This is a genomic window from Pantoea sp. Ft-CA_14 (assembly GCF_024520875.1).
Lineage (GTDB): Bacteria > Pseudomonadota > Gammaproteobacteria > Enterobacterales > Enterobacteriaceae > Pantoea > Pantoea agglomerans.
Genome location: NZ_JALNPM010000003.1, coordinates 346,029 through 403,699 on the forward strand (window position 1 = coordinate 346,029; position 57,671 = coordinate 403,699).

Annotated in this window: 44 protein-coding genes (1 of these 44 only partly in view); 13 read left to right on the forward strand and 31 right to left on the reverse strand. The window is 51.8% G+C overall.

Features of this window, described 5'->3' with window-relative positions; translation table 11 throughout:
- Positions 1 to 103: 103 nt before the first annotated feature.
- The 3 genes from NR195_RS07455 to NR195_RS07465 all read left to right on the forward strand — a co-directional run bounded on the left by NR195_RS07455 (position 104) and on the right by NR195_RS07465 (position 2,843).
- Positions 104 to 580: a YbaK/prolyl-tRNA synthetase associated domain-containing protein gene (locus tag NR195_RS07455; protein ID WP_256844365.1), complete on the forward strand. Its 477-nt coding sequence runs from the start codon at positions 104 to 106 to the stop codon at positions 578 to 580.
- Positions 581 to 646: 66 nt separating this feature from the next.
- A complete protein-coding gene (locus tag NR195_RS07460) occupies positions 647 to 1,438 on the forward strand; it encodes an ABC transporter substrate-binding protein (protein WP_010248077.1) in 792 nt (263 codons plus the stop codon).
- 106 nt (positions 1,439 to 1,544) lie between these two features.
- Positions 1,545 to 2,843 (forward strand): succinylglutamate desuccinylase/aspartoacylase family protein, encoded by a 1,299-nt coding sequence (locus NR195_RS07465; RefSeq protein WP_256844366.1) that lies wholly within the window; start codon positions 1,545 to 1,547, stop codon positions 2,841 to 2,843.
- A gap of 35 nt (positions 2,844 to 2,878) precedes the next feature.
- Here the strand turns inward: NR195_RS07465 and gndA are convergent, their stop codons facing one another.
- From gndA to NR195_RS07525, 12 genes are all read right to left on the reverse strand, one after another.
- Positions 2,879 to 4,288, reverse strand: coding sequence for an NADP-dependent phosphogluconate dehydrogenase (gndA, locus tag NR195_RS07470; RefSeq protein WP_010248093.1), 1,410 nt, complete (start codon positions 4,286 to 4,288; stop codon positions 2,879 to 2,881).
- Positions 4,289 to 4,442: 154 nt separating this feature from the next.
- On the reverse strand, positions 4,443 to 5,504 hold the full coding sequence (locus NR195_RS07475) for a nuclear transport factor 2 family protein (protein WP_033788289.1): 1,062 nt from the start codon (positions 5,502 to 5,504) through the stop codon (positions 4,443 to 4,445).
- A 4-nt stretch (positions 5,505 to 5,508) separates the two neighbouring features.
- Positions 5,509 to 6,144 (reverse strand): HAD family phosphatase, encoded by a 636-nt coding sequence (locus NR195_RS07480; RefSeq protein WP_033758382.1) that lies wholly within the window; start codon positions 6,142 to 6,144, stop codon positions 5,509 to 5,511.
- Positions 6,134 to 6,775: a hypothetical protein gene (locus tag NR195_RS07485; RefSeq protein ID WP_187510650.1), complete on the reverse strand. Its 642-nt coding sequence runs from the start codon at positions 6,773 to 6,775 to the stop codon at positions 6,134 to 6,136. Before NR195_RS07485 ends, NR195_RS07480 begins: the two co-directional genes overlap by 11 nt.
- Positions 6,776 to 6,787: 12 nt before the next feature.
- Complete coding sequence (locus NR195_RS07490) at positions 6,788 to 7,513, reverse strand: ABC transporter ATP-binding protein (protein WP_187510649.1); 726 nt, start codon at positions 7,511 to 7,513, stop codon at positions 6,788 to 6,790.
- Positions 7,510 to 8,328 (reverse strand): ABC transporter permease, encoded by an 819-nt coding sequence (locus NR195_RS07495; protein ID WP_033788284.1) that lies wholly within the window; start codon positions 8,326 to 8,328, stop codon positions 7,510 to 7,512. Before NR195_RS07495 ends, NR195_RS07490 begins: the two co-directional genes overlap by 4 nt.
- Positions 8,328 to 9,383 (reverse strand): WavE lipopolysaccharide synthesis family protein, encoded by a 1,056-nt coding sequence (locus NR195_RS07500; protein ID WP_033758390.1) that lies wholly within the window; start codon positions 9,381 to 9,383, stop codon positions 8,328 to 8,330. Before NR195_RS07500 ends, NR195_RS07495 begins: the two co-directional genes overlap by 1 nt.
- 31 nt (positions 9,384 to 9,414) lie before the next feature.
- Positions 9,415 to 10,347: an NAD-dependent epimerase/dehydratase family protein gene (locus NR195_RS07505; protein WP_256844367.1), complete on the reverse strand. Its 933-nt coding sequence runs from the start codon at positions 10,345 to 10,347 to the stop codon at positions 9,415 to 9,417.
- Entirely contained in the window at positions 10,334 to 11,362 is a 1,029-nt protein-coding gene (locus NR195_RS07510; protein ID WP_033758394.1) for a hypothetical protein, read from the reverse strand. The genes NR195_RS07505 and NR195_RS07510 overlap by 14 nt, the downstream gene beginning before the upstream one ends.
- On the reverse strand, positions 11,355 to 12,998 hold the full coding sequence (locus tag NR195_RS07515; protein ID WP_256844368.1) for a glycosyltransferase family 4 protein: 1,644 nt from the start codon (positions 12,996 to 12,998) through the stop codon (positions 11,355 to 11,357). The genes NR195_RS07510 and NR195_RS07515 overlap by 8 nt, the downstream gene beginning before the upstream one ends.
- A gap of 2 nt (positions 12,999 to 13,000) precedes the next feature.
- The gene (locus NR195_RS07520; RefSeq protein ID WP_256844369.1) at positions 13,001 to 13,756 is read right to left on the reverse strand and encodes a glycosyltransferase family 2 protein; all 756 of its coding nucleotides are present in this window, start codon (positions 13,754 to 13,756) and stop codon (positions 13,001 to 13,003) included.
- A gap of 1 nt (position 13,757) precedes the next feature.
- Positions 13,758 to 14,084 carry a hypothetical protein gene (locus NR195_RS07525; RefSeq protein ID WP_033758738.1) on the reverse strand — a complete coding sequence of 109 codons (327 nt, stop codon included), beginning with the start codon at positions 14,082 to 14,084 and terminating at the stop codon, positions 13,758 to 13,760.
- Positions 14,085 to 14,630: 546 nt separating this feature from the next.
- On the opposite strand from NR195_RS07525, the gene rfbB reads away from it, so the two are divergent.
- From rfbB to NR195_RS07540, 3 genes are read left to right on the forward strand one after another with little or no spacing between them, the layout of a single operon-like run.
- Positions 14,631 to 15,713: a dTDP-glucose 4,6-dehydratase gene (gene rfbB / locus NR195_RS07530; RefSeq protein WP_256844370.1), complete on the forward strand. Its 1,083-nt coding sequence runs from the start codon at positions 14,631 to 14,633 to the stop codon at positions 15,711 to 15,713.
- A complete protein-coding gene (gene rfbA / locus NR195_RS07535) occupies positions 15,713 to 16,576 on the forward strand; it encodes a glucose-1-phosphate thymidylyltransferase RfbA (RefSeq protein ID WP_033758398.1) in 864 nt (287 codons plus the stop codon). Before rfbB ends, rfbA begins: the two co-directional genes overlap by 1 nt.
- Before the next feature lie 42 nt (positions 16,577 to 16,618).
- Positions 16,619 to 17,776, forward strand: a complete 1,158-nt coding sequence (locus tag NR195_RS07540; protein WP_256844371.1) for an acyltransferase — start codon at positions 16,619 to 16,621, stop codon at positions 17,774 to 17,776.
- Positions 17,777 to 17,859: 83 nt separating this feature from the next.
- On the opposite strand, the gene galE is transcribed toward NR195_RS07540, so the two are convergent.
- The 14 genes from galE to wbaP form a co-directional block, all read right to left on the reverse strand.
- Positions 17,860 to 18,873 (reverse strand): UDP-glucose 4-epimerase GalE, encoded by a 1,014-nt coding sequence (galE, locus tag NR195_RS07545; protein WP_010670976.1) that lies wholly within the window; start codon positions 18,871 to 18,873, stop codon positions 17,860 to 17,862.
- 42 nt (positions 18,874 to 18,915) lie between these two features.
- Positions 18,916 to 19,818 carry a UTP--glucose-1-phosphate uridylyltransferase GalF gene (gene galF / locus NR195_RS07550; protein ID WP_010248118.1) on the reverse strand — a complete coding sequence of 301 codons (903 nt, stop codon included), beginning with the start codon at positions 19,816 to 19,818 and terminating at the stop codon, positions 18,916 to 18,918.
- Positions 19,819 to 20,096: 278 nt separating this feature from the next.
- The gene (locus NR195_RS07555; RefSeq protein ID WP_010248120.1) at positions 20,097 to 21,437 is read right to left on the reverse strand and encodes a lipopolysaccharide biosynthesis protein; all 1,341 of its coding nucleotides are present in this window, start codon (positions 21,435 to 21,437) and stop codon (positions 20,097 to 20,099) included.
- Entirely contained in the window at positions 21,434 to 22,657 is a 1,224-nt protein-coding gene (locus NR195_RS07560) for a glycosyltransferase (protein ID WP_010248122.1), read from the reverse strand. Before NR195_RS07560 ends, NR195_RS07555 begins: the two co-directional genes overlap by 4 nt.
- A gap of 4 nt (positions 22,658 to 22,661) precedes the next feature.
- Positions 22,662 to 23,924, reverse strand: a complete 1,263-nt coding sequence (gene wcaK / locus NR195_RS07565; RefSeq protein ID WP_010248124.1) for a colanic acid biosynthesis pyruvyl transferase WcaK — start codon at positions 23,922 to 23,924, stop codon at positions 22,662 to 22,664.
- 159 nt (positions 23,925 to 24,083) lie between these two features.
- Complete coding sequence (locus NR195_RS07570; RefSeq protein ID WP_010248126.1) at positions 24,084 to 26,300, reverse strand: phage tailspike protein; 2,217 nt, start codon at positions 26,298 to 26,300, stop codon at positions 24,084 to 24,086.
- 82 nt (positions 26,301 to 26,382) lie between these two features.
- A complete protein-coding gene (locus NR195_RS07575) occupies positions 26,383 to 27,417 on the reverse strand; it encodes a glycosyltransferase (protein ID WP_010670977.1) in 1,035 nt (344 codons plus the stop codon).
- Between the two features lie 46 nt (positions 27,418 to 27,463).
- Positions 27,464 to 28,216 carry a glycosyltransferase family 2 protein gene (locus NR195_RS07580; protein WP_256844372.1) on the reverse strand — a complete coding sequence of 251 codons (753 nt, stop codon included), beginning with the start codon at positions 28,214 to 28,216 and terminating at the stop codon, positions 27,464 to 27,466.
- 69 nt (positions 28,217 to 28,285) lie between these two features.
- Positions 28,286 to 29,203, reverse strand: a complete 918-nt coding sequence (locus NR195_RS07585; RefSeq protein ID WP_010248134.1) for a glycosyltransferase family 2 protein — start codon at positions 29,201 to 29,203, stop codon at positions 28,286 to 28,288.
- Positions 29,204 to 29,331: 128 nt separating this feature from the next.
- Complete coding sequence (locus tag NR195_RS07590; RefSeq protein ID WP_010248137.1) at positions 29,332 to 30,468, reverse strand: EpsG family protein; 1,137 nt, start codon at positions 30,466 to 30,468, stop codon at positions 29,332 to 29,334.
- Between the two features lie 277 nt (positions 30,469 to 30,745).
- Positions 30,746 to 32,923 carry a tyrosine-protein kinase Wzc gene (gene wzc / locus NR195_RS07595; protein ID WP_010248139.1) on the reverse strand — a complete coding sequence of 726 codons (2,178 nt, stop codon included), beginning with the start codon at positions 32,921 to 32,923 and terminating at the stop codon, positions 30,746 to 30,748.
- A gap of 12 nt (positions 32,924 to 32,935) precedes the next feature.
- Entirely contained in the window at positions 32,936 to 33,370 is a 435-nt protein-coding gene (locus NR195_RS07600; RefSeq protein ID WP_010248142.1) for a protein-tyrosine-phosphatase, read from the reverse strand.
- Between the two features lie 9 nt (positions 33,371 to 33,379).
- Positions 33,380 to 34,519 carry a polysaccharide export protein gene (locus NR195_RS07605; RefSeq protein WP_010248145.1) on the reverse strand — a complete coding sequence of 380 codons (1,140 nt, stop codon included), beginning with the start codon at positions 34,517 to 34,519 and terminating at the stop codon, positions 33,380 to 33,382.
- 287 nt (positions 34,520 to 34,806) lie between these two features.
- The gene (gene wbaP / locus NR195_RS07610) at positions 34,807 to 36,240 is read right to left on the reverse strand and encodes an undecaprenyl-phosphate galactose phosphotransferase WbaP (protein ID WP_022625020.1); all 1,434 of its coding nucleotides are present in this window, start codon (positions 36,238 to 36,240) and stop codon (positions 34,807 to 34,809) included.
- A 795-nt stretch (positions 36,241 to 37,035) separates the two neighbouring features.
- Between wbaP and NR195_RS07615 the strand changes: the two genes are divergently transcribed.
- A complete protein-coding gene (locus NR195_RS07615; protein WP_010248151.1) occupies positions 37,036 to 38,607 on the forward strand; it encodes a TerC family protein in 1,572 nt (523 codons plus the stop codon).
- A gap of 30 nt (positions 38,608 to 38,637) precedes the next feature.
- On the opposite strand, the gene asmA is transcribed toward NR195_RS07615, so the two are convergent.
- From asmA to udk, 3 genes are all read right to left on the reverse strand, one after another.
- A complete protein-coding gene (gene asmA / locus NR195_RS07620) occupies positions 38,638 to 40,461 on the reverse strand; it encodes an outer membrane assembly protein AsmA (protein ID WP_187510646.1) in 1,824 nt (607 codons plus the stop codon).
- A 12-nt stretch (positions 40,462 to 40,473) separates the two neighbouring features.
- Positions 40,474 to 41,055: a dCTP deaminase gene (gene dcd, locus NR195_RS07625; protein ID WP_004571280.1), complete on the reverse strand. Its 582-nt coding sequence runs from the start codon at positions 41,053 to 41,055 to the stop codon at positions 40,474 to 40,476.
- Positions 41,056 to 41,136: 81 nt separating this feature from the next.
- On the reverse strand, positions 41,137 to 41,778 hold the full coding sequence (udk, locus tag NR195_RS07630; protein ID WP_010670982.1) for a uridine kinase: 642 nt from the start codon (positions 41,776 to 41,778) through the stop codon (positions 41,137 to 41,139).
- Between the two features lie 283 nt (positions 41,779 to 42,061).
- On the opposite strand from udk, the gene NR195_RS07635 reads away from it, so the two are divergent.
- The 3 genes from NR195_RS07635 to yegD all read left to right on the forward strand — a co-directional run bounded on the left by NR195_RS07635 (position 42,062) and on the right by yegD (position 47,603).
- Complete coding sequence (locus NR195_RS07635) at positions 42,062 to 42,676, forward strand: phosphatase PAP2 family protein (protein WP_010248160.1); 615 nt, start codon at positions 42,062 to 42,064, stop codon at positions 42,674 to 42,676.
- Positions 42,677 to 42,839: 163 nt separating this feature from the next.
- A complete protein-coding gene (locus tag NR195_RS07640; RefSeq protein WP_050442386.1) occupies positions 42,840 to 46,175 on the forward strand; it encodes a diguanylate cyclase in 3,336 nt (1,111 codons plus the stop codon).
- Between the two features lie 75 nt (positions 46,176 to 46,250).
- Positions 46,251 to 47,603, forward strand: a complete 1,353-nt coding sequence (gene yegD / locus NR195_RS07645; RefSeq protein WP_010248167.1) for a molecular chaperone — start codon at positions 46,251 to 46,253, stop codon at positions 47,601 to 47,603.
- Positions 47,604 to 47,974: 371 nt separating this feature from the next.
- Here yegD and NR195_RS07650 read toward each other — a convergent pair whose 3' ends face one another.
- Both NR195_RS07650 and NR195_RS07655 read right to left on the reverse strand, forming a co-directional pair.
- A complete protein-coding gene (locus NR195_RS07650) occupies positions 47,975 to 49,318 on the reverse strand; it encodes a carbohydrate porin (RefSeq protein WP_256844373.1) in 1,344 nt (447 codons plus the stop codon).
- A gap of 209 nt (positions 49,319 to 49,527) precedes the next feature.
- Entirely contained in the window at positions 49,528 to 50,487 is a 960-nt protein-coding gene (locus NR195_RS07655; protein ID WP_022625025.1) for an aldo/keto reductase, read from the reverse strand.
- A 240-nt stretch (positions 50,488 to 50,727) separates the two neighbouring features.
- Between NR195_RS07655 and NR195_RS07660 the strand changes: the two genes are divergently transcribed.
- The 3 genes in view from NR195_RS07660 to mdtC are tightly spaced (each overlapping or abutting the next) and all read left to right on the forward strand, a layout consistent with a single transcriptional unit that may run on beyond the window.
- The gene (locus NR195_RS07660; protein ID WP_256844374.1) at positions 50,728 to 51,966 is read left to right on the forward strand and encodes an MdtA/MuxA family multidrug efflux RND transporter periplasmic adaptor subunit; all 1,239 of its coding nucleotides are present in this window, start codon (positions 50,728 to 50,730) and stop codon (positions 51,964 to 51,966) included.
- Positions 51,966 to 55,088 (forward strand): MdtB/MuxB family multidrug efflux RND transporter permease subunit, encoded by a 3,123-nt coding sequence (locus NR195_RS07665; protein ID WP_033772219.1) that lies wholly within the window; start codon positions 51,966 to 51,968, stop codon positions 55,086 to 55,088. Before NR195_RS07660 ends, NR195_RS07665 begins: the two co-directional genes overlap by 1 nt.
- Positions 55,085 to 57,671: the 5' portion of a multidrug efflux RND transporter permease subunit MdtC gene (gene mdtC / locus NR195_RS07670; RefSeq protein WP_256844375.1), read on the forward strand. 488 nt of this gene lie beyond the right edge of the window; only the first 2,587 of its 3,075 coding nucleotides appear in the window; it begins with the start codon at positions 55,085 to 55,087; its stop codon lies off the right edge, out of view. The genes NR195_RS07665 and mdtC overlap by 4 nt, the downstream gene beginning before the upstream one ends.

A 57,671-nucleotide genomic window follows, 5' to 3' on the forward strand; every position in this document is an offset into this window, starting at 1 on the left:
CTGCTCAGAATTTCGTTTTTTATGCGGATTCTGAGCAGTCTTCAGCTCATTCCTCACGTCCATCCGGCACAATGACGGCAACTCAAACCTCAGGGAGAGAACCGTGACCACCCATGAGAAATTAATTGCCCTGCTCGACCAGCACCAGGCACGCTATCGCCTGATGGAGCATGAGGCGACCGGTAAATGTGAAGCGGTCGCGGCGATACGCGGCACCGAAATCGGCCAGGGTGCTAAAGCGCTGGTCTGTCATGTGAAAGGCAACGGCGTTAAACAGCATGTACTGGCGGTTTTACCTGCCGATCATCAGGCCGATCTGGGCAAAGTCGCGGCAGCAGTCGGGGGAAGACGCGCCTCACTCTCCAGTCCGGCGGAAACCGATCTGCTGACCGGCTGCGTATTCGGGGCGATACCACCGTTCAGCTTTCATCCCGACCTCAAACTGGTTGTTGACCCCGCGCTGTTTGAACGTTATCCGGAGATCGCGTTTAACGCTGGTCTGCTGGAACGTTCAGTGATCCTGAATACCGAAGATTATCGCGCGTTATGCGCGGCTGACGTGGTGAAGATTACGCAGTAATTGCCATCCCGGCAGCCCGGCGATACTCTGCATAATCACTCATCACGACAGAATAAGAGCAAAATCATGAACATTTTCACTCAACGCCTGCGTCAGACGCTGGCTGTGGCGGTTATGGCAGGCTGCGCTTTTGGCGCGCAGGCGAAGATCGAACAGGTGCGTTTCGCGGTCGATCCGACCTATCCGCCATTCGAATCGAAAACGCCACAGGGCAAGCTGGTCGGCTTTGATATTGATCTGGGCAATGCGCTTTGTACCCAGATGCAGGCAAAATGTGTCTGGGTTGAAAGCCAGTTTGACGGCATGATCCCGGCCCTTAAAGCACGTAAATTTGATGCCATTCTGTCCGACATGGGCATTACCGAAGAGCGCCTGAAGCAGATTGATTTCACCGCGCCGCTCTATGACACCCACACCCAGCTGATTGCCCGTAAAGGTGCTGGCATACTGCCCACCGTTGAATCCCTGAAAGGAAAAACGGTCGGCGTAGAACAGGGAACGGTTCAGGAGCGCTATGCGCTGGCGAAATGGCAGCCTCACGGTGTGACCGTAGTGCCTTATGGCGATCAGGCACAGGTTGAAAGCGATCTGGTTTCAGGCCGACTGGATGCGGTATTCACTGATGCGGCACAGGCTGCCATCGGCTTCCTGAAGCATCCGCAGGGCAAAGATTTTGAACTGGCTGGCCCGATTATACAGGATCCGATCATCGGCCCCGGCACGGCGATTGGCCTGCGTAAAGGCGATACCGAGCTGAAAACCGCACTGGATAACGCCTTCGTCGAAATCAAAAAGAATGGCACCTTTGACCAGATTCAGAAGCGCTACTTTGCCACGGATATCTCTATCCAGCCTTAACCTCGCGGTCGCCCTTTTTCATCCTCACCGCGATCCGGCACTATACTCTAACTATTTCGGGACGGCGCGCTGTCGTCCTTTGCCGATTAAAGGACATTAACACGGTATGCATCAACAACATCATCCACTGTTAAGCGCCTCTTTAGGCACCCAGCGTGAAATCATCAGTTTCCATTTCGCGGAAGACAACGAGCGTCAGGTCTACATTCAGGCTGCGCTGCATGGCGACGAACTGCCCGGTATGGCAGTAGCGTGGTTTTTAAAGCAGCGACTACAGGCGCTGGAGTCCGCCGGTCAACTTAAAGCCGCCTTTACCCTGGTGCCGGTTGCCAATCCCCTGGCGCTGGGACAGCACTGGCATGGCACCCATCTTGGCCGATTCCATACACTCTCTGGCCAGGACTTCAACCGCCGTTTCCCGTCACTGGGCGCAACCCTGGCGGCCGGGCTGGCTGAGAGTCTGACCCAGAGTGAAACACAGAATAAGAGCCTGATCCGCGAGGCGATTGATCGTCACTATCGCGATACCGTGCCAAAAACCGAACTGGATGCGCAACGCCACACGCTGATGCGCATGGCCAGTCAGGCCGATCTGATGATTGATCTGCACTGTGACTGGGAAGCCGTGCCACATCTCTACACCACGCCGCACGCCTGGCCGGACATTGAGCCGCTGGCGCGCTGGTTAGGCAGCGAGGTGCAGCTGCTGGCGCAGATCTCTGGCGGTGAGCCGTTTGATGAAGCCTGTTGCGAACCCTGGCTGACGCTGGCGGAACGGTTTGGCAAAGATTATCCGATGCCACGCGGATTGCTGCCGGTGACGCTGGAGCTACGCGGTGTACGTGATGTATCGCCTGAACAGGCGGAGAAAGACGCGGAGGCGATTATCTCAGCGCTACAGGAAGGCGGTTATATCGGCTACAGCGAGCCTGCGATTTCCGTGGAAGTCGCGGCGCCCGTGATCGGTGGCGACGAACTGGTTCCGGCGAGCGGTGGCGGTGATGATGTGGTGGCGATCAATGACGGGCCGATTGGTTTAAACGTGCCAGATATCGCTGAAGCACCTGGAGAGGCTGGCGTCATCAAAGAGCGTCACAGCGAAGGATCGGCAGCGGCCTCCCCTGCCCTGAAAAATCCACCTACGCCGTTAGCGGGCTGTGAATATATTCATTCGCCGGTATCCGGACTGATCCTGCATCGTAAACCGCTGGGCGCAAAGATTCGGCCGGGAGAAGTGGTGGCGGAGGTTGTTGATCCGATAACCGACCAGATTACGCCGCTGGTGACGGAACATGGCGGTATTCTCTATGCGAGACACTGGGCTAAGTTTGCGACGGCAGGCATGCTGGTGGTGAGGCTGGCAGGTGAGCGAGAGATTCGGAGCGGGGATTTGCTGGTAGGATAAAAAAAGGGCTTCCCGAGGGAAGCCCTTTTTAGTGATTAATCTAACCACTCGGTATGGAACACACCGTCTTTATCAATGCGCTTGTAGGTATGCGCACCGAAGTAGTCGCGCTGCGCCTGAATCAGGTTAGCAGGCAGCACTTCTGAACGGTAACTGTCGTAGTAAGCGATCGCCGCAGAGAAGGTTGGCGTTGGGATACCGTTCTGAATCGCGTAGGAAACCACATCACGCAGCGCCTGCTGATACTGATCCGCGATATCTTTGAAGTACGGTGCCAGCAACAGGTTTGCGATGCCTGCATCTTCTGCGTAAGCATCAGTGATCTTCTGCAGGAACTGGGCACGGATGATGCAGCCGGCGCGGAAAATCTTCGCGATTTCACCGTAGTGCAGATCCCAGTTGTTCTCTTCAGACGCGGCACGCAGCTGTGAGAAGCCCTGAGCATAAGAGACGATTTTACCCAGATACAGAGCGCGACGAACTTTCTCGATGAATTCCGCTTTGTCACCGGTGAAGGCCTTCGCCTGTGGACCGCTCAGTACTTTAGAAGCTGCCACACGCTGGGTTTTCAGCGAGGAGAGGTAACGAGCGAATACAGATTCAGTGATCAGTGACAGAGGTTCGCCGAGATCCAGTGAACTCTGGCTGGTCCATTTACCGGTACCTTTGTTCGCTGCTTCATCCAGAATCACATCAACCAGGTATTTACCTTCTTCGTCTTTCTTGGTGAAGATATCTTTGGTGATGTCGATCAGGTAGCTGCTCAGTTCGCCGTTGTTCCACTCAGTGAAGGTCTCAGCCAGCTCTTCGTTGTTCAGACCCAGCGCGCCTTTCAGCAGAGCATAGGCTTCAGCGATTAGCTGCATGTCGCCATACTCGATGCCGTTGTGAACCATCTTCACGTAGTGGCCCGCGCCGTCCGGACCGATGTAAGCCACACAGGCTTCACCATCTTCTGCACGTGCAGCAATTTTATCCAGAATCGGTGCAACCAGTTCGTAGGCTTCTTTCTGACCGCCAGGCATGATAGATGGGCCTTTCAGTGCGCCCTCTTCACCACCGGAGACACCGGTACCGATGAAGTTGAAGCCCTGGTCAGAAAGCTCTTTGTTACGACGGATAGTATCTTTATAGAAGGTGTTACCGCCATCGATCAGGATGTCGCCTTTATCCAGGTGTGGAGTCAGGGAGGCGATAGTCTTATCGGTCGCTTCACCCGCCTGAACCATCAGCAGGATACGACGAGGTTTTTCCAGCGATTCGACAAACTCTTCAACGGTGTAAAAAGGAGCAAGTTTCTTGCCCTGGTTCTCGGCGATGACTTCATCAGTCTTTTCGCGTGAACGGTTAAAGATAGAAACAGTGTAACCGCGGCTCTCAATGTTAAGAGCCAAATTGCGGCCCATTACTGCCATACCTACAACGCCGATCTGTTGCTTGGACATTACATACTCCTGTCTGTGGTCACTTCACAAACACACAGGTTTGTGAACAAAAGTGGCAAACATGTTAACCCAGGTAAGCATCAAGCAGTTAGAGAATGATGCTATTAAGTATCACTAATAATTACAGGGACATGGATGCATGCCAACTGACAAACTAATACAAATAAGCATTGAGTTTTACAATGTGGCCTTTATTGTTCCAGTCGATAATATCGACACCCTTCAGCAATTTATCATCAAGCTTGAGTTCAAACTCAATGACTGATCTATTTTGCTCGGCCAGAACAGACAAAGCTTTGAACTCTAGCAGTTTAGTTTCACTAAAGAGTTGGACTAACATACTACGAATATTCTCCTGTCCAATTTTATGATTACCGGGATCAATAAGCGTAGCATTGCGGTCAAACATGTCTACAACATCATGTAATGACTTAGCATTGAATGCAGCAATATATTTCTCAGTCAGTTTTTTCACCGGCGGCAAAGGATTAACATGAGACATTTCAAATGCTTTAACTGCATGTGCATCATAGAAATTATGATAAACCGAATCAGCAAGAGGGCGCATTACAATCTTTTTGCCCTTAAGTACCATTTCATTTAAAGATGAAGAGAGATAAAAATTATTATCAATGGAATTATCTTTACGGATAAGTTCTTTAGCCGCTTCGATAAAATCTGAGCCTTTTTTGAAGTAATAAAGGCCAGCAATCGCATTACGACTTATCGCATTTTTTTCAGCAGTCTGAACAACAAATCCTTCATCGTTGGCTTTAGCAAAAGACCACTTAGGATGTACTGATTCAAAAGTAAGCACACCCGCATCAGCTTCAAGACTGCGGAAGTAATCCAGAACCTGTTGCAGGTCATCGTTAATGTAGTGATCGGCTGAGGAAATAATCAGTTCTTCGTCAAGGTTGATTTCATCAATCGCCATCATGCTGCTGCAAACCGCACCTTTGGTCATCCCCTGCAAAGGAATGATCACCGCGCTAGGCGAAATCAGTTCAATGATGTTGCCAAGAGCAAGCTTAGTTAGTTTATCAGCAGGAACGATGAAAAGACTTTTATGCTCTTCAGTCAGGGTGGCGAAAATATCCTGAGAATATTCAAGTAAGGTACGATTATTAATTTCAGTCAGAATCTTAGGGTAAATGAAGTCAGCACTCGTTTCGTAAAGACTGGCGCCACTCATTGGGATTATAATATTCAGCATGCCATTAACCCTCGTTCTCAACTAAGGAGATAAACCGTTTTATATTTGCATAATTAACATCATAAACGGTTTCAACTTCTAATACATGTGCACCGCTTGCTTTAGCTGCCTTGATTCCATTTTCATTATCTTCAACAATGACACAGTCAGCAGGCTTTAAACCCAGCATAGAGATGGCTTTATTATACATTTCAGGATCAGGTTTACCTTTAACAACATCCTGATTTGAAACGTAAAATTCAAGATATTGAGAAAGATGTGCTCGTTCCATCATAACTTCAATCGAGTTCTTGATTGAATTTGAAGCAACAGCCATTTTGTAGCCATCTTTTTTTAGCATAGAAAGCGCATATTCGTGATGGAACATTGGCTTACATTTGTTATTAACGATTTCCATTGTGTATTGCTGTTTCATTTCATTAATGAAACCATGGAGATTGGTTGATAAACCCTTATCTTTGCTCAACATGATAAGCTTATCTTTAGTAGGCAAGCCATCGTAAGTCGTCAAATGCTCTTGTCTTGAAATCGTCAGCCCAAACAGGTCCAGTGCCGCATTCAATGCCTCGTAGTGCCAATCTTTGGCATCAATAAGAACACCGTCCATATCGAAAATAACAGCTTTAATATTAGTAGCCATTAAAAAACTCCATGCATTCTTCAGGGTAATCGGTGCAAATGATTAAATCAGATGAGGACAATAAATCATCACTAAATTTCTTGTATTTCGCCCAGCTTTCGAGATGATTTCTTTTATGCAGTTCGGGAGAAACAATGCAGACTTTCTTACCATCAGAAAGGATTTTTTTTACTAAATCCTCATCTACCAGATCTTTTGCAAAGCCGTCTAGCCAGACACCCTCTGCATTATCATAAAGTGCGTTGAGACTCTCAAACTCGCTATACCTGACAAAGGCTTTCAAACCAGATTTGAAATAACCCAGTGAATCTGGCAGAGCCATATCAAAAAAGAAGTAGTTACTGATTTGCATTGATTCAAGCGTCTGTTTAACTTTCTCTTGTAAGCCATCAGCTTTAACATTTAACGCCAGCGGCGGAGCAGATTTAGTATGCGTCTTGTATAACTCAAGCATCTGTTGAAAGGTTAAGCAGGATGCTTCAGGAATATCATGACTAATTACGATTTCACCCATGTAGTCACGCAAGTCAGTTTCAGTACCAAGATCAAGCTGAAACGACCTGATGAAAGCTGATTCAGTGTTTTTTTCCTGTAAAGATTTCCAGTAGCCTCGATGTGAGATAACTATCATTTTTAACCTTCTTTACTTAATTAACTGGTTGTATATTTCTACAGCTTCACTGGTATCGCCTTGATAAATGAGCTGGCCTTTTTCCATAACAAGGCAGGCATCACAAATGCTTTCAACCTGATTAACATTATGGCTTACAAAGAAAATTGTTTTACCACTCTCTTTGACTTGATTTATCTTATTAAGACATTTCGCCTGGAAATTCGCATCGCCAACGGCCAATGCTTCGTCAATTACCAGTATTTCTGAATCCAGATGTACGCCTATTGAGAAGGCAAGTCTGACATACATACCGGATGAATAATACTTCACCGGTTCGTAAATAAAATCTCTGACTTCAGCAAACTCAATGATACTTTCAATTTTAGTTTCAATTTCTTTGCGGCTCATGCCAAGGATTGAACCGCTTAAAAATATATTCTCGTACCCTGACAGCTCATGATGAAACCCTGCACCAACTTCAAGAAGGCAAGAAATTGATCCATCGACCGTTATTTTCCCAGAGCTTGGTGCAATAATTCTTGTCAGGAGTTTAAGAAGAGTAGACTTCCCTGCACCATTTCTTCCCAGCACACCGACTGCCTGTCCTGGTGTAATAGAAAATGAAACATCGTCTACAGCACGATATATTTTTCCCGGTTGAGTTCGTTTCTTCTGAAACGAAAATAGCTCTTTTAAAGTACTATGTTGGTAATTACCAACACTAAATTCGCGTGTAACAGATTCAAAGGTAATCATTCGTAATCCGCAATTAATCTATCATTTTTGATAAAGTAGTACACACCAAAGATGACTAAAACAATGGCAGTAATAAAACTGTATAATAAGGTTGTGACATCAATGCTATTACCACCCAGCAAAGCCCAGCGAGAAAGAGCCACAATACCGGTCATAGGATTAAAAGAATAATATTGATGAAATTCCTTTGGCACTATTGTAAGAGTATAGACTACAGGAGAAGCAAAGAATAATGCCTGAGTAGCCAAAGGTAGTACATGACGTAGGTCACGGAATCGTAGTTTTAAAATTGCCATAAAACAACCAACGCCACAGCCAAGCATGAGTGTGATAACTACGCATGGAATTAAAAAGAAGATGCGGGAAAAATCGAAATGCACCCCATAAAAAATAGCTAAAGGAATAAATACAACGAAAGCAATCACGAAATCGATAAAAGCAACAAAGACGCTTGCTATACAAAGTGAAATTCTTGGAAAATACACCTTAGTTAAAAGATGCATATTGTTTATTATTGCATCACTTGCAGCCATCATACTTGTCGCAAATAAATTCCAGAAAAGAATTCCAGAAATCAAAACAGCCGCATAAGGAGCATTATATTCTGGTGTTGGTACTTTTACCAAAAGTCCGAACACAAAGAGATACAAAAGAATATTCACACCGGGATTAATAATTGCCCATAAAATCCCTAAACTAGTTTGTTTATAGCGAACATTGAAATCTCGTCTAATAAACTCTTTGATTAGGTTTTTTGAGTCTAATACTTCCGCTAAAGTCGTCCTGCTTTGCGGAGTAGATACAAAACCTTTCATTAACTTCCTCTCTTGACAAATAAACGATAAGCAACTTTACGAACATACGGTAGTTTAAGCAGCTGAGTTCTGAAAAAGAAATAAATCTTCATGACCGTTATTTGCAGCGCTCTAACATACCATATTAATGGACGTGAGCATTTTTCTTTGCTTATGTACTTTGAATAAAGATCTATCCAATCAAAAGATTGATAAAGGCTAGACCAGCCTTTATTGAAATAGACTTCTTTATGTTTACGCCAAACGAATCCCAGGCTAGCTGAGTCCAATGGCAAGAAGTTATTTATATAAAACCGCTCAGAACGCTCAACTTCACCCTTACCCCTTGAAAAATTGCCTGAGAATGTGAAGTTTTTAATTGAACGTTCTAAATTTTTGACCCATACGTACTGTTCTGGTACGAACTTCATATAGCATGCGTTCATCATACTTTTACAATGCTGAAAGATATTCTCATCCGCCAGGGGAATATCAAAAAAACGTTCAACATCTTTCGTTAAACCTGCTACTAAAATATCGCCAGGATGATACAAGAACGGTAGCTGGCTATAAGGGTTTCGGGCAAACAAATTACAATTAATTAAGTGACGACTAAAAACCGAATAATCATTCTGACGAATAACAGAATCTATATTAAGAAATTTATTATTCAAAAAGTAATCGTTGAGATACAAGAGGATGTTATCATTGTATAAATACGAATCTGTCCTTATTTTTACCGAGTACTTTTTGGAAGAATGTCGAAGACCGCTAAGGCTTGATACAAGCATTCTGTTTACATTACTTACGACGTTCACACCATCAACATTTTTAGATATTGACCCGACATCTTCATTAAATATGAATTTAATGCCTGGATACGTGCTTCTCAGATTGTCTTCAATGACACCATCTGTCTTCCATGTTGATACGATGATCTCAGATTCTGGAAAACTTTTTAAAGTCAGATTTAGATTAAAAAGAAAGTCACTATCTAATTCACGTGAGGAATTTAAAATCCCCCCCTGAATGATGATGGAAATTTCACTCTGTGAGATCAGGTTATCAGGATGCATTGTCCACGTTACTTTGATTTCATGTCTTGATTTACTGTAGGGTTAATTCATACCATTCAATGTATTTTTTTAAACCATCTTCAAGACTTGTTTGAGGTGACCAGTTAAACTCTCGTTTAGCACGTGTAATATCCAGGGATATAGAATTAACAACTGATACAGCGCTTTTCACTTTAACAGTATCAACAACAATACCATGCCGATTGAAGTTATCGATAATATCAAGAATAGAATATTTCGAATCTGAACCGACATTGAAGATTCTCACATCGCCTTTATAGACTGCGGACTTTATAAAGCAGTCATGAAGATCATCGATATAAATATAATCACGTGAGGCTGAACCATCGCCATAAATTTTGACTGGAGTCTTCTTTTTATAAGAATCCATGATTGCGGGAATAAGCCCCTGCCCACCTTTGAATACCTGTCCAGGTCCGTAGGGGTTCGCAATTCGTAATACCCGATAATTCAACCCATAGTTACAATGATAAACCTGAAGATAAGATTCCTGAGCTAGTTTATTTGCCGCATAAATAGTTTTCGGCGAAAGAGCATGATCCTCACGACATTTTTCTCCACCGGTGTCTCCATAAATAGTTCCACCGGATGAAGCAAAAATAAAAGTAACCTTACTCGCTATGGATTTTATATCTTCAAGAAAACGGATAAAAGGCAGGAGATTAGTATTCACGCTTTCAATAGCACGACTCTGCGATTCTGCTGGAGAGATGCTATTGGCCAGATAATAGACAACAGGATCATTATCCTGAGCAATTTTGCTAACAAAATCATCGTGCTGACACAGCGTAGCATCAATAAAGTCATGAGTAATACTCTCTACCTCATTGTTACGACTATAAAGAAACACTCGCTTAGTAAAACCAGTTCTGCCCAAATAATTCAACAGAGACTGGCCAATATAACCGCGCCAGCCAACGATATATAGATTACTTGATAGCATAATAAAATTTTCGACCTATTGTTACGAGGGTATGATGAAAAATAGGCGGAATGAACTTTAAAGAAATATCGAACACTTTACGCCCAACTCTTAGCAGGAAATTACGATAGCTAAAGAAGAGTGGATTGAAGTGATACATTCCTGTTTTGAAATAAATTTTTGAGAGCCTTATAAAAACACTCTCTTTTGTTTTGGAGGGAACGGCATTAAGATCACTTGCTTTGAAATTATAAGCATCTTCTTCTGGACCGTCTCTGAAAGGAGCCATTTTAAAAGTATAAGGCAGGACAGGAATCCATCCTTTTAAAAATTTCTTCCATTTCAGAGAAACATCCCAACTATTAATAACGAAAACGTGGGTTTTAAGCTTTTCAAGACTGTCTTCAGCAGACTCTTTTATAACACCCCCTCTCTTTTTTACAAAATTTGTAAAAAGGCGAGACTCCGGCCAGTAGTTATAAAAATCTTTCACATGGTTGTTTTTAACTAATTCTCTTATCAGAAGAATGTTATCCATATGTGTTTCTCTAAAGAAGTCCACAGGGTAGTAATCTCTTAATACCTTGTAGTCACCTGCAAGTAACATATCTGATGGATGATACCAGCGGTCTGCGCGGGTGTAACAGTTAGTCGTAATCAACTTACCATTAACATCCGATGAAAAGGTCTTTACCATTCTCATCAAAGAAGAAAAGTTAACTGTCTGGTCCATCCTGACTTTGATGACAAAAGAGTCTTTGTCAATAACATCTAATGCCGCATTAACCAGGTTTATCTGACGATTTATATTAAAAAAACCAGGGTTAAAAACATCATCACAGCCCAAGACCTTAATGTTATCCCGAATATTCAGATTTTTATTATTTAGAAGGTTTTGAACTTTCTCTGCATCTTTTTTATATGTCGATATGAAAACTTTCACATCGCTCAATTGTTTTTGAAGTGCATTTAAGTTTTTTTCTAAAAAATCCTCTTCAAGAGGACCATGAATAATCACAGAAATTTTATTAACCATTATATTTATATCTCAACAGGTCAAGTTCATACATTAAGTCAATGCCAATACCCTTTTCAACTCTGGATGAGTCTTCCCTGAAGAAAACGACATCTTTGCAAGAGAAAAGTATTTCTGCAATCAGTCTGGACGTTTTGACATGCTTACTGATAGAGATATCAGCGACATTGATGGTCATTTGTGAGAAAGCTTTTCTGGATTTATTGATATCCAGAACGGTCCCATAAGGATGATGATAAGAAAAAGCAGAAATAATATTCTTTTCTGGGAAATAATTCTTTTCTACGATCGCATCGTCAAAATTGTCAGAAGGCAGAATAATCATATATTCTGCTGCATTCATCAATTGATAAGCCTCATTACTATCAATATGAATCCTCTTATCACCCAACAACAGATATTCAAGACGTGCATCATCTCTCATAGTAACGAAAAGACATTTTTCACGAAGAGGACGGACAAGAGTAGATTTCATTTCAATACTTTCGTACTGATTCACTCTGTTGACAATAGCACTCTCAAAGCTGACCAGCGTTTTGAGTGATTCACGCTGAACTTTTCTGATCTCTTCTTTTTCGTCACGACTCATACTGCTAAACCCCGTCAACACCTTCTTGATAGAATCAACGGAGTTTTTCTCGAAACAGAGTTTTTCGGCTGCGGATCCGCTCATATCAGCTATCCCGCTGGTTTTACTGCCAGCTACAATCAGGCCATAGTTGATGGCTTCTAACGCAGTATTAGGGAAGTTCTCATAAGGCGATGGAATGACGAACAGATCATAGTTTTTATATTGCTTTTGTAATTCCTTATAGGGAATAAAGTCATAAAAACTAAATTTACTTTTTAGTTCCAATGGAATAAGGCCATAGCATGTATCCATATAATCACGGCGATCATAAAAATCATCTCCGCTGTTTCCGATTAATGTTACATGCAGATCAAGACCTTCGACCATTAATTCGCAGGCAGCCAGTATCAGCAGTTCCTGTTTTTTCCTGAGCTCAAATCGACCCAGCGAAAGAATCTCAATAGTTCCGCTATTATCTCTGACTGGCGGGATAGCTTGTTCAGCAAGCGGATAATAAGATGGACAGGTATGAACTTTAGTATCGTGTAAAGTACTGAGGTAATTTGCAAGAAAGTTGGAAGTCGAGAAATTAGCATCGCTCAGAATTGATTGTGCTCTCTCATACTGATACATCTCGATCATCCACGGCGGAGCACACTCCATAAAATCAAGTGCTGTTCCCCACTCCCACACCTCACGGATGCCCGTATGATTGTTAGTGATAAAACGACAGGAATAATCCAGCCCCTCGAGCGCACGCTTTGCAAGCGTATAACTCGCAAGACCGATAAAGTCGGTAACTTCAACAAAGTCTGGTTTTATTTGCGACAGTACTTCGTCAATAGCTTTTGAATTTTTGAAAATGCTGTAGTTATCTTTTATTTTCCAGCATGTTATTTCTGGATCATCCAGATCGCTGCCGTGCAAAAAAATCGTATGGACTTCATATCCTAACTTACTAAATCCTTTTGCTGTATGTTCTATATAGGTGGCAATACCACCTTGTCCTTTATAATAGCCGCACTCATGACCAATGAGGCATATTTTTTTCTTGGCATTTGTCATACTTAAAAGTCCAGTGCCTTCTTTGCAACGTCGAGTGATAAAAATAATTTCAAATCAGAAGGGATGCCTAAACCATACATTCCGTTGGCTTCAGCACCAATGTTATAAACACCAATGTTTGCGTTATCATCGCGGTACATCAATGTATAAACAGGGGCCACATAGAACTCGCCATTGGTGCGTTCGTCAAGATCAATCATTTTTTGAGCGTTGCGACAAAAATCAGCTCCATGTTTGAAATTATAGATACCTACAGTTGCTTCTTCCGATACAACTTCTTTTTCTACAACACGAATAACTTTTCCATCTTCATTTAATTCAGCATATGACCATTTGGGATCATTTGCAGACATAGTCATTATTAAGCCTGAAAGTTTTTCATGATCCATATAATTTAAATAATCGTTTATATCAATATCAATCCACTGATCAGAATTTGCTATCATTAATGGCTGATCGTTATCTATTAAATGCTGTGCGCACAAGACAGTGCAAGCGGCGCCATCTGTGACGCCATTAATACCAACAATTTCGCACCCTGGCGCCCATTCATTGAGCTTTGTTGATAAATTATATTTTTCAATATGTTCTTGCTGGCAAATAAAGATAAACTTATGCGGCTGATTAGGTTTTAAATTATTTATTACAACTTCAATCATGCGTTTATCATTAATTGGAATTAAAGGTTTTGGATCAGTGTAACCTTCTTTCGCGAACCGACTGCCTCGACCTGCCATAGGGACAACGATATTTAACATTTTACTCTGCCTTAAGATATTTATCATTTAATGCGCCGGGAACTTTTACCACTGTTGTTACAGTGTCTTCGATTGCTTCAAAATCTGTGTACTCACCGGGAGAGATTTTGACTACCTCTCCTGCGTTGATGAGTTTACCGTTCATTAATGCTTTACCACTGACGATTACAGTGATTTCTGTAGCGATTTTGTGGCAATGGCTGGCCTCTTTATCACCTGCTTTGAAGTGCTGTACAGCGACTTCCACATCGGTTGTTTTATAAAGAGTAGGCTCAAAACCGCCAACAAACCAACCACGCACGAACTGGTCTACCTTGTTAATTTCCATAAGATTAACCCTAAAAATACCTATCCACATAGCAGTTATTTCTTAACGAGGATAAGTCGAGTACACAGGAAAATATGATGAAAATGACCACGCTACCGCCCTTAGCTGTAGCGACTAAAATGCTCATTAACTCTTCATCAATGTAGATCAAAAAACTTAAGTTTCTGATATGTTTACTTTTTCCAACTTTTCCCGGTGAAAAAAAGACGATCCAGGCGCTGTCAGTCCTTGGAAAAAACCTCTCAATTCTAACACGGTAGCACCTTTCTTCGAAATATGGCGGAGGGATTGTGAAGTGATCTTCTGCATAAATAATTGATGAATGGTATAGATCTCTTAATTAAATAAGCCAAGTTATTATATGCAAACTACTAATAACTAATGCAGCAGTCACCTTGATAACAATGACTGAATTTAGCCATGACGTGGTGTGCTGAACTGGTCAAGGCTGGATTAACTCGTCATAATGATGAGTTATTGACATCAGTTTCGTACGGCATGAGATAATCCAGCCGTGCAAGAAAAATGCTAATCTTCGGGAAAAGTATGAAAATTTTAGTTACTGGCGGTGCGGGTTTTATCGGGTCAGCTGTAGTGAGACTTCTCGTTACTGACCAGGATAATGAAGTATTGGTTGTCGATGCTTTAACTTACGCGGGTAATCTTGACTCACTAAAAACGATTGAAAATTCACCCGGATTTTCTTTTGTTGAAGCTGACATCTGCGATTATGATGCAATGAAATCAGTTATCAACTCTTTCAAACCTAATGCAATCATGCACTTAGCAGCTGAAAGTCATGTTGATCGCTCTATTGATGGACCCGGAGCTTTTATCCAGACAAACATCATTGGCACCTATAATCTGCTGGAAGCTTCACGCCTGTTTTATAGCCAGTTGAGTGATACCGATAAAGCGGGCTTTCGTTTTCACCACATCTCAACTGATGAAGTGTACGGTGATTTGCACAACACTTCTGATTTGTTCACAGAGACTACGCCCTACTCGCCAAGCAGCCCCTATTCTGCGTCAAAAGCGAGCAGCGACCATCTTGTACGAGCATGGCATCGGACCTATAACCTGCCCGTTCTGGTGACAAATTGCTCTAATAATTATGGTCCTTATCATTTCCCAGAAAAATTGATACCACTGACCATTCTTAATGCTCTCCATGGTAAACCTCTACCGGTCTACGGCAATGGGAGCCAGATTCGTGACTGGTTATATGTTGAAGATCACGCCAGAGCACTTCAGGAAGTCGTTAAAAAAGGTGTGATTGGCCAGACTTACAATATTGGTGGTCACAATGAGCAGACGAACCTTACGGTTGTCCAGACTATCTGTGACATTCTTGATGAACTTTCTCCGTCAAACATACCCAACCTCAGCAGCTACCGAGAGCTGATTACTTTCGTCAAGGATCGGCCAGGGCATGACCTTCGTTACGCTATTGATGCTTCAAAGATTGAACGTGAATTAGGCTGGGTCCCACAGGAGTCTTTCGCAACCGGTTTGCGCAAGACTGTTGAGTGGTATCTGGAAAACGAATGGTGGTGGAAACGCGTTCAGGACGGTTCTTATCAGGGTCAGCGACTGGGTTTGGAAAATAATTTAGGTGAGGAATTATAATGAAAGGTATCGTTCTTGCCGGTGGTTCTGGCACTCGGTTATACCCAATCACGAAAGGTGTTTCTAAGCAGCTGCTGCCTGTATATGACAAACCTATGATTTACTATCCGGTTTCTGTGCTCATGCTGGCGGGGATAAGGGATATCCTGATCATTACAACACCTGATGATCATGCTTCCTTTGTCAGGCTGATGGGCGACGGTAGCCAGTTCGGTATTAACCTGAGTTATGCTATTCAGGCGAGTCCGGATGGCCTTGCTCAGGCTTTTATTATTGGTGAAAAATTCATCAACAATGAAAGTTGTGCGTTAGTCCTTGGAGATAATATCTTCTTTGGTCAAGGCTTTGCCCCGGTTCTGGCACGCACGTCTGCGAATACCGCCGGCGCTACAGTGTTCGGTTATCAGGTTAAAGATCCTGAGCGTTTTGGCGTTGTCGAGTTTGATGAAAACTTTAAGGCCTTATCGCTGGAAGAAAAGCCTTCCCAACCAAAATCCAACTGGGCTATTACAGGTTTATATTTTTACGATAACAATGTCACAGATTATGCGCGTACATTAAAACCATCTCACCGTGGTGAGCTTGAAATCACCGATCTCAACCGTCTCTACTTAGAGCAGAATACGCTGAATGTAGAACTTTTAGGTCGTGGTTTTGCATGGCTTGATACTGGAACGCATGACAGTTTGATCGAAGCTTCTCAGTTCATTCATACGATTGAAAAAAGGCAGGGATTCAAAGTGGCCTGCCTTGAAGAAATCGCCTTCAAAAATGGCTGGCTTTCAAGTCAGGATGTTTATAACGAAGGTCAGAAATTGTCTAAGACAGAATACGGTCAGTACCTTATGGGATTGGTAAAATAATCTTCAGGCGGGGCTTCCCGCCATAATCCCTTGGAAGTGGTGATGAGTATGGTAAAAAAAGGCAAACTCAATATCGAAATTGAGTACCTGAGATTTTTTGCAATAGTTGCTGTTCTTCTTGAACATTTGCCCACCCTCTATATCTGGAGCAAGCATCAATTACTTCAAAATATCAACAAGTACGTTGAGTTCTGGCCTGGGGTAGATCTTTTCTTTGCTATTTCGGGCTACCTGATTGCAACGAATCTGCTCACTCATCGGGATAGTAAACAATCACCTTCACAAATTTTCAGGCACACTATTATTCCTTTTTTTGTTAAAAGAATATACAGGTTGCTTCCAGCGTCATGGTTCTGGATGTTTGTCGTCTTGTTTTTTTCAGCTTTTTATAATGTTACTAACGCATTTGGAGAATTCAGGCACAACGTTATTTATTGCATTACCATTATTACTTTTTCATTCAATATTTTTTCCGGCTATCTTCTTGAACTAGGTTATTTGCCAACTTACGGCCCCTACTGGTCTTTATCGCTAGAAGAGCAGTTTTATTTTGTAGCACCTTTCATCCTTCTTTTCATGAGAACGAGCTGGAAAGTGACCACGCTCTCGCTACTGGCTGTTTTCCTTCTCTACATTGTACAGCAAGGTGACTGGAGTCCTAACTTCCGCTATCACGGCCTTATTTTTGGTGTTCTCTTAGCCATGTTTAAGCTGTCGCTAGGTAGTAAAATTAAACCCGGTATATTAGAACGATGGTACCTCCGCTACCTGGTGAATATTTTTCTACTGTTTTCGCTTTTCGCCATCCCGGCCGCATTAAAAGGTTCTGTTTATCTCTTTGGTTCTTTAGCAATGATTTCAACATTGCTGGTCTATATAGCTTCATGGGACAGTGGCTTTTTTATGTCGCCCGGAAGTAAAGGGATCGTTTCTCGATCAATGAGCTGGATTGCATCCCGATCATACAGTATCTACCTGGCACATATGCCAGTGATTTATTTCGTTCAGGAATCAACAGTGCGCATTATGGTCCATTACGGTTTTGCTGCTGGAGATTCGTACATGAGATCACTGTGGATGACAATAGCTGCATTAGGCCTGATTTTTGTTTCATCTGAATTGAGCTATCGCTACCTGGAAGTGCCTTTACGAAATAAAGGCCGGAATGTAGCCCGTAAATATGAAGTCACGGCCGGATGATTCCCGAGCAGTGCAATCCGTTGCAGTAGCCCTAACGAATTTATGGCGTAAAAAAGGCGAACCTGAGTTCGCCTTTTTCTCAACTACCTGAACCCATCCGGGTTCTTGCTCTGCCAGTTCCACGTATCGCGCATCATCTCATCGATGCCGCGCGTCACGCGCCAGTCGAGCGTGGTGTTTGCCAGTGACGCATCGGCCCAGAACGCAGGCAGGTCGCCATCGCGACGTGGCTTGATCTCAAACGGGATCGCCTTGCCGGACGCCTTCTCAAACGCTTTGATCATCTCCAGCACCGAGAAGCCTTTGCCGCCGCCCAGGTTAAAGGCGGTGTAGCCCTCGACTTTGCTCAGATAATCCAGTGCTTTCAGATGCCCTTCCGCCAGGTCAACGACATGGATGTAGTCACGCAGACAGGTACCATCTGGCGTATCGTAATCACCGCCAAACACGCCCAGCTTCTCCAGACGGCCAATCGCAACCTGTGCAATGTACGGCAGCAGGTTGTTTGGGATGCCCGCCGGATCTTCACCGATTTCGCCTGACTCATGCGCGCCAACCGGATTGAAGTAACGCAGCGCAATCGCCTTGAACTTCGGCTCCGCTTTGGCGAAGTCGCGCATCACGAATTCGGTCATCAGCTTAGAGGTGCCGTATGGACTGGTGGTGCCGCCAATCGGGGTGGTCTCAACGTAAGGAACCGGGGCATCTGCGCCATAAACGGTTGCTGATGAGCTGAAGATAAAGTTCCAGACGCCGGCATCACGCATCTCTTCCAGCAGCACCACGGTGCCCGCGACGTTGTTCTCGTAGTACTCCAGCGGCATACGCGTAGATTCACCGACGGCTTTAAGCGCAGCAAAGTGGATCACGGCTGAAATGCTGTTGGATGCAAACAGGTCACGCAGACAGGCGCGATCACGGATATCGCCTTCAACGAAGGTCGCTTTTTTGCCTGCCAGTTTCTCAACGCGGTTAATCGCTTCGCGTGAGGCATTGCAGAGGTTATCCAGAACCACAACATCATCACCGCGCTGCAACAGCGCCAGTACCGTATGGGAGCCGATATATCCTGCTCCGCCCGTGACTAAAATTGCCATGTGAGCTCCTTTCAATCTGCCGCGCAGGACGCGGCAAATAAATTACTGTTGTTTTGCGAGGATGGTCTGGATAGCTTCGCGGAAATCGCGACCCTGCGCGTTGCTGCGCAGGCCGTAAGAGACAAACGCCTGCATGTAACCGAGCTTACGACCGCAGTCAAAACTGTGACCGGTCAGCAGCGAAACATCAACGGTTTTATGTTTGCTCAGGCTGGCAATCGCATCGGTCAGCTGGATACGGCCCCACGCGCCTGGCTCAGTGCGCTCCAGTTCGGCCCAGATATCAGCAGAAAGGACATAGCGGCCTACCGCAGCCAGGTCAGAGTTCAGTCCGGCGGTATCTTCAGGCTTCTCAACGAAATCGGTAATGGTGCTGATGTCGCCAGGGTGATCAATCGGCTCTGCAGTGGTGATTACCGAGTACTCAGTGAGATTGGACGCGGGCATATGCTGCGCCAGGACCTGGCTGTGGCCGGTCTCTTCAAAACGGGCAACCATTGCTGCGAGGTTGTAACGCATGTGGTCAGCGGTAGAATCATCCAGCAGCACGTCAGGCAGCACGACCACGAACGGATTATCACCGATCATCGGACGGGCACAGAGAATCGAGTGGCCCAGACCCAGCGGCTGCGCCTGGCGCACGTTCATGATGGTTACGCCTGGCGGGCAGATAGACTGCACTTCGCTCAGCAGCTGACGCTTCACGCGCGCTTCAAGCAGCGCTTCGAGCTCATAGGTGGTGTCGAAATGGTTTTCTACGGCATTTTTCGATGCATGCGTGACCAGCACAATCTCTTTAATACCCGCGGCAACACACTCGTCAATGATGTACTGGATCATCGGTTTGTCGACGACAGGCAGCATCTCTTTCGGAATGGCTTTAGTCGCAGGGAGCATATGCATACCGAGGCCCGCAACCGGGATTACTGCTTTAAGCTTGGTCATATTTATTCCGTTTAATAAAATGAAGATGTGGGTCGATTATGCAGGATCGGCCGGAAGAGCAAGTATAATCTTTATCTGAAAATCGGACAGTAACTCTCTGTCATAACTTGGAAATTCGGCATTTTGCCCATTGCCAGCAACGGCATAAACTGAATAAAGACAATCAGTAATCGAATATCGCCTCTGTTATTTCCACCCCTGGTCGCCGCGCGGCTGAGACCAGCCATAAATGAAAACGGGCGACCCTGAGGCCGCCCGTTGATATAACGCAATTGTGATTACAACCAGCCTTCAAACCACTCTGGCATCACAAACAGATTAAAGTGATTCACCAGCAACATTATGCCGACAAATACCACCGACACCGCCACCCACTGTCGGGCATAAGGGATAAACCGAATGCCAATCACCGGCTTGATAAAGAATGGATGAGCCAGTGCCGAGATCAGAATCTGCGAGATGGAAAGCGTCAGCGCCACATAGAGCACGTTCGGCCAGATAAAGGTGGTTGCCAGCACCGCCAGAACCACAATACTCGCCACGATGTTCCAGTAGAACTCAACGTTGGTCCGTCCGTTGGCCTGGGAAATTGCCCCGGTCAGTCCGCCCATCGGCCGCAGCATACCAAACAGCAGCATCAGCGGAATCAGATGATAGACCTGCTCGTGGGATGCGCCGTAGAGCACACGAACGATAACCGGCGAGAAGATGCCAATCACCAGGTACATCGCGCTGCTGAACAGCATAATCCCCAGCGTGCCTTTGAGGAACAGCTTCTTCAGCTGCTCGGCATCGTGCTGCTTCTCTGCAAAGCGCGGCAGTGCCAGTCGGTTAATCACCGGCGTCACCAGCTTCAGCGGTTGCAGCACCAGCTCTTTCGCCAGCGAGTAAACACCCAGCATCTCGGCACCCATCACTTTACCCACTACCAGCGCATCGGCCTGGGTACGCAGCTGGTTAATGGTCTGCGAGCCGAGCTGATAGCTGCCGTAGCGAATCGCGCCAATAAAGGTCGCTTTATCAAACTCCCAGGTCGGACGCCACGACTTCTCACCCAGCGCAATCATGCAGAGGATGCGGGTAAAGGCGTTAATGAACAGACCGAGAATCGCCGCCGCTACGGTGAGCGAGGTGAACTCCAGCATCGCCACCACACAGAGGAAGGCAAACAGCTTGGTGCCCATCTCAATCTTCGCCAGCGAAACCATCCGCTTGGTTTTGATGTAGTGCGCCTGATACTGCGACAGATGCCCCAGCACCAGGAAGTTGAGGCTGGTCAGCATGATCAGACCTACCAGCTCCGGCAGGTGATAGAACCAGGAAACCGGGAAGGCGATCAGCAGCATGATCAGGCCAGTACACAAGCTGAGTGAGACGTTCACCCAGTAGATGGTGCTCTGCTCACGACGGGTAATGTTCTGGCGATGCACCAGATAACTGCTCATCCCCATATCCTGCAACACACCCGCCACCGCGAGGATGGCGTTGATGATGGCTAACAGACCCAGCTCGTGGGTTTCCAGTTTGCGGGCGAGAAAGCTTAGCTGTGCAACCTGCAGCACTGCCGAGAAGCAGGTGCTGCCGAACAGCCAAATCGCCTGTGACTTAAATCCACTCACACCAGTCGCTCCAGAATCTGTGCCAGTTCGCCGTAGGCGATATGCTGATTGAATTCAGTCTCAACTTTGTGACGGGCGGCCGCAACCACGGGCGCCACATCCACTTCACCCTGAGAGAGCTTCAGCAGCGTCTCCGCCAGCGCCTCAGGATCGTCCTCTTCCACCAGCCAGCCAGAAACGTTGTTTTCGATCAGCTCCGGAATGCCGCTGTGGAAGGTTGAGACCACCGGCAGGCCGACCGCCATCGCCTCCATCAGTGCAACCGGAATACCTTCCATATCGCCATCTGCGGCGGTTTTGGAGGGCAGCAGGAAGATGTCAGCCTCACTCAGTGCGCGACGGATCTCCTCCTGCGGTTTAAAGCCCGGCATGCTGACGCAATCTTCCATCCCCTCGCGGGCGATGAAATCACGCATCATCTCATCCTGATCGCCGTTACCGATAATGGTGTACTGAAACTGACCGCCACGTTGCTTCAGGATGGCGCTGGCTTTGACCGCCACATCCAGCCCTTTCTTCTCGGTCAGACGTGCCACCGAAACGATACGCAGCGGCGTCTGAAACGCCTGGCGCGGCTGGAAGTTAAACTTTTCCGGCTCAATGCCCATACGCGTAACATGAATTTTTTCCGGCGGGCAGCCCATCTCAATCAGCTTGTTCTTCCACAGATTGCTGATAGGCAGCATCAGCTCACTCTGGCGGAACAGATTCACATAGTCGAGTTTGTGCTCTTCCAGAATGTGACGACGGGAAATATCGGCGCCGTGAAACACGGTCGCCTGTTTACCCTTGAGCACGCCCAGCTCACGCAGCTTGTTCGCCAGGGCACCGGCATAGCCGAAATGCACCAGGAACACATCTGCGGTGAAGGTCTGCTTTGCATTCGCCACAATCGACGGCAGCAGCAGTTTGCTGGACTGTGCGCCATAACGGCGCACATTCAGCGAACGCAGCAGCGACGGCTTCGTCACTTTTGGCAGCACCAGCTTGATGCGCTGGTTCAGCTTATCGACAATCGAGATCTTCTCTTCCGGCAGCAGATAATGCGTCTTCGCCGCCAGACCATACTCATCAAAAGCGGCATGCCGGTTCACTAAATCGCCGGGAAAGACTGAAATAATCTCCACCTCGTAACCGGCATCAATAAAGTGGGTTACCTGATTTAATACGAATGTCTCAGAGGCAACCGGGAAACGCATGGTGAAAAAAGTCAGTTTCATCACATTACCCTAATACTTTGAGAATCTCTTCAGTGATCCGGTTGCCAATTTCCCTTTCATTCGCAACGGCCGTGTCGACCTTAAGCTTGATGTTATCGTAATCGGCAAGCACAGTTTTCACCTTGTCGATTAGCGAGCCATCCATCAGGCTTTTCACATCGGTTGCCATCTGCGGCAGACCAAGCTGGTTCATCACACCCATCGACTTGTGCTCGTAGTTGATCGCCACAGCCGGGGTGCCAAAGTTCATGGAGATAATCGCCGAGTGCAGGCGGGTACCAATGGTCAGATGGCAATGATTCAGCAGGATGCCCAGTTCCAGGTCATTAAACTCATCCATAATGACATGGTAATGTTCAGGCTGCGTCACGTGGTCACGCAGGGTCAGTGCAACCATGCGGTCATCTTTGGCATAGCTGTCGATGCCGGTACAGGTTGAGAACGCCACAACCTGATAGCCTTCAGCAATCATGGCATTGATCACCCGGCCAAATGCCGCTTCATACTCTTTCTGCGTCACACCCAGACGTTTATCAAACGGTGCCAGTTCACGCACGGTGATCGCGATGGTTTTACGTCCATCGATAATGCCCTGCCAGTAGAGCAGGTTATGGCTCGGATTTTCGACTTCGCGTGCGCGCACCAGGAAAGCGGTATCAACGCCAGACGCGACTTTAGAACTGGTCACGCCATCGCGCTTCATCAGGTCAAGACTGACCGATTCACGCAGCACCAGGCTGTCGACCCGATCAAAGACAAAGTTTGCCAGCGCATTGACGCGCGGGTTCTGGAACGGCCCCACCGAGTGACCGATCAGGTAGATCGGCTTTTTCGCCATCAGCGCACAGAGCGCATGGTCAAACTGGGTCACGCCATAGAGGTCAACGAAGAACGATCCGCCAACCTGAATAATCGCATCATATTTTGCCAGACTGTCAGTAAACGCCTTCAGGTGCGGGGGTACAGCGAACGACTTAAAGATCCCGCCCTTGCCCAGATGCGCCATCATGATATCAGGCATCAGGCGGTTCGCGACTTTACGCTTGAACGAACCGACCAGACCTTTACCTGATTTGCTGTTGTGCAGATACAGCGCATCCTGCTTAATATCCTGCTGAAGCAGATAACCGGAGCTGGTTGGATAACGGCTTATAACATCAATTTCTAAATCACTGCGTGCAGACTTCATTGAATCAATCAGTCCACGAAGAATCGCGCCATCCCCGCGATTTCCACACGTATGGTTACCCACCAATAAAATTTTCATAACAACTCCGAATGAATTTTTTTAATTCTGTAAGCCGCCCAGATCCGCAATGGGCAAAATGAACTCTGTTTAAAGTCATGCTTTACGGGATAACGCACCCAAAGGTAGTGCTCCTGTTAAAACCGGCCGCCTCCGTTGTGGCGGCCGTGATGCAAGGTGTTACGACTTAATGGCGAAGTAAGGCAGTGCGACCTGTTTGCCGTTGATTACGACGGAAACAAAGCCTTCCGGCTTGCTGGTATCGACCTGATCGGCGGAGAGCGGACGGGAAGCCATCAGCAGATCGCCCTGCTCGTTGGCACCCACGCCCGCTTTGCCGTTGTGCAGGCTGAAGCGCTGCGGCGCGCGTTTAGTCGCGTCGCCCGCCGGAGGATTGCCCTTCTCCATCTTCGCGTTAACGCGCGCACAGCGACCGGTGACAAAGCGATCTTTACCGGTGGTTTTCACCAGCACGGCCACCGACGGCGTCCAGCCCGCCAGTTTGACGAAGATGCGGACATCGGTGTCATGCTCAGCCACATAGCGCACATCGACAATCGGGCTGCTGCCTTCGGCCGACCAGCTCGCTTCAGAGCGATCTTTTTTGCGCTGTACATGGATCATCGCGCGGCCACCGGTGGTCTTGTCACCGATCAGGTCCATCAGCGGCTTATCGCCACTGCCGTTGCTGAACTGCGACTGACCAAAAATTTCGATCTCCCACGAATCACCCACGGTCGGGGAGTAGAGGCTGCCGAGATCAAACCAGGTTTCCTGATTCGTGTTGTTCTCTAAACGCCAGCGCGAAGTGATGTAGTTGTACTTCAGGCTGCCATCGAGCGCGACGCCATAGGACTCCACACGGGTCGATCCCATCTCCCAGATGCTGAGCAGACGGTCGCCCTGCATGGAGTTGTCGATCCAGCTGCCCGACTGCAGGCTGGTCTGGCGCATATTCAGGCGCGTGTTATGCGCGATCAGCGGATTCTTACAATCTTCCAGGCTCAGCGCATCGACAATCCACTGACCGTTGGAGAGATCGCCCGGGTTATCACAGTGCTCAATCCAGCCGTTATGGATAATCGACTGGCCGCAGCGCGGCAGGTTGAGGACTTTGCCACCACGACAGTACTGCGCATTAAAGTTCGACAGCTCAATCGCGGTGCTGTGGTCCCATTTGCCCTGCTTCTGACCTGACCAGCCCGATTTGATCACATCGCCGCTGCAGCGTGAGGCGTACCACTGGTCGATTTTACAATCCAGAGTATCCTGCAGGCTGATGGCGGTGCCGCCGACTGCGTTAAAGCGCAGGCAGGCACCACGGAAATATTGTCCGCCAGGGCAGTTGTTATGGAAAAAGCCCTGCTTGTTGGGGCTTTTATCGCTGTTGCCGTTAAAGTTCAGGTTGGAAAGCTCAACCCGACGGGCATTCATCTCAAAGACGAACTCTGACTTACCATCCGAGACAATCGTGGTCGCCGGGAAGTAGCCGAAGTTTACCATCGCACCGGACATGCGGAAGAAGTTGAGATACTTATCGCCAAGGTTACAGGCTGAGACCATGAAGGTCCCGGCCGGGAACTGGACACAGATCTGCTGGTTTGCCTGCTGTGACCACTGGAACATCGCCATAATGGCGGGTGCCGTATCGGTTTTGCCATCGGCAATCGCACCGAAATCAAACAGGGTCAGGCGGTTAAAATCGTCTACCACGCGACGCCAGGAAAAGCCCTCACCGGCAAAGTTTACGCCGCCATCATTCTGAGCGGGCTGGAAGCTGCCGACAAACTCGCCGCCGCCGACTTCCCGTCCTTCATGCCAGCTTTTCAGCTTAACCTTGGCCCCTTCAAACAGCGGACGGGTTTTGCGTAACTCCGCTACGGACGGGATCTCACCAATCAGCTGATAACCTGCTGGCTGCGCCAGACGCTGGCTGAAATCTGCAGCGCCCGGACGGCTGACATCTGCGATGTTGAACAGCGTCTGACCGCTACTGTCCTCTACTGCCATCGAATGTGACGGATTGGCAATCAGCGCAGCATTGTCCTGAATAAACTGGGCAAAGTTACCTTTGTTCAGCGCGATAGGCTGAGCAATCTCCGACACTTTGCCGCTGGCATCACGCAGGAAGACCGGGATCTGGTTGCCCGGTTTGCTGGCATCTGCACCTGCTTTACCAATCCAGAGTTTGCCTTCAAAACCCTGCCAGAACTGCGGTGGCATGGCGTAGACATTTTCCGGGGTCAGAATTGGCACGTCGCCTTTAGGCACGTCAGTGGCATCGACCGGCTTCAGGGCGATACCGTTACTTTTTGCAGCGTAGCTGGAAAAGGTGCTCACGGAGAGAGCCCCCACCAGAGCGGAGGCGGCGGTCTGTAAAACTTCTCTTCTTTTCATGCATCAATTCCCGTAGTCAATAAGGCCATTGGCCATGGCGGTGTCCCTGAGGCACGTCGCAAGTGAGCTTTTCCAGCTCCGGTTAAACCAATGACAGCCAGCTTTGCTTAATCTGATTACCGTCGAATTTCAGCGCGGTCTGTTTCGTTTTTTCGCTCATGGCATAGAACAGCGCGTCATCGCTGGCGAGCTGCTCCATTCGGGCCAGAAACGTGGCTTTGTCGTTCATCGGAACCAGGAAACCATCTTCCCCGTGATTGATGATCTCCTGTGGACCGGTCGGGCAGTCATATGCCACTACCGGCAGTGACCAGGATTTTGCTTCCAGCAGTACCAGTGGCAATCCTTCATAGCGCGAGGTCATCAGCGCCATATCGCTGTCGCGATAGTAGTCGTTGATATTGCTGACCTTACCGACAAACTTCACGCTGTCGGTGATGCCCAGCACCGCCGCCTGGTCATGCAGTTGCTGACGCAGTTCACCGTCACCGGCAATCACCAGCGTCCAGTCAGGATGGCTGCGGGCGAAGTCGCGCCAGATATCCAGCATCAGGTCAAAGCCCTTCTGGTTATCCAGACGGCCTACGGCCAGCGCCTGGCGATGACGGGTCTGGCGCTGATAGTCTTTGTAAACCACCGGGTTGGGGATTTGCTTGCTGGGAATGCGCCAGCGGCTGAACACCTGATGATCTTTGTCGGTCAGGACAATCACGCGGTCGTAGTAGCGCAGCAGCAGAAACTTGAGGAACTTAATCGGTTTGCTGAAGGAGTTAATGGCGATGTGTTCGCAGGCGTAGGCTTTGCCCCGCTTCTTCTTCATCGCCAGCAGATTCCAGAAAGCGAACATCACGCTCAGGCGACCCATGCTGATCAGGAAGACGGTATCGAAACCCTCTTCGTGAATCCGGGCAACCGCGCTTTTGATCGGATTGCTCTGCCCTTCAAAGCTGACGATCTGTTTGACGTGCTCAAACGGGTAAAAGGTTTTTCCACTGCCTTCCAGCGAGTAGATGGTGACTTCATGGGTCTCGCCAAGACACTCTGACATGAAGTTACAGATGTTCTCGGTGCCCGCATACGAATAAGCATCTTTGATCACCAGGACAATTTTTTTCATGAAACGCTATCCACCTCAAATTTTAAAGACAATCCTGCCGACAGGCTTAACGATGCTTAAGGGTAAACAGCACACCATTCACCATATACCAGGCGTAATAGTAATAGATTTTTAAAGGATTGTTTTTATAGATAATTCTTAATAATTCAAGGTGCCACTGGGCCGCTTTGTTCTTATTACGGGAAAGGGAATCGCCTAATTCGTAATAGTTGACCAGAATCGTCTGAATTACGCGTGCCTGCTTATAGCGGGTGAATAATTCATACAAAAACAGGAAATCTTCGTGGCCTTTGCGCTGGAATAAAAGCCCCTGCGGCGGGCGGCGGAAACAGACGGAGGAGAAGCAGACGCGATACTGCTTCTTCACAAAGTTTTCCTGCTGCAGGTAAGGTTTGCCGTAGGTAATGTCGTGCTCAGCCTTGCGGGTTTTATAGTGATATTCGGTAATCACAAAATCATCACCGGCCGCGATGGCAGCGACCTGCTGGGTCAGCTTATCCGCATGCCACTCATCGTCGCTGTCGAGAAAGGCGATAATCTCTTCAGTGGCCGCGCGCAGCCCGACGTTTCGGGTCTCTGCTGCGCCCATGTTGACCGCGTTATCCAGAATGGTAATGCGCGGATCCTGACAATGCTCACGCACAAATTCCAGCGAGTCATCGGTCGATTTATCGTTGACCAGATAGAGATGCCAGTCGGTATAGTGCTGATTGATAACCGATTGCACCGCGCGTAACACCGTCTGACGTGCATTATACATAGGCATGACGATGCCAACGGTTCCAACAGAAGTATTCATCTTCAACCCTGAATTAATCGTAAAAAGAGTCGCTCCTGGCATCAGGAGCAGAGCGAGGCGCGGCGCGCGTCAGGAGATCGCTTTCTCACCGCCGAAACGTGCTTTGACCTTGTCTTTTACCCGGTTCATAAAATAAGCACGGTTGTCTTTGTTGGTGAGGAAGAAGTAGCGCGCAAAGCTCAGGCTCGCCATCAGCGACTTACCATCCATCTTGTAGCGCAGCGGCAGCTTAAAAGCTTTGTAGGTGTGGATGTCACGCGGGGTCAGATGCGGCTTCATGCTATCGAGCCAGAACATCGAGTAGTTCACCGATTCGCCTTTGTGTTTCGAGCCAAACTTAGTGACCAGATGGTAGTTCGCCAGCGGTGCGGCGATCATCACAAAGTCATAGCCCATGCGGTCGGCACGTATGCAGAAATCATAATCCTGATGACGGATGTAGCGGGTATCGAACTGAATTTTTGCCGCGTCTTCCCGCTTCAGCACAATGGTGCTGGTCTGGATAAAGCCGTAGCAGCCGAACAGATACTCCGCGACCGTTTCATTTTTGCCTGGCGGCTGCATCGGCATCACTTTCAGGAACGTGCCATCCTGATAGATATTCACCTGGCTGAAAATGACGAAATTCTTTTTGCCCTGCGCGTCCAGCTGAGCAATTTTTTCGCTCACCTGCTGCAGTTTGTCCGCGGCCCACTCATCATCGGCGTCAAGGAAGCTGACGTAGTCACCGGTCGCCAGCTCAATGCCTTTGTTACGCGCACCAGCGCCGTTGAGTTTGACCTCGGAGAGCACCAGATTGATATCGAGATCCCGGTAGCGTTCGCTGCGCACCACATCCGCCAGCGCGGCGGCATCCGCAGATTTATCATCAACGATGATGACTTCGAAATTGCGATACGTTTGTGCTTTAACGCAATCCAGCGTCGTGACAATCGATTCTGACGCGTTATAAGCCGGAATTACGATGGAGAAACGAATGTCCTTCATTGCCAGCACCTCATTAAAGTAGTTCAAAAATAAACAGTTCATTCGACAACGGTCGATGAAAAACCTGTGTTCTGACCGACGACCGCCCCTGGGTGAAACTCGTCACCCAGAGGCGGTCGTCAGATTGATTAGTGGATCAGCCAAAACTCCCGCGCCACTTCATAACCGGTAACGGCCTGTTTGGTTGAAATGGTGTTGTAGTAGAGGTAATAGAGCAGGAAGAACACCAGCATGGCATACAGCGCTGGCTTCCAGGATCGCCTTGCCTGATAAATCAGCGAGGTCAGGATGATCGGCTCGACCTGCTGCAGATAGTTGGACAGGCGCGAACCTGACGGGAAGTTATACAGGAAGATCCTGATCGCTCCGCCGATGGCAAAACTTAAAATCAGCAGATAGTTAAGGCGATACTGGGCGTAATTCTCGCGCTTCAGCTTATCGGTCAGCATGAAATAGAAGAAGACGAACACCAGCATGATGTTTTTCAGGTTCGATACGGCCAGGATGCTGCCACCCATTGCATAGGAGGGGTCATTGTTATAGCCCGATGCCCTCTCTCCCAGCGATCCCAGATGACCGGCAATCAGGGCAATAAAGCCCGAGCCACCCACAACCGATAGCGGCAGACTGGCAACGATGATAATGACCGGCCACCAGCGCCAGTCCCGGATAAACAGGAACGGCACAAGCGTCACCACCATGACACCGGTGTTATGGCTCGTGAACGACAGAATAAAGAAGGCAAATGCCCACCAGTAGCGCTTGAGATAGATCGACCAGAGAACGCCAAGGAACAGCGCAGAACTCAGGCCAAAACGAATCTGGTTAATGTCTTTGTTGATAAAGATGTGCGCCGAATAGAGCACCAGCGCCAGCACCGGATACGGAGACATCTTCCTGAAAAACCATGTGTTGATGGAAACGGCAATGGCGCAGAAGACAAACAGGAAGATGCTGGCATTGTGCGAAAACAGGCTGGTGAGCCAGGCCATCGCAAAAATCAGCGGTTCGTAACGGAAAAACGCAACGGTATTAAAGAAGCCATTAATCTCTATACGTCTTACAAAGTCTTCGAAGAAGCTCCGGTACTGAAAGTCATCCATGCCGGTACCAAGACCGCGTATTCCCCCGAAAATAATCAAAGTCACGGCGGCAAAACAGAGTAGCCAGGTCAGAATATAATTTGTGCGTTCGTCTTTTTTTAGCGCTATTTCAAACAGCGAAAGCAGCAGTAAAAAGCCTGATACATACCAATATGGAGCCATGGTGTGATTCCTTAATTCCACAAGTTCTCATGCCAGCAATAATCACGCTTCGCCTTACCGACTGGCTTTACAGCGAGTCTGATTGCACGGTCACAAATTGCGTGCGGGCGATGCCGGCTGGTGATGAATTCTGTTGAGTGACGCTCGCCATGCGATTTATAGATGTATCGCTTTTGTGGGTTTGGACAGAATAACCTGTGTAAATTGATGCGTGTCGTCATTCAAAGGGACGATAAAAAGGGGCGGTCAGACCGCCCCCTGTTTTATTGCTCAATGATCAGCTTTTGTTCGTCTTGCCGTAGTCATAGGCGTAGTAGTCATACCCATAGCCATAGGCATTAGCGGCTTTGCGCACCACGGCGTTGAGGATCACACCTTTAATCTCAATACCGTTCTGGGCAAAGCGTTTGAAGCTGACGTCTACTTCTTTGGTGGTGTTGGCTTCGAAACGCGCCACCATCAGTGAGGTGCCGGCCAGCTTACCGATGATAGAGGCATCGGTGACGGCCAGGATTGGCGGCGTATCGATTAACACCAGGTCGTAGTTCTTGCTCGCCCACTCCAGCAGCTCACCCATGCGACGATGCATCAGCAGCTCAGACGGGTTCGGCGGAACCTGACCACGTGGCAGGAAGTCGAAACCGTACACGCCCTGCTGAATCAGCGCCGGGCTGAACTCAGTTTTACCGGACAGCACGTTGGACAGACCTGATTTGTTATCTGCGCCCAGCAGTTCGTGGGTGTAACCACGACGCATGTCGCCATCGATAAACAGAACACGCTGACCCGCTTTCGCGACCAGGGTCGCCAGGTTGGCACAGATAAAGGTTTTACCAATACCCGGGCTGGCACCGGTGATCATCAGGATGTTGTTTTTCGCTTCCATCATCGCGAAGTGCAGGCTGGTACGCAGGCTACGAATCGCTTCGATGGAGAGGTCAGTCGGGTTACCCAGCGCCAGCAGCGTTTCGTGCGGATCGGTTTTCACCTTGCTGCCACGACGCGCCAGGGCTTCGGTATCCTTCTTACGCTGCCAGTCTGACAGTGGAACGCTGGCATAGACATTCATGCCCAGCTCTTCCAGCTGATCCGGGTTCTCGATGCCGTGATGCAGCAGCGCTTTCAGCAGAACCAGACCCACTGACACGAACAGACCGAAAATCAGGCTCGCGGCGATGATCAGCAGCTTCTTCGGTGCAACAGGCGAGTTAGCGGTCTGCGCGCCATCGATGATGCGGACATCACCCACGGTGCTCGCTTTACTGATACCCAGCTCCTGCTGACGGTTCAGCAGCTGCATGTAGATCTCCTGACCAGACTGAACGTCACGGGTCAGACGCAGGATTTCCTGCTGAGTCTGTGGCATGCCAGCAATTTTCTTATTCAGCTGAGCCTGCTCACCTTCCAGCGTTTTGCGTTTTTCAAGCAGCGCGCGATACGTCGGGTGATCTTTGGTAAACAGCTGAGAGACTTCGGCTTCACGGAAGGTCAGTTCGTTCAGCTGACTCTGCACGCTGACAGAGGAGTCCAGAGCGGATTTCGCTTCCAGTGACAGGTCAACAGATTCGTTCTGACGACGGAAGGTGTTCAGCTTGTCTTCCGCTTCATCCAGCTTGCTGCGCACGGCAGGCAGCTGAGTGCGTAAGAACTCCAGGCTTTTCTCTGCCTGCGCTGACTTGCGCTCAACGTTCTGTAACAGATAGTTATTCACAATCTGGTTCAGCACTTTGCTGATCTGCTCTGGATCTTCACCCAGATACTCCAGACCCAGCACACCGGTATCTTTACCTTTGTCTGCCACGGTCAGGTTAGAGAGCACTGAACGGATCGCCTGCAGGTTATTCAGCTTGGTCACGGTGAAGCTGGTGCCTTCATCAGCGTGGATCTCGCTGACCAGCATGCTGATGTCGCCGTGCGACTCCAGCTGGCCGACTTTACCTTTGAACAGCTCATCGCCATCTTTTGAGACGGTGTAGCTATCCGGACCGGTCACTTCCAGTTCAACGTTACGTTTGTCGATAGTGCGTGGGATTTCCAGGCGCGAAATCGCGATACTGGCGGGTTTGTTGCCCATCAGGCGCGACAGACCTTTACCGATAACCGGGAAATAGTTCTGCTCAACGACGGTATCCAGACCCAGATCGTCAACGGTTTTGCCGATGACCATACGGGATTCCAGAATCTCGATTTCCGTATCAGAGGCTGGTGTCGGTGGCAGAATGCTGTCAATTTCGTTCAGAACGGTGCTGGCATTCTTCTGCTCAACCTGAACTAACGCATCTGCGCTATAAATGGGTGTTGCAAACAGTGTGTAGAGTGTTCCCGCCAGCATGAAAAAAGCGGTAACGGCAACAATGATCCAGCGATGATCAATTAGCTGTCCCACAAGATGCGCCAGATCCCATCCATTCGAATCCTCTCCCGGCGCGGTTCTGACCTTATTTTTTATATTCATGGATAATCCCAACTATCGGCTTAATACGTTCACCCACTTCTGGGTAGCGTTTTCCAGTAATCCGTAAATCTCTTCAAAGGCCTCACGGCTTTTTCTGTACGGATCCGCAATTTCTTTCTGATTGAGCCAGTGCCCAAGCAGCATGGTTTTGCCACGCGCGGCCGGGTCGATGCGATTCACCTGTTCAATATGTCGCTTTTCCATCACCAGAATCAGGTCAACGTTGCGGCACATCTCTGCCGTCAACTGTTGCGCCTCATGTCCTTCCAGCGACAGACCCTGCGCAGCAGCGACTTCAGACGCCGTCTTGTCGGCCGGGTGGCCGACAAGCGCCCCCAGGCCGGCAGAGCGAACGTCTAAATCAGGCAGCGCACGTTTAAACAGGCGCTCTCCGGTAGGAGAGCGGCAGATGTTGCCAACGCAAACGACTAACACGGACTTAATCATGATGGGACCTTAATTACCCCAGGTACGGATACGCGATGCGGCCTGTGTTGCATCGTTGATACCTGCGATGGTCGGTATCAACTGCCCAATCACACGGTTCCAGCGCGTCAGCGGCGTAGAGGTGACATAAACGATGTCGTAAGGCTGGAGCTGGAAATCGGTTCCCATCACCATGGATGCCGCATCTTTGGTGTTCAACTGATAGATGTTGGCAATCTTGTTGCGATCGGTGCCGTGCAGTGGACGGATAACGAATACACCGGTGGCGTCAGAGGTGGTTTGATCCATCCCGGCCGCATTGCCCAGTGCTTCCGCCAGCGTCATGCCGCTACGGTCCATTTTCAGGGTAGTCTGCTGCTTCACTTCACCCATCACGAAGATTTTCAGATCATCGTTACGCGGAACGTAAAGAATATCGCCTGGATAGAGGAGGTGGTTCTGGCTCAGGTCACCATTCTGCATCAGTGCCTGCAGAGAGATGCGCTGTTCACGACCGTTGTGCGTCAGCACCACGTTGCGCCAGTCAGCATCAGCGGCCAGGCCGCCAGCGGCGTTGATCGCATCCAGCACCGTCAACGGAACGTTGGTGATGGGCTGCTGACCAGAAGTGGTCACTGAACCCGTCACATAGGTTTTCTGTGATTTGAACGAGGCGATGCTGACATCAACCTGTGGGCTTTCAATGTACTGAGCCAGACGACGTGACACTTCGTCACGCACTTCGCCGACGGTACGGCCCGCTACACGCACACGACCGATGTAGGGATAGAAAATGGTGCCGTCAGAATGCACCCAGTTACCGGTGTCGCTGGCGCTACGGTACTGACCCGCTGGGGTGGTCAGTTCCGGGTGGTCCCAGACCGTTACGGTCAGGACATCGCCCACACCGATACGGTATTCGTAGTTCTGAATTTCGTTCTGCAGGGCAGGATTCGTCTGAGCCACCAGTGGCTTCGGACGCATCCTTTCAACCAGTGAAGGCGTTAACGGGAAGACGTTGACATATTTATCGATGTCAAAGTTGCTATCCTGCTGTTCAACAACATCTTTTCCTGATGTAGAAAGGTGAGAACCTGGTTCGATCGTACACCCGCTAAGGAATGTGGCGGATACCAGCAAGGGTATCAATTTCATTTTGATTGTAATCATTTAGATCTTCGCTATCAGTTATTTATTGATAGAGGCGAAACCGCCGCTGTGTAAGCGTCCAACAAAAAGTAAATCCTACCTGACTTAAGCACTGAACCTGTCGTTCATTATCCTTGCTCCACTTGTTATAAGTAGCGGCCATCTACCAGGGTGTACCCTGAACGCCACGCATCATAGCGGACTATGGATGCACAGCGATATCCCTGATGATGGCCACTATCAACGACACGCCTGACAACGGCAAAACACCTCTGAGCGCGCATTAACGCGCTCATTCCGACTCACGATTAATAGGCACCATCGCGTTTCAACACCACGCCCACTGTCTTAAACAGAATCGCGATGTCGTTCCACAGTGACCAGTTTTTCACGTACCACGAGTCGAAATAGACGCGGGTTTCATAGTCAACATCATTACGACCGCTGACCTGCCACAATCCCGTCATGCCTGGCTTTGCCATCAGGTAATAATCAACATCACCGGCATAACGACAGAGTTCATCTTCAATGACCGGACGCGGTCCGACCAGACTCATATCACCGCGCACCACGTTCCAGAGCTGAGGGAGCTCATCGAGGCTTGTTTTACGGATGAAGTGGCCCACTTTAGTAATACGTGGATCATTTTTGAGTTTGAAATCTTTATCCCATTCCGCACGGGCAATCGGATCAGTGCGCAGCACCTCTTCCAGCACTTCTTTTGAATTAATGACCATCGAGCGGAATTTCAGGCATTTGAATTTACGGCCATTCATTCCCACACGCTCGTGACCATAAATCGGTGGTCCACCGTCACGACCCACCAGGAAGCCCAGTACCAGCAGCGCTGGCATCAGCATCAGGATAATCGAGAGCGCACCCACGATATCGAATGCCCGCTTCAGGAAGCGCGACGTGCGTTTGGCCAGGTTGTTCTGAACCCGCAGGATCATCACTTCATGGCTGAAGATATAGGCCATGTCGGTACCGTAGAGCGGTACACCACGCAGGGTTGGGATCACTGACACTGAACGGCAGTTGTGCATCGCCAGCGATTTAAGCCAGACATCACGGTACTGACTCTGCTCATACTCAACCGCGACGATAAACTGCGTTTCGCTGTTGGTGAGGCTCCAGAGCTCCTGCTCGTCGCGCAGCACCGGCACGCCGTTCATGATCTCCTGCGGACAGGTTCCATCAACGTCATAGAAGGCGATAACGTCAAAACCCATGACCTCTTCGCTTTGCAGTGCCTGCCAGGCTTCGTGCGCATTTTTGCTGCTGCCGATAATAATGGTCTGTTTTTTCCACAAGCCATTTTTATTCAGCAGACGTTTAGAAAGCGCGCGGCAGGTCGGAATTAAAATCAGCGCCAGGATCCAGGTCAGTAACCAGACGAAACGCGACATCTGCCACTGCGACAGGGCGGTAATCGACAGGTCGATAACAGAAAATATAAGAATGGTACGAAAAACTTCTTTTAATTCGAACCAGAAAGGTTTGCGGTAAGTGTAGTGACGCAGCCTTACCCAGAACCAGCCAATACAAATTACCGACAGACAAATGTGTGTGGCAATTTTTAAATTCATTTCTTTTTCAGAAATATCTGCCAGCGGCGAATCTGACTGCAAATTAATTAGCATCATCGCCAAAAATAACGCTGCGTTGAAACAAATTAAGTCTGAACATGCCAGCATTAATTTGGTAATAAGACTTTTAAACGTAAATTCTGTATCGCGCATATTTAACTCTTTATTTTATTTCCTTAAACCCGCAACGGCTATCGCCTGTTTAATCATTAAGCGACGAAACCTCTCCAGAGTGAGCCGTTTCTAAGGGGAGCTCCTGCGGCGTTTACGCCAATGATCTTAACCATGAAACCAATAATATCGTGATGAATACCAACAGATTACTCTGACTTAACCACCGCCAGCACTGCTCACTTTATCAACAAAAACGCGATTCGGGCACGCTACCGCCCTTGGCTGTCGCTGCCAATATCGCTGTCATCATTCATAATGCTCCCCGTAATGTGTTAGCGTTACCGCAACGCATCATACAGACGTTCACAGGCGAATTACTCATTCGTGACATTGCGATTAATGTCGAATAGGTACGCAGATTACGACTCTGGGGCAGAGTTTGCTAACTTGTTGCTATACTAGTTATTACTGGCTTGTTTACAAGCAGGTCCCGCCATCCCTGGACTATTTTAGGAAAAAGACTACCAGCAATTAGTATTGAGGCCTGACGGGCAGTGCAATCCTTTCTTCACAATTCGGATTAATGCCATACTCCCGATGAGATAAATCGCATAAGCCCGACAGGTGAATATCTCTTTCCTGTCAGCCAATGACTAAGAATTATCTCTACCGCGCCCTGTGAAGTTAATCAAAGCGTCACACTATTATGTTCATATTTTGCACGATATAGCGCGGTTATCTGAGAACATGCCCCCTGCCCTGCCATTTGTACGTGGCTTCGCACTCCACTATCATCAGAGAAAACTCAATTTAAGACATTCAGGTGAACAACGCATGCTGGAGGTAATTGCAGATCCCTCGCTATGGGCGGGATTAGTAACGCTAATCGTTCTGGAACTGGTTTTAGGCATCGACAATCTGATCTTCATCGCCATCCTGGTGGAGAAGCTTCCAGGGCCGCTTCGCGACCGCGCGCGCGTGATTGGACTGCTGCTGGCGTTATTGTGCCGATTATTGCTGCTGGCATCGCTTTCCTGGCTGGTTACGCTGAAAGAACCCTGGATTACGCTTATGGGCCACCCCTTCAGTGCGCGCGATTTACTGCTGCTGACAGGCGGGATTTTCCTGCTATTTAAAGCCACCACAGAGTTGAATGAGCGTCTTGAAGGGGATGATGAGGCCTCCGGTCAACAAAAAGGCGGCGCTAAATTCTGGCCGGTGGTGGCGCAAATCGTGGTGCTGGATGCCATCTTCTCGCTGGATGCGGTGATTACTGCCGTCGGCATGGTTAATGACTTACCGGTCATGATGATTGCGGTCACCATCGCCATTCTGCTGATGCTGCTCGCCAGCAAGCCGTTAACCCGCTTCGTGAACAACCATCCTACGATTGTGATCCTCTGCTTAAGCTTTCTGCTGATGATCGGCTTCAGCCTGGTGGCGGAAGGCTTTGGCTTTGTGATTCCCAAAGGCTACCTCTATGCGGCAATCGGCTTCTCGGTGGTCATTGAGGCACTGAACCAGCTGGCGCACTTTAATCGTCGTCGGGTGCTGTCGGCCGGTCGTCCGCTACGCCAGCGCACGGCGGAAGCGGTGTTACGGCTGCTGCGCGGCGCGGCAGAACCGGCGGAACTGGATGCGAAAACTTCGTCACTGATTGCTGACAGCGATGACAGCATGCTGTTTAACCGGCAGGAACGGGTGATGATTGCCCGCGTACTGGGCATGGGTCAGCGCCACATTAACAGCATCATGACCTCTCGCCACGACGTCGAACATATCGATCTCAGTGATGATCCGGCAGAGATTATGTCGCGCCTCGACCGCAACCAGCACACGCGAATACTGATTACGGATCACTCCAGCGAACCGCTGGGCGTGGTTCACGTTATCGATCTGCTGCACCAGTCACTGCACCACAATTCCCTGGATTTACGCGCCCTGATTCGACAGCCGCTGGTCTTTCCTGAGCGGCTGACGGTGCTGCAGGCGCTGGAACAGTTTCGTCAGGCCCATACTCACTTCGCCTTTGTGGTTGATGAGTTTGGTTCGGTGGAAGGCGTGGTGACGCTGAGCGATGTAATGGAGACCATCGCCGGCAATCTGCCGAATGAGGCGGGTGAAATCGATGCTCGCTACGATATTCAGATTCAGGATGAAGGTCACTGGATTGCTAACGGTCATATGCCGCTGGAAGATCTGGCGCTCTATGTGAAATTGCCGCTCGATGAGCAGGGTGACTATCATACGCTGGCGGGATTACTGATGGATAAGCTGCAACACATCCCTCAGGAAGGCGAAGTGTTGCAACTGGGTGACTATCTGCTGCGAACGCTGCAGGTCGAAAATCATCGGGTGCAGAAAGTCGAGATCCTGCTGCAGCCCGATATCAGTTACGAGGTCTGAGTGGTTAGCTGGCAGAAGGGAATGCGCCCGCTACGGGCGCATGATTTTCTTCAGGTTCTCTTTGTTCTCGCCCTCTTTCTGGCGATCGATCCACTGATTCAGCCGTGATTTCGCCTCACTCTGCAGCCGGTTACGCAGAACGTCATCCACCGGCAGAGAGTATTGCAGGCTGTCCCAGCTACCATACATGCGCAGCGGAACCGGCTGACTGGAGAGCGCCTTCACCAGCGCATCATCGCCACGCCAGCCGCTGATTTTCAGCCCCAGGGTCATATCCAGCTGTTGCTGCACCATGTCAACTTTGCCCGCACCCTGCAGGCCCAGATTCTGGCCGTTGCCATTGATATCGCTGAAGCTGAGTACGCCCTTATTCAGCGCCACCTGTGCGCTAATCGACTCAATCCCCTCATCCACCGCCTGATCGCTGCTGACCTTATCGCTGACCCGCGCCACGGCACGCTGCACCATCTGCTGCAGATTCAGCTGTGCCAGCTTCAGGTTGCTGGCGCTGATGGTCGCCCTGCCCTGCCAGCGACGTTTGGCTGCTTCGACCGTCAGCGTATCACCCGACAGGTCGCCATCCAGACTCAGGTTCCCCTGCACACTTTCCGGCAGTTCAAACGCTTTAAGCAGCGGCTGAATCGCAATTAAACGGAGTTGGGGTTTAAGGCTGACCCGCGTCTCTGGCTGACGGATATCGATACTGCCGGGAATGGAGAAGCTGCCATTGCCCAGCTTGCCGCTGAGCGTCTTCAGCGTCATCACTCCCTGCTGATTGCTGGCGTTCACCGAAAGACTGGTCAGAGAGAGTCCGCGCCATACCGCATTGTCAGCCTGTAACTTCAGCGCCAGATCCAGATCATTCAGCGGAGAGTCGGCGTTGCTGCGTTCCCGCGGCGCAGCAATCACCGGCGAACGGGCCACGGTGGCGTGCTGCACGCCAGGTACGTCAGAGACGGACGCACTGGTGAGTAAATTATCGACGTTAAGGTTGCTGGCTTTCAGATCCAGCGCCAGCTGCTGCGGTGGCGCAATATGGCCACTGCCCTGCCCGGTCAGGGTGCTGTCATTGGCGGTGAGCTGCAGATTACTGAAGGAGAGCTGCTGGCGGTCACCATCCCACTCGCCCTGCAGGCTCAGCGAGCCTTTGATCCCCTGTGCCGGAATGTCGGCGCCGGACAACGTGTAATCAAGCTGCTGCAACTGGCCGCTGAGGCGATGGGGATATTGCGCGGCATCCAGCTGGCCTTTGAGATTCAGTGTGGCGTTGCGCTGGTTGCGCATCAGCGTGGTGCTCAGCGACAGCGTCGCCAGCTTGTTCGCGTCCTGTTCCATATTAATGTTGAGGTCGCGGAAATTATACTCGTCGCCGCCTGGCTGCTGCCAGATCAACAGACTGTCTGCTACCCGCAGTTTAGCGATATCGAATGACCAGCCGCTGGAAGGCGAAGCCGGCTCCGCATCACGCGGACCCTGGGGCGCATTTCTGGCACGCTGCGCGCGGCTATCTGGCGTCACCCGCACTATCGCATTTTTCAGCATCACCTGGCTGACGCTGAGCTGATGGGATAACAGTGGCCAGAGATCAACATCCAGCCGCATGTTTTCCGCCGAGACCATCGGCTGGCTGGCGCCCGGCGCGGTAAGACTCATCCGGCCGGCCAGAATGCTGAGCTGAGGCCAGACGTGCCAGCGCAGATCGCTGCTGACCTCAAGGCGATAACCACTGCGTTGTTCGACCTGCTGCACCATATAGGCACGAAAGTCGTTGGGATTGACCAGCAGCACCAGCGCGCTCATTCCCGTTACGACCACCACTAACAGGATGGCCAGCGTGGTTATCACTCTTTTCATTACATCCTCAGATCAGTCTTTGTCGATACGGCTGGCATCAGCGCCCTGCTGACCGCGATATTTCGCATCTTCACGCCGGTTGTAGGGACGCGCAGCCGGGCCTGAAAGCGGTTCAAAACTCAGCGCGCCGATCAACATGCCGGGACGCAGAGCCAGCGGCAGTTTACCTGAATTGTAGAACTCCAGCACGATACGGCCCTGCCAGCCAGGATCGATGCGGTGAGCCGTAACGTGTACCATCAACCCAAGTCGCGCCAGCGATGAACGGCCATCCAGCCAGCCGACCAGATCGTCAGGCAGCGTCACGGACTCCAGCGTCACCGCCAGCGCCAGCTCTCCCGGATGGAGGAAAAAGGCTTCGCCATCAGGCAATACGATCTCATCGCTCATGACCCGATCCAGTGCCGCGCTCACTTCCTGTTTCGGGCCGCTCAGATCGATAAAGGCCGCGGTATGACCGCTGAAGGTGCGGAATTGATTACCCAGACGCACATCGACGGTGGCTCCGTTAATGCGCTCGACCGGCGGGCGTGGCTCAATGGCCAGTTTGCCATTGTCCAGCCAGGCTTCAATATCGCGATCGCATAATCTCATTGCGGTAACTCCATGGCATAAGTGTAGCAAACCGGCATGCTTGCCTGCCGCCGGTCTGCACCACGTCCGGACGGACGTGTGTTATTCAAAAAACTGGTTGATTTTCGCCTTGAGGATATCGATGGCGATACGGTTTTTTCCGCCGCGCGGCACAATGATATCGGCGTACTGTTTTGATGGCTCGATAAACTGCAGGAACATCGGACGCACGGTCTTCTGATACTGACTCATTACCGAATCCATTGAGCGGCCACGCTCATTGACGTCACGTTTCATACGACGCATCAGACAGATGTCGAGCGGCGTGTCCACGAAGATAGAGAAGTTGAGTTCCTGGCGCAGACGGGCATCGGTTAACAGCAGAATGCCTTCAAGGATGATGACCTTTTTTGCGCTCAGATGATGCGTTTGCTGGGTGCGGGTGTGCTCAACGTAGCTGTAGACCGGCAGCTCAATATCCTGACCAGCTTTAACCGCCTGCAGATGCTGCAACAGCAAATCATGATCCATCGCGCTCGGATGGTCATAATTGGTTTTAACCCTCTCTTCCATGGTGAGGTGACTTTGATCTTTGTAATAAGCATCTTCCGGGATGACCCCGATGTGCTCGCCACCTACCTGATCACGGATTTCACGATAGAGCGTGCTGGCAATTAAACTTTTACCGGATGCGGAAGCGCCGGCAATGCCTACAATCACGCACTGATGAGACTTGTCAGTCATACTTTTTTAAGACCTGATAACTGGAGCCTGCCACTGGTCACACATTACGCGGGCAGCGGACGGGCCGAAATGGAGAGGGTGTGTTCGCGCTAAGTATAGGGATTTCGGCCTTTTGATGCCAGAGAAATGGCGTCGGCGACTTTTCAGACTTTCTCCTTTGGACGCCACTCATTTCACCGATAAACTAGCGGCACACCATACTATAAAAAAAATGGCCTGCGCGGCGCGCTGTTCAGACAACGCGTGTCGCTAACGTGACGACCGAAGATGCATCAGGAGTGGTATGCACTGGAAGACTTTGACCTATTTTGGCGACAGCATGCTGTTGATTCCAACAGCCGTGATTATTGCGCTGATTTTGCCGTGGAAGAGTGATAATCGTCATACGGTCTTTTACTGGATTGTGGCATTTGGCCTGGCTGGCCTGACCGTCAGCATCTCTAAAATTCTGTTTCTGGGGTTTGGCATCGGCAGCGCCCGCTTTAATTTTACCGGTTTCAGCGGCCACAGCGCCATGTCCGCCACGCTGTGGCCGGTCATGCTATGGCTGATTTCCGGGCGCTGGTCCGCGATGTGGCGCATTGCGGCGATTGGGGTTGGTTATCTGATTCCCCTGATGGTCGGTTTCTCCCGCCTGGTCATTCACGCACACTCAAAAAGTGAGGTGGTCACCGGGCTGCTGCTGGGCTTCACGCTGAGCACGGCGTTTCTGATCTCCCAGCGTCGCACCTCGCTCAAAGGCTTCAGCTGGCCGCAGGTCGGTGCTGCGCTGTTAGTGCCGTTTGTATTGATGAGTCACGGTCGTGTTGCCACCACGCAGCAGTTCCTGGAGCGTTTCGCCGCCAGCCTTGCGGGCATGGAGAAACCCTATACCCGCGCCGATCTTTTCCGCCAGTAATCAACGTGCTGGCAATCAATCTTACCGTGCCCGTCAATTCGCCGAATAACGGGCAATATTGATTTCACCCCTTTTTTCTTTGCCGGATGTGCTAGCATGCAGTGAGAGAATGACTGGTGCCTGATTCGCCATTGTGGAGCGTTGCACCCTGCCGGAAGTCCGCATGACGATAGAGATCCTGTCCCCGCAAAATAGCACGCCAAACCGCTGGCTCTCGGCGCTGCTCCTTGGCTGCGTGGTGTTTGTCCTGACACTCTTCTGTCTGGAACTGATCGTCGTCAGCGGCAAAATCTCCCCGCTCTGGTTTCCGACTACGTTAATGACCGTCGTGGTTTTCCGCTGCCCGTCACGCCAGCTCCCGCTGCTGCTGACAGCCTGCGTGCTTGGCACCGCCGGGGCTAATGCCATCATCATCGGGCCTGCCCTCTCGAACATTAAATTCGCCCTTCTCAATCTTATCCAGGCCGGTGTGGGTGGCATGCTGCTACGCGCCCTGCTGGATCGGCGCGCGCCGCTGGATTCACTGCATGACTGGGCACGGATGGTACTGTCGGTGGGCATCGTGACGCCGGTGCTCGGCGGCCTGCTGGCACTCTGGACGCTACAGGTCAGCGGCCACGCCTCGTTTCCCTTCTTTTATACCTGGGTGATCTCCGAAATCATCGGCATGCTGGTGTTAGGCCCGATGCTGTTACTTCTGCCGTGGCCGCTGCGTCGCACGGGGTTCAGCAATCTGCGCCTGGCCGAAGCTCTGCTGACGCTTCTTCTCACCCTCGGGGCCAGTTATCTGGCGCTGCGCTTTTTGCCGTGGCCCTTTACCTTTATCGTGGTGATCCTCTTCTGGTGCGCGGTCCGCCTGCCCAAGCTGCAGGCGTTCGTGCTGTTCTTCCTGAACGCCAGTTTTATCTCGATACTGCTCGCCTTTGATCTGGTCAGCGTGGTGAACAACAACAGCGCGCTGGGCCCGGTCTCCAGCTGGCTGCCGTTCCTGCTGGTGCTAATCCCCAGTCACATTATGTCGCTGGTGATGGATGCGTTCCGGCGCGAAAAGCTCCATATCACTGACAGTGAAACCCGCTTCCGTCACGCCATGGAGTATTCCGCCATCGGGATGGCGCTGGTGGCGCCCCACGGCAGCTGGTTGCAGGTCAACCGCTCGCTGTGCCAGATCCTGGGCTACCCGGCTGAGGAGCTGAAGCGGCTGACTTTTCAGCAGATCACCCATCCCGACGATCTCAGCCTCGATTTGCAACATGCGAACCGACTGCTGGCGGGTGAGATTGATACCTACACCTTTGAGAAGCGCTATTTCCGCAAAGATGGCGAGATTGTCTGGGCGCGGCTGACGGTATCGCTGGTGCGCGATGGTAACCAGGAACCGCTCTACTTTATTGCGCAGATTATCGATATCTCTGAGCTGAAGCAGAGCGAGCAGGTGAATCGCAGGCTGATGGAGCGTATTACGCTGGCCAACGAAGCGGGTGGCATTGGCGTATGGGAGTGGAACCTGCTGACCGGCGAGATGTTATGGGACAAGCGCATGTACGCGCTGTTTGGTCTTGCCCCGCATGAGTCACCCAGCTACGACCTCTGGATCCATCTGCTGCATCCCGCCGATCGCGAGTATGCCGCACTGACGGTGCAACAGGCGATTGAGCTTCGCAGCGCGTTTCACATGGAGTACCGCGTGGTCGATGACCAGGGACATCGCTGGGTGCGCACTCAGGCCAACCGGCTGCTGAGTAAAGAAGGCCGCATTGAGCGCATGCTGGGCATCTGTCAGGACATCACGCCGCTACGCAATCTTAATGAGGCGCTGTTTCAGGAGAAAGAGCGCATGGCGATCACCCTGGATTCGATCGGCGAAGCGGTCATCAGCACCGATAAAGAGATGCGCGTTGCCTTTATGAACCCGGTGGCGGAGAAAATGAGTGGCTGGTCGCAGGAGCAGGCCGCCGGTCAGCCGCTGAGTGAGCTGCTGCATATCACGCAGGGACGTAACGGCCCTGAGGTAGAGAGTTTGCTGTTATGCCAGCTGCCGCCGGAAAAAGTCACCCCCGGTCTCGCTGAAGATCTGGTGCTGCATACCCCGGACGGCGGCCATATCGATATTCACTACAGCATCACGCCGCTGCGTTCGGAAGCGGGTCTGGAACAGGGGGCGGTGATGGTCATTCAGGATGTGAGTGAGTCACGCAAACTGATGAAGCGCCTGAGCTACAGCGCGCTGCATGACACCCTGACCCGTCTGCCTAACCGCGCCAGCTTCGAACTTCAGCTTAAGCGTCTGCTGTTTGATGCCGCTGAACATCAGCATCAGCACGTGCTGGTGTTTATCGACCTTGATAAGTTTAAAGCGGTCAATGACAGCGCCGGGCATGCTGCAGGCGATGCGTTACTGCGCGAACTCTCCGATCTGATGCAGCACCCTCTGCGCAGCAGCGATTTCCTTGCGCGACTGGGCGGTGATGAGTTTGCACTACTGATGCCCGATTGCGATATCGGACAGGCACATGATGTGGTGCAGCGCATTGTCGCCGCGGTAAATGATTACCGGTTCCAGTGGCTGGGACGCCTTTATCAGGTCGGTGCCAGCGCGGGCGTGACGCAGATTTCAGCAGAAAACTGTCAGAGCAGCGACGTGCTTTCGCAGGCGGACATCGCCTGTTACAACGCCAAACGCAGCGGGCGCGGACGGCTGGTGGTCTACGAACAGCATCGCTTACCGCTGTCGGGCAACCATCAGGGCATGGATGCGGCGATGATTGATGCGCTGCAGATCGAACTGCCCGCCTGGGCCGTTGCGCCGCCAAAAACGCCGCAGGCCGCCTTTATCTGGCTGCTTGAGGTGCAGCTGTTAACCGCTGACGGGTTGCTGCTGGATGAGACACTGTTACGCAATAACCTGCCTGATGAAACGCTGCGTCGCCGGCTGGATAACAATATTCTTGAGGCTTTTTTCCGCCACGACGTGCAGCGGCTCAATAACAAAGGCATTCCGGTGATTCTGCCGCTTAATGCCCAGGTACTGAGTGATGCCGCCTTTGTGCAGCAACTCTGTCAGCGCTTTGTCGCCGCCGGACTCTCCAGCAGCGGCTGTGGTTTTGCTTTCCCTGCCGCCAGCGTGCTGAGCCAGGGCGATCAGCTCTATGCCGCGCTGCTGCAACTACGGCAGTGCGGCTGCCGCATCGTATTGCAGCATTTTGGCCGTAATCTGGATGCTTTCAATCTGCTGAGTGACGAGGTGGTCGATTATCTGGTGCTGGCACCTGAACTGGTTGCCAACGTTCACAATAATCTGATGGATGAGATGCTGCTGACCATCATTCAGGGCCAGGCCACACAGCGCAATATCTCGGTGCTGGCCGGTCCGGTTTCGGTACCGGCCCTGCTCAGCACCCTGGCTAACCTTGATGTTAATGGCGTCTGGGGCAGTGCCGTGGCGGAGCGCCAGCCGTTGCGTTCACTGGCTGAAGATCACATCTTCGCTATTCGTTAATTCCGGCGCTGCCCGCTTGCCACCCTGCTGAAGCTGCGCTAAAGTCGCCCCCTTTTTTCCGGCATGGGGGCGAAAATGTTCATAGGATTCGATTACGGCACGGCTAACTGCTCTATTGCAGTCAGCGAAAATGGCACGCCACGTCTGTTAACGCTGGAAAATGATCAGCGCCTGCTGCCGTCGATGATCTGTGCGCCGACCCGCGAGTCGATCAGCGAATGGCTCTATCGTCATCATCAGGTCGCGACACCTGACAGCGAAACCACGGCGCTGCTGCAGCGCGCGCTGCGATATAACCGCGAAGAAGATATCGACGTCCAGCCCAATAGCGTGCAGTTTGGCCTCACCGCGCTGCAGCACTATATGGTCGATCCCGAAGATGTCTGGTTCGTTAAATCCCCCAAATCGTTCCTCGGTGCTACTGGCCTGAAGCCACAGCAGATTGCCCTGTTTGAAGATCTGGTCTGCGCCATGATGCTGCACATCCGCAAGCAGGGTGAAAGCCAGCTTGATCAGGCTATCGATCAGGCGGTAATCGGCCGACCGGTCAACTTCCAGGGTTTAGGCAGTGAAGAGTCTAACCAGCAGGCTGAAGGTATTCTGCTGCGCGCCGCTCACCGCGCCGGTTTCCGCGACGTAGAGTTTCAGTTCGAACCGGTGGCGGCCGGACTCGATTTCGAAGCCACGCTGCAGCAGGAGACGCGGGTACTGGTGGTGGATATTGGCGGTGGTACTACCGACTGCTCAATGTTGCTGATGGGGCCGAAGTGGCGTGATAAAGCTGACCGCCGTGAAAGCCTGCTGGGCCACAGCGGTTGCCGTGTCGGCGGTAACGACCTGGACATCATGCTGACGTTTAAGACCCTGATGCCGCTACTCGGTCTGGGCGGTAACACCCAGAAAGGCACCGCCCTGCCTGCGCTGCCGTGGTGGAATGCGATCGCCATCAATGATGTGCCGGCACAAAGTGACTTTTACAGTCCCGCCTGCGGAAAGTGGCTGCGGGATTTAGTGCGTGATGCGGAACAGGGTGACGTAGTGGCTCGCCTGCTGAAAGTGTGGCAGCAGAAGCTCAGTTATCGCCTGGTACGCGCAGCGGAAGAGAGCAAGATTGCGCTGTCAGCCAGCCCGGCGCATACCGCTTCCCTGGACTTTATTGCCGCCGCATTAGAGACAGAGATTGGCGTGGATCAGCTGCAGGACGCCATCAGTCAGCCGCTGGAGAAAATTCTGGAACAGGTGCAGCTGGCATTAGCCACCAGCCAGATTAAGCCTGATGTGATTTACCTGACCGGCGGCAGTGCGCGTTCGCCGTTGCTGCGCGCGGCGTTGCAGCAGACGCTGCCGGATACACCGATTGCGGGTGGCGATGATTTCGCCTCCGTCACCGCAGGGCTGGCCCGCTGGGCGGAAGTGATGTTCCGCTAGGCTTGCACTGCAATAACAAAGACGGCACCTGAGGGTGTAATGCCAGTCAGTTAAGCGACAGGTGATAACGCAGTCTGGTGCCGGGCCCCGGCCTGCTCTGAAGCTTGAGTGCATGTTGTCAGAAAGGGCACGAGAGTGGAGGCCTGAGCGCCTCTGCTGCTGAAAGGGCTATCCGCAGCGCTGAGGCGTGACGCCGGGCCAGAAGTCCACGCCGGGAAGCGTGGACAGTTCGGGGCCGGCCAGAGAGGGCCGATCCCCGAACGGTTCGTCGGCACGACGTCAAAGCCGAAGGTACCGCGTGAGCGGCGCGAGGACGGCCCGGCAGCAGCAGAGGTGCTCAGGCCCGTACTGCGGCTCGCTCGCCCGGAAAATCAGAAGGCAATATTGGCGCTGATACCGCCGATAAACGCATCTTTCACTTCACTGACTGCGCCAGGGGCAACCACATACTGCAGGTTAGGACGCAGTGACATCCAGTTAGTTACTTTAGCGTTGTAGTAAACCTCATAGTTGTACTCTGAACCTTCCTGAATCGGCAGATAGGTCGGGCTGTCAAAGCGGCTCTCACCATTAGCCTGATTCTGCTGACGCAGTGAGCGGGTATAGTCGCTGTTCACATGAACACGTGATGCGCCCACGCCGATCTCATCCTGAGGACGAGCATCAAACGGTCCTGTCCAGGTAAACGCAATAGACTGATAGTTGTCGGTCTTTGAGGTCTTGTGATCGTTCATCACCGCCTGCACCCGCACGCCCAGACCGCGATTCACATCGCCATCCTGCGCGGTCAGCTGTTGCTGTAACAGCAGATAGCCGCCATAGGAATGGGCCTGATCCTGATAGCCGCCGTTGCGCCAGCTGCCATAAACATCGCCATCCACCGACGAATAGTAATAGCCGATGCGGTAGTTACCCGGTAATTTCTCCGGCCCGAAGGTTGGCTTCCAGCCCAGTTCGACCGGCACCAGATTCCCTTCTGAATTGCTGGTATCCAGGCGGAAACCATCACCGCGATCGTAGTTAGCGCGGTTCTGATTATAGAAACCGACCTGGAAGAAAACGTCCGGCGTGATATTGAATTTCACCCGGCCGCCCCACTGCGACACAGGCCAGTTAAACCAGCGATCGCCGCGCCAGTTACCCGCCTGCCCGCTGCCCAGCGCCAGGTTCTGGAACAGATTGCCATCGAAGTTATCGAAGTCTTCCCCTACCGTCACCCGCCCGGCTTTCACATCGACCACATCGTTAAACAATCCTTTGCGTAACCAGAACTGGGTCAGACGCCAGGTCTGGCCGCGACCGTAAACCTCCTGCACCGAGGAGAGCATACCAGTGCGTTGATCCGCGACCTGTTCAGAAAGATTCTGTCCGTTACGACTGGTCACGGTCATCTGGAACTCGGCATCCTGCCAGTCCAGCAACTTCTGCAGATCGAAATTGGTGCCAAACGACCACTGATCGCTGTAGCGCATGGTGGTGTTGGTATCTGCCCCGCCGCCTAAATTCGCGGCACTTTCCATGGTGTAGTTAACGTCAAACTTAATGCCGTCGTCCTGCAGGTGCGTTCGGTACCCGCCCCAGTCACCAAACATCCATTCGGAATCCGGGCTCAGGGCGTCTGCGGCCAATGCCTGCGCGGAAAACATGGCCAGGATCAGGGTGCCGGTTGCCACACGGCGCAGCGGGAAACGCTGCTCTGCTTTTCTGTTTTTCATCTTGCTTATTCTTATGTAAGTTACGGAAAATGACGCGCAGAGGATAGTGCTGGATAACCTCTGTTTTTTGTAAATACGTGCGCATAATTACCCGTAACATCCGTTTATTAACGCATTTGTGATCGGGATCGCTGATTGGTTACTCTCTGGGCGGGGTGCGTCTTTTTTGACAGGTGCAGCGTAAAAAGGGGCGCTATCGCCCCTTGTGTTTACTGGCTTGCCTGATTGAGTTGTTCTATCTGCGCCGGGGTCAGCGTCAGCTGCATCGCGCCAGTCAGATCGTCGAGCTGTTTCAGCGAGGTGGCACTGACAATCGGTGCGGTGATACCGGGACGGGCGATCAGCCAGGCCAGCGCTATCTGCGTCGGCGTCACCTGATGCGCTTCGCTGATAGCATCCAGTGCGTCGAGGATCCGCAAACCGCGCGGGTTAAGGTATTTATCTACGACACCCTGACCGCGCGCGCTTTTACCCGCATCCGCCGCCTCGCGGTATTTGCCACTGAGAAAGCCGCTGGCGAGTGAATAGTAGTTGATCACGCCCAGCCCCTGCGCCATCACCACCGGCTCCAGCTCCGATTCATAGGGCTGGCGGTCATAAAGGTTGTATTCAGGTTGCAGGGTTTCATAGCGCGCCAGCCCCTGCGTTTCACTGACCTGCAACGCCTCCTGCAGCCGTGCCGCGCTGTAATTGGAGGCACCAATCGCCCGCACTTTGCCCTCTCTGATCAGGCTGTCAAAGGCGCTCAGGGTTTCCGCCAGCGGCGTATCCTGATCGTCGCGGTGCGCCTGGTAGAGATCGATATAGTCGGTCTGCAACCGGCGCAGTGAATCTTCGACTGCCTGACGAATATATTGCGGTTTCAGCCCGGTTTTCTCCGGCGACAATTCCATGCCAACCTTGGTTGCCAGCACGATCTGGTCGCGTTTGCCGCTTTTTTTCAGCCATTCACCCATAATGGTTTCCGATTCACCGCCTTTATTGCCCGGTGCCCAGCGGGAATAGACGTCGGCGGTATCGATAAACCACAGGCCTCGATCCACCAGCGCATCCAGCAACGAAAAGGAGGTGGTTTGATCCACTGTCCAGCCAAACACGTTGCCGCCAAACGTCAGCAACGGCACCGCGATACCACTGTCACCCAACTGCCGGGTTTGATTCTGACTCATTTCCTGCTCCTTATTTGCCTGAAAAAACCGTCTGTCTTTCAGCATAGCAAAGTGATTTCACGGCTTTATGACGATTGTGATGCGATTAATGAAAGAACAGGCATAATTACCCCGCCCTGACAGATATCCTTATTTCCTTCAACTTCTGCCCGTCAGAGGCGGCTACACTCTGTCGTTTGCAGGCTACCCATTTGATGCCTGCGCCTGGGACTACGTCACTGCTGGAGAGCACCAACAATCATGAGCACCCGACATCCTGTTATGAAGAAAACCCTTATCGTGCTGGCCCTGATCGCCGTGGCCGCTGGCGGCTATTATGCCTGGCAGCGCCATGCCCAGCCGCAGAGCAGTAGTCAGAGTGACGCACCTGCGCCACGTGGCGGCAAAGGCGGTGGTGACGGCGCCCGTCGTCCCCTCGCGCCGGTTCAGGCCGCTACGGCCACCAGCCAGAGCGTGCCGCACTATCTGAGCGGACTGGGTACGGTGACCGCGGCTAACACGGCCACGGTGCGCAGCCGGGTCAATGGCGATCTGCTGGCAATCCATTTCACCGAAGGGCAGCAGGTGAAGGCGGGCGAGCTACTGGCTGAAGTCGACCCGCGGCCTTATCAGGTGGCGTTAACGCAGGCGCAGGGCCAATTGGCGAAAGATCAGGCGACGCTGGCCAACGCCCGTCGTGACCTGGCGCGCTTCGAGAAGCTGGCAAAAACCTCGCTGGTGTCGCAACAGGAGCTGGATACGCAGCGCTCACTGGTCAGTGAAACGCTCGGCACGCTGAAAGCGGATGAGGGAAGCGTCGCCAGTGCGCAACTCAATCTTACCTACAGCCGGATCACCGCGCCGATTGCAGGCCGGGTCGGGCTGAAACAGGTGGACGTCGGCAACTACGTCACCAGCGGCGACACCACCGGTATCGTGGTGATCACCCAGACGCACCCGATTGATGTGGTTTTTACCCTGGCTGAGAACAGCATCAGTTCCATTCTCAAGGCGCAGAAAAACGGTGAATCGCTGCTGGTGGAGGCCTGGGATCGCAGTAATCAGAATCTGATCGCCAGCGGCAAACTGCTAAGCCTCGATAACCAGATTGATGTCACCACCGGCACCATCAAAATTAAAGCGCGTTTTGATAATCAGGACGACACGCTGTTCCCCAATCAGTTCGTGAATGTGCGGCTGAAGGTCAACACCCTGCAGGATGCGATTGTTATCCCACCTGCCGCGCTGCAGATGGGCAACGAAGGCAACTTTGTCTGGGTGGTTAACAGCGACAACAAGGTCAGCAAGAAAAGCGTGATTGCCGGCTTGCAGGATAGCGAGAAAGTGGTGGTCAGCGCCGGTCTGGAGGCGGGTGAACGCGTCGTGACCGATGGTCTGGATCGCCTGACGGAAGGCGCAAAAGTCGAGGTGGTCGCGCCGCAGAGCAACGCACCGCGCGCTACCCGCGCCACCCTGCCGTCAAAAGGAGAGCGTGAGTAATGCAGGTCATGCCTCCCGATCACAGTGGCGGACCGTCACGCCAGTTTATCCTGCGGCCGGTCGCCACCACGCTGTTGATGATTGCGATCCTGCTGGCCGGGGTGCTGGGCTACCGCTTCCTGCCGGTCTCGGCGCTGCCGGAAGTCGACTATCCGACGATCCAGGTCGTCACGCTCTATCCGGGTGCCAGCCCGGATGTGGTCACCTCCTCCATCACCGCGCCCCTTGAGCGCCAGTTTGGTCAGATGTCTGGCCTGAAACAGATGGCGTCGCAAAGCTCCGGCGGTGCCTCGGTGGTGACGCTGCAGTTCCAGCTGACGCTGCCGCTGGATGTGGCAGAGCAGGAGGTGCAGGCTGCCATTAACTCCGCCACTAACCTGCTGCCCAACGACCTGCCTAATCCGCCGGTCTACAGCAAAGTGAATCCTGCCGATCCACCGATCATGACGCTTGCCGTCACCACGCGCAGCATGCCGCTGACGCAGGTGCAGGACATGGTGGAAACGCGGGTGGCGCAGAAAATCTCTCAGGTCAGCGGCGTCGGACTGGTCACGCTATCGGGCGGTCAGCGTCCTGCGGTGCGGGTGAAAATGAATGCGCAGGCGCTGGCTGCGCTGGGTCTGACCAGCGAAACAGTGCGGACCGCCATCAGCAATGCCAACGTTAACTCCGCCAAAGGCAGCCTGGATGGTCCGACCCGCTCAGTTACCCTGTCAGCCAATGATCAGATGAAATCAGCGGAGGATTATCGCCAGCTGATTATCAGCTACAAAAACGGCGCACCGGTGCGCCTTGGCGACGTGGCGACCATAGAACAGGGAGCAGAAAACAGCTGGCTTGGCGCCTGGGCCAACCGCGATGCGGCGATTGTGCTCAACGTTCAGCGTCAGCCTGGTGCCAATATCATCGCCACAGCAGATAATATCCGTGCCATGTTGCCTGCCCTGACCGCAGCCCTGCCGAAGTCGGTGGAGGTTAAACTGCTCACCGACCGCACCACCAATATTCGTGCTTCGGTCAACGACACGCAGTATGAGCTGATGCTGGCGATGGCGCTGGTGGTCATGATTATCTATCTGTTTCTGCGCAACGTGCCCGCCACGCTGATCCCGGCGGTTGCGGTGCCTCTGTCACTGATCGGCACCTTCGCGGCGATGTACTTCCTCGGCTTTTCAATTAACAACCTGACGCTGATGGCGCTGACCATCGCCACCGGCTTTGTGGTCGATGATGCCATCGTGGTGATTGAGAACATCTCACGCTATATCGAGAAAGGGGAAAAGCCGCTCACCGCCGCGCTGAAAGGTGCCGGCGAGATCGGCTTTACCATCATCTCCCTCACCTTCTCGCTGATTGCGGTCCTGATCCCGCTGCTGTTTATGGGCGACGTGATCGGCCGTCTGTTCCGCGAATTTGCCGTGACGCTGGCGGTGGCGATCCTGATTTCAGCGGTGGTCTCACTGACCCTGACGCCGATGATGTGTGCCAGGATGCTGAGCGCGGAGTCGCTGCGCAAACAGAACCGCTTTTCGCGGGCCAGCGAAGCGATGTTTGATCGTATCGTGGCCGCCTATGGCCGCGGCCTGAAACGGGTACTCAATCATCCCTGGCTCACGCTGTCGGTGGCGCTTGGCACCCTGGTGCTGACGCTGTTGCTATGGATGATCATCCCGAAAGGCTTTTTCCCGCAGCAGGACAACAGCATTATTCAGGGCACGCTGCAGGCACCGCAGTCGGTCTCCTATGCCAGCATGGCGCAGCGCACCCGCGACGTCGCCTCCATCATCATGAAAGATCCGGCGGTGGAGAGCATGACTTCGTTTGTCGGCGTGGATGGCACCAATGCCTCGCTGAACAGCGCGCGTCTGCAGATCAACCTCAAACCGCTGGATCAACGCGACGACCGCATTCCTGCCATTCAGCAGCGCCTGCAACAGCAGGTCAGTGAGGTACCGGGCGTGCAGCTGTGGCTGCAGGCGGTGCAGGATCTCACCATCGATACCCAGGCGAGCCGCACGCCCTATCAGTTCACGCTGCAATCGGGTTCACTGTCTTCACTCAGCACCTGGGTTCCGGCGCTGCTGACCCGGCTCAGCACCCTGCCACAGCTGCGCGATGTCAGCAGTGACTGGCAGGATCAGGGACTGGAAGCCTATGTCAAAGTGGACCGCGACAGCGCCAGCCGCCTCGGCATCAGCATGGCGGATGTCGATAACGCGCTGTACAACGCCTTCGGTCAGCGGCTCATCTCCACCATTTATACCCAGGCGAACCAGTATCGGGTGGTGCTGGAGCAGGACAATAGTGCCACTCCAGGCATGGAGAGCCTGAATGCGATTCGCCTTAACAGCAGCGACGGCGGCAGCGTACCGCTGAGCGCCATTGCCCGCATTGAACAGCGCAACACGCCGCTCAGCATTAACCATCTCGACCAGTTCCCGTCGGCGACCTTCTCCTTCAACGTGGCTGACGGCTATTCGCTGGAAGATGCGGTGAAAGCGGTGTCGCAGGCTGAAGCCGAGCTTGGCATGCCCGCAGAGCTGATGACGCAGTTCCAGGGCAGCACGCTGGCGTTTGAAGCGGCGCTGAGCAGCACCGTCTGGCTGATTGTGGCGGCTATTGTAGCGATGTACATTGTGCTGGGCGTGCTTTATGAGAGCTTTATTCACCCCATCACAATTCTCTCAACGCTGCCCACGGCGGGTGTCGGCGCGCTGCTGGCGCTGATGCTCAGCGGCAATGAGCTGGATATCGTGGCGATAATCGGCATCATCCTGCTGATCGGCATCGTGAAAAAGAACGCCATCATGATGATCGACTTTGCGCTGGCGGCCGAACGTGAACAGGGTATGAAGCCTGTTGATGCCATTTATCAGGCCTGCCTGCTGCGCTTCCGCCCGATTCTGATGACCACGCTGGCCGCCCTGCTCGGCGCGCTGCCGCTGATGCTCAGCACCGGCGTCGGTGCCGAACTGCGTCATCCGCTGGGGATTGCCATGGTCGGCGGGCTGATTCTGAGCCAGGTGCTGACCCTGTTTACCACCCCGGTGATCTACCTGCTGTTTGATCGACTGGCGCACGCTACCCGCCGCCGCTTTGCCCGCACGGAGGCCGCAGAGTGAAGTTCTTTGCCCTGTTCATCAACCGGCCCGTCGCCACCACGCTGCTGACGCTGGCCATCGCACTGGCGGGGATGCTGGGTTTCCGGCTGCTGCCGGTGGCGCCGCTGCCGCAGGTTGATTTTCCGGTGATCGTTATCTCGGCTTCGCTGCCGGGTGCCGCGCCGGAGATCATGGCGTCGTCGGTGGCCACGCCGCTGGAGCGCTCGCTGGGACGCATCGCGGGCGTCAGTGAAATGACCTCCACCAGTTCGCTGGGCAGCACCCGCATCATTCTGGTGTTTGATTTTGATCGCGACATCAACGGAGCCGCGCGCGATGTTCAGGCCGCGATTAACGCGGCGCAAAGCCTGCTGCCTACCGGGATGCCGTCGCGCCCGACCTATCGCAAAGTGAACCCTTCAGATGCGCCGATTATGATCATGACGCTGACCTCGGATACCTATAATCCGGGTCAGCTCTACGATTACGCCTCGACCCAGCTGGCGCAGAAACTGTCACAGATTGAGGGCGTGGGCGACGTCACCGTGGGTGGCAGCTCGCTGCCTGCGGTCCGCGTGGCCCTGAATCCACAGGCGCTGTTTAATCAGGGCGTCTCGCTGGATGCGGTGCGCACCGCCATTTCCAACGCCAATCAGCGACGGCCGCAGGGCGCACTGGATGATTCGCAGCAGCGCTGGCAGTTGCGTACCAATGACGCGCTGCAGACCGCCAGTGAGTATCAGCCGCTGATAGTGCATTACAACAACGGCGCGGCGGTCAGGCTGTCGGATGTGGCGACAGTCGAAGATTCAGTGCAGGACGTACGCAACGCAGGGATGTCGCGCGGTAAACCGGCGGTGCTGCTGCTGATCCGCAAAACGCCTGAAGCCAACGTCATCGATACGGTGGACCGCATCCGCGCCGAAATGCCGCTGCTGCATGAGGTGATCCCGGCCGCCATCAATCTGCAGATCGCTCAGGATCGCTCACCCACCATTCGCGCCTCGCTGCATGAGGTGGAGCAGTCGCTGGTGATCGCCGTGGCGCTGGTGATTCTGGTGGTGTTTGTTTTCCTGCGCTCGGGCCGCGCCACGCTGATCCCGGCCGTTGCGGTGCCGGTTTCGCTGATCGGCACCTTTGCCGCGATGTACCTGTGTGGCTTCAGCCTCAACAATCTGTCGCTGATGGCGCTGACCATCGCCACCGGCTTTGTGGTGGATGATGCGATTGTGGTGCTGGAGAACATTGCCCGACACGTGGAAGCGGGCATGAAGCCGCTGGCCGCCGCGCTGAAAGGGGTACGGGAAGTCGGCTTTACCGTGTTGTCGATGAGCCTGTCACTGATTGCCGTGTTCCTGCCGCTGCTGATGATCGGCGGACTGATTGGCCGCTTCTTCTCAGAATTTGCCATTACGCTGTCGGTGGCTATCGTCATCTCGCTGTTTATCTCGGTCACCCTGACGCCGATGATGTGTGCCTATCTGCTGAAGCCGCACGCGCCGCGCAGCCAGCCGCGTCAGCGCGGCGCGGGCCGGTTGCTGATGGCGATCCAGCAGGGCTATGGCCGCTCGCTTAGCGTGGTACTGAACCATGCGCGCTGGGTGATGGTGCTGTTTTTCGCCACCATCGTCCTGACCGGCTGGCTGTTTGTTCATATTCCGAAAACCTTTATGCCGGAGCAGGATACCGGACGACTTTCCGGTTTCATCTCTGCCGACCAGAGCATTTCGTTTCAGGCGATGCGCAGTAAGCTGCAGGATTTTATGGAGATTGTCGGGGCCGATCCGGCGGTAGAGAGCGTGGTGGGCTTCACCGGCGGGATGCGTACCAACAGCGGCTCCATGTTTATCTCGCTGAAGCCACTGTCAGAGAGGAAAGAGAGCGCAGTGGAGATTATCGCCCGCCTGCGCAATAAGCTGGCGAAAGAACCCGGGGCGAGTCTCTATCTGAATGCGGTGCAGGATCTGCGCGTCGGCGGTCGGGAATCGAATGCCGGTTATCAATATTCCCTGCTGTCGGACGACCTCAACGCCCTGCGTGAGTGGGAGCCAAAAATCCGTCAGGCGTTCTCCGCCCTGCCGCAGCTGGCGGATGTGAACTCCGATCAGCAGGATAAAGGCAGCGAGATGGCGCTGACCTATGACCGGGAAAGCATGGCGCGGCTTGGCATCGATGTCTCTCAGGCCAATGCCCTGCTGAATAACGCCTTTGGTCAGCGTCAGATCTCCACCATCTATCAGCCGCTTAACCAGTACAAAGTGGTGATGGAGGTCGATCCGCGCTACACCCAGGATATCAGCGCCCTGTCGCAGATGTTCGTGATAAACAGCGAAGGTAAAGCGATTCCGCTGTCGTGGTTCGCCCACTGGCAGCCCGCGAATGCGCCGCTCTCGGTCAATCATGAAGGGCTGTCTGCCGCCTCGACCATCTCATTTAACCTGCCGGAAGGGGTGTCGCTGTCGCAGGCGTCGGAGGCGATTGAACGCACCATGACCGCGATTGGCGTGCCCTCCAGCGTGCGCGGCAGCTTTGCCGGTACGGCGCAGGTGTTTCAGCAGTCACAAAGCAATCAGCTCTGGCTGATGCTGGCGGCGATTGCGGCAG

Coding starts and splice junctions, on each gene's coding strand:
- NR195_RS07605 (WP_010248145.1), bottom strand. CDS start 34,519: ATGATTACAATCAAAATGAAATTGATACCCTTGCTGGTATCCGCCACA.
- NR195_RS07665 (WP_033772219.1), top strand. CDS start 51,966: ATGCAGGTCATGCCTCCCGATCACAGTGGCGGACCGTCACGCCAGTTT.
- NR195_RS07615 (WP_010248151.1), top strand. CDS start 37,036: ATGCTGGAGGTAATTGCAGATCCCTCGCTATGGGCGGGATTAGTAACG.
- NR195_RS07465 (WP_256844366.1), top strand. CDS start 1,545: ATGCATCAACAACATCATCCACTGTTAAGCGCCTCTTTAGGCACCCAG.
- NR195_RS07600 (WP_010248142.1), bottom strand. CDS start 33,370: ATGATTAAGTCCGTGTTAGTCGTTTGCGTTGGCAACATCTGCCGCTCT.
- wbaP (WP_022625020.1), bottom strand. CDS start 36,240: ATGCGCGATACAGAATTTACGTTTAAAAGTCTTATTACCAAATTAATG.
- gndA (WP_010248093.1), bottom strand. CDS start 4,288: ATGTCCAAGCAACAGATCGGCGTTGTAGGTATGGCAGTAATGGGCCGC.
- udk (WP_010670982.1), bottom strand. CDS start 41,778: ATGACTGACAAGTCTCATCAGTGCGTGATTGTAGGCATTGCCGGCGCT.
- NR195_RS07525 (WP_033758738.1), bottom strand. CDS start 14,084: ATGGAAATTAACAAGGTAGACCAGTTCGTGCGTGGTTGGTTTGTTGGC.
- NR195_RS07505 (WP_256844367.1), bottom strand. CDS start 10,347: ATGCTATCAAGTAATCTATATATCGTTGGCTGGCGCGGTTATATTGGC.
- NR195_RS07480 (WP_033758382.1), bottom strand. CDS start 6,144: ATGGCTACTAATATTAAAGCTGTTATTTTCGATATGGACGGTGTTCTT.
- NR195_RS07635 (WP_010248160.1), top strand. CDS start 42,062: ATGCACTGGAAGACTTTGACCTATTTTGGCGACAGCATGCTGTTGATT.
- rfbB (WP_256844370.1), top strand. CDS start 14,631: ATGAAAATTTTAGTTACTGGCGGTGCGGGTTTTATCGGGTCAGCTGTA.
- NR195_RS07485 (WP_187510650.1), bottom strand. CDS start 6,775: ATGATAGTTATCTCACATCGAGGCTACTGGAAATCTTTACAGGAAAAA.
- NR195_RS07460 (WP_010248077.1), top strand. CDS start 647: ATGAACATTTTCACTCAACGCCTGCGTCAGACGCTGGCTGTGGCGGTT.
- NR195_RS07510 (WP_033758394.1), bottom strand. CDS start 11,362: ATGGTTAATAAAATTTCTGTGATTATTCATGGTCCTCTTGAAGAGGAT.
- NR195_RS07640 (WP_050442386.1), top strand. CDS start 42,840: ATGACGATAGAGATCCTGTCCCCGCAAAATAGCACGCCAAACCGCTGG.
- NR195_RS07475 (WP_033788289.1), bottom strand. CDS start 5,504: ATGCTGAATATTATAATCCCAATGAGTGGCGCCAGTCTTTACGAAACG.
- galF (WP_010248118.1), bottom strand. CDS start 19,818: ATGACCAAGCTTAAAGCAGTAATCCCGGTTGCGGGCCTCGGTATGCAT.
- NR195_RS07540 (WP_256844371.1), top strand. CDS start 16,619: ATGAGTATGGTAAAAAAAGGCAAACTCAATATCGAAATTGAGTACCTG.
- NR195_RS07655 (WP_022625025.1), bottom strand. CDS start 50,487: ATGAGTCAGAATCAAACCCGGCAGTTGGGTGACAGTGGTATCGCGGTG.
- wzc (WP_010248139.1), bottom strand. CDS start 32,923: ATGAATATAAAAAATAAGGTCAGAACCGCGCCGGGAGAGGATTCGAAT.
- NR195_RS07490 (WP_187510649.1), bottom strand. CDS start 7,513: ATGATTACCTTTGAATCTGTTACACGCGAATTTAGTGTTGGTAATTAC.
- NR195_RS07560 (WP_010248122.1), bottom strand. CDS start 22,657: ATGAAACTGACTTTTTTCACCATGCGTTTCCCGGTTGCCTCTGAGACA.
- NR195_RS07580 (WP_256844372.1), bottom strand. CDS start 28,216: ATGAATACTTCTGTTGGAACCGTTGGCATCGTCATGCCTATGTATAAT.
- yegD (WP_010248167.1), top strand. CDS start 46,251: ATGTTCATAGGATTCGATTACGGCACGGCTAACTGCTCTATTGCAGTC.
- wcaK (WP_010248124.1), bottom strand. CDS start 23,924: ATGAAAATTTTATTGGTGGGTAACCATACGTGTGGAAATCGCGGGGAT.
- NR195_RS07650 (WP_256844373.1), bottom strand. CDS start 49,318: ATGAAAAACAGAAAAGCAGAGCAGCGTTTCCCGCTGCGCCGTGTGGCA.
- galE (WP_010670976.1), bottom strand. CDS start 18,873: ATGGCAATTTTAGTCACGGGCGGAGCAGGATATATCGGCTCCCATACG.
- dcd (WP_004571280.1), bottom strand. CDS start 41,055: ATGAGATTATGCGATCGCGATATTGAAGCCTGGCTGGACAATGGCAAA.
- NR195_RS07520 (WP_256844369.1), bottom strand. CDS start 13,756: ATGTTAAATATCGTTGTCCCTATGGCAGGTCGAGGCAGTCGGTTCGCG.
- NR195_RS07500 (WP_033758390.1), bottom strand. CDS start 9,383: ATGCATCCTGATAACCTGATCTCACAGAGTGAAATTTCCATCATCATT.
- NR195_RS07575 (WP_010670977.1), bottom strand. CDS start 27,417: ATGAAAAAAATTGTCCTGGTGATCAAAGATGCTTATTCGTATGCGGGC.
- rfbA (WP_033758398.1), top strand. CDS start 15,713: ATGAAAGGTATCGTTCTTGCCGGTGGTTCTGGCACTCGGTTATACCCA.
- NR195_RS07590 (WP_010248137.1), bottom strand. CDS start 30,468: ATGGCTCCATATTGGTATGTATCAGGCTTTTTACTGCTGCTTTCGCTG.
- asmA (WP_187510646.1), bottom strand. CDS start 40,461: ATGAAAAGAGTGATAACCACGCTGGCCATCCTGTTAGTGGTGGTCGTA.
- NR195_RS07660 (WP_256844374.1), top strand. CDS start 50,728: ATGAGCACCCGACATCCTGTTATGAAGAAAACCCTTATCGTGCTGGCC.
- NR195_RS07495 (WP_033788284.1), bottom strand. CDS start 8,328: ATGAAAGGTTTTGTATCTACTCCGCAAAGCAGGACGACTTTAGCGGAA.
- NR195_RS07585 (WP_010248134.1), bottom strand. CDS start 29,203: ATGAAGGACATTCGTTTCTCCATCGTAATTCCGGCTTATAACGCGTCA.
- NR195_RS07515 (WP_256844368.1), bottom strand. CDS start 12,998: ATGACAAATGCCAAGAAAAAAATATGCCTCATTGGTCATGAGTGCGGC.
- NR195_RS07570 (WP_010248126.1), bottom strand. CDS start 26,300: ATGAAAAGAAGAGAAGTTTTACAGACCGCCGCCTCCGCTCTGGTGGGG.